Origin of the sequence: Pseudomonas sp. YuFO20 (genome assembly GCF_035064975.1) — a bacterium.
Lineage (GTDB): Bacteria > Pseudomonadota > Gammaproteobacteria > Pseudomonadales > Pseudomonadaceae > Aquipseudomonas > Aquipseudomonas putida_AE.
Map to the genome: position 1 here is coordinate 1 of NZ_JAXDEO010000036.1, position 56,812 is coordinate 56,812.

53 protein-coding genes (1 of these 53 cut by a window edge) are annotated in these 56,812 nt (G+C 60.3%); 18 read left to right on the forward strand and 35 right to left on the reverse strand.

Annotated elements, in window-relative coordinates; translation table 11 throughout:
• The first annotated feature begins 281 nt into the window (after positions 1 to 281).
• From SOP85_RS19970 to SOP85_RS20010, 9 genes are all read left to right on the forward strand, one after another.
• Complete coding sequence (locus SOP85_RS19970) at positions 282 to 1,376, forward strand: ABC transporter ATP-binding protein (RefSeq protein WP_046817153.1); 1,095 nt, start codon at positions 282 to 284, stop codon at positions 1,374 to 1,376.
• Complete coding sequence (locus SOP85_RS19975; RefSeq protein WP_323628008.1) at positions 1,376 to 2,491, forward strand: ABC transporter ATP-binding protein; 1,116 nt, start codon at positions 1,376 to 1,378, stop codon at positions 2,489 to 2,491. The genes SOP85_RS19970 and SOP85_RS19975 overlap by 1 nt, the downstream gene beginning before the upstream one ends.
• On the forward strand, positions 2,488 to 3,354 hold the full coding sequence (locus SOP85_RS19980) for a carbohydrate ABC transporter permease (protein ID WP_020801179.1): 867 nt from the start codon (positions 2,488 to 2,490) through the stop codon (positions 3,352 to 3,354). Before SOP85_RS19975 ends, SOP85_RS19980 begins: the two co-directional genes overlap by 4 nt.
• A gap of 7 nt (positions 3,355 to 3,361) precedes the next feature.
• Positions 3,362 to 4,162 carry a carbohydrate ABC transporter permease gene (locus SOP85_RS19985; RefSeq protein WP_274074748.1) on the forward strand — a complete coding sequence of 267 codons (801 nt, stop codon included), beginning with the start codon at positions 3,362 to 3,364 and terminating at the stop codon, positions 4,160 to 4,162.
• Between the two features lie 10 nt (positions 4,163 to 4,172).
• The gene (locus SOP85_RS19990) at positions 4,173 to 4,445 is read left to right on the forward strand and encodes a DUF2160 domain-containing protein (RefSeq protein ID WP_274074749.1); all 273 of its coding nucleotides are present in this window, start codon (positions 4,173 to 4,175) and stop codon (positions 4,443 to 4,445) included.
• A 47-nt stretch (positions 4,446 to 4,492) separates the two neighbouring features.
• The gene (locus SOP85_RS19995; RefSeq protein ID WP_274074750.1) at positions 4,493 to 6,235 is read left to right on the forward strand and encodes an ABC transporter substrate-binding protein; all 1,743 of its coding nucleotides are present in this window, start codon (positions 4,493 to 4,495) and stop codon (positions 6,233 to 6,235) included.
• A 1,016-nt stretch (positions 6,236 to 7,251) separates the two neighbouring features.
• Positions 7,252 to 7,749 carry a hypothetical protein gene (locus tag SOP85_RS20000; RefSeq protein WP_323628009.1) on the forward strand — a complete coding sequence of 166 codons (498 nt, stop codon included), beginning with the start codon at positions 7,252 to 7,254 and terminating at the stop codon, positions 7,747 to 7,749.
• Positions 7,746 to 9,158 carry a PAAR domain-containing protein gene (locus tag SOP85_RS20005; RefSeq protein ID WP_323628010.1) on the forward strand — a complete coding sequence of 471 codons (1,413 nt, stop codon included), beginning with the start codon at positions 7,746 to 7,748 and terminating at the stop codon, positions 9,156 to 9,158. The genes SOP85_RS20000 and SOP85_RS20005 overlap by 4 nt, the downstream gene beginning before the upstream one ends.
• Positions 9,155 to 9,544, forward strand: coding sequence for a hypothetical protein (locus SOP85_RS20010; RefSeq protein WP_323628011.1), 390 nt, complete (start codon positions 9,155 to 9,157; stop codon positions 9,542 to 9,544). Before SOP85_RS20005 ends, SOP85_RS20010 begins: the two co-directional genes overlap by 4 nt.
• A gap of 298 nt (positions 9,545 to 9,842) precedes the next feature.
• Here the strand turns inward: SOP85_RS20010 and nuoN are convergent, their stop codons facing one another.
• The 22 genes from nuoN to SOP85_RS20120 form a co-directional block, all read right to left on the reverse strand.
• Positions 9,843 to 11,306 carry an NADH-quinone oxidoreductase subunit NuoN gene (gene nuoN / locus SOP85_RS20015; protein ID WP_274074751.1) on the reverse strand — a complete coding sequence of 488 codons (1,464 nt, stop codon included), beginning with the start codon at positions 11,304 to 11,306 and terminating at the stop codon, positions 9,843 to 9,845.
• Between the two features lie 7 nt (positions 11,307 to 11,313).
• On the reverse strand, positions 11,314 to 12,846 hold the full coding sequence (gene nuoM / locus SOP85_RS20020; protein ID WP_274074752.1) for an NADH-quinone oxidoreductase subunit M: 1,533 nt from the start codon (positions 12,844 to 12,846) through the stop codon (positions 11,314 to 11,316).
• Positions 12,847 to 12,885: 39 nt separating this feature from the next.
• Entirely contained in the window at positions 12,886 to 14,739 is a 1,854-nt protein-coding gene (gene nuoL / locus SOP85_RS20025; protein WP_274074753.1) for an NADH-quinone oxidoreductase subunit L, read from the reverse strand.
• Positions 14,736 to 15,044 (reverse strand): NADH-quinone oxidoreductase subunit NuoK, encoded by a 309-nt coding sequence (gene nuoK / locus SOP85_RS20030; protein ID WP_007946416.1) that lies wholly within the window; start codon positions 15,042 to 15,044, stop codon positions 14,736 to 14,738. The genes nuoL and nuoK overlap by 4 nt, the downstream gene beginning before the upstream one ends.
• A gap of 2 nt (positions 15,045 to 15,046) precedes the next feature.
• Positions 15,047 to 15,550: an NADH-quinone oxidoreductase subunit J gene (gene nuoJ / locus SOP85_RS20035; protein ID WP_274074754.1), complete on the reverse strand. Its 504-nt coding sequence runs from the start codon at positions 15,548 to 15,550 to the stop codon at positions 15,047 to 15,049.
• A gap of 9 nt (positions 15,551 to 15,559) precedes the next feature.
• Complete coding sequence (gene nuoI / locus SOP85_RS20040) at positions 15,560 to 16,105, reverse strand: NADH-quinone oxidoreductase subunit NuoI (protein WP_007970449.1); 546 nt, start codon at positions 16,103 to 16,105, stop codon at positions 15,560 to 15,562.
• A 12-nt stretch (positions 16,106 to 16,117) separates the two neighbouring features.
• Positions 16,118 to 17,125, reverse strand: a complete 1,008-nt coding sequence (nuoH, locus tag SOP85_RS20045) for an NADH-quinone oxidoreductase subunit NuoH (RefSeq protein WP_323628012.1) — start codon at positions 17,123 to 17,125, stop codon at positions 16,118 to 16,120.
• Positions 17,122 to 19,836, reverse strand: a complete 2,715-nt coding sequence (gene nuoG, locus SOP85_RS20050; RefSeq protein ID WP_323628013.1) for an NADH-quinone oxidoreductase subunit NuoG — start codon at positions 19,834 to 19,836, stop codon at positions 17,122 to 17,124. Before nuoG ends, nuoH begins: the two co-directional genes overlap by 4 nt.
• Before the next feature lie 137 nt (positions 19,837 to 19,973).
• Positions 19,974 to 21,329, reverse strand: a complete 1,356-nt coding sequence (gene nuoF / locus SOP85_RS20055; protein ID WP_034146908.1) for an NADH-quinone oxidoreductase subunit NuoF — start codon at positions 21,327 to 21,329, stop codon at positions 19,974 to 19,976.
• The gene (gene nuoE / locus SOP85_RS20060; RefSeq protein WP_008053447.1) at positions 21,326 to 21,823 is read right to left on the reverse strand and encodes an NADH-quinone oxidoreductase subunit NuoE; all 498 of its coding nucleotides are present in this window, start codon (positions 21,821 to 21,823) and stop codon (positions 21,326 to 21,328) included. Before nuoE ends, nuoF begins: the two co-directional genes overlap by 4 nt.
• A 2-nt stretch (positions 21,824 to 21,825) precedes the next feature.
• Positions 21,826 to 23,610, reverse strand: coding sequence for an NADH-quinone oxidoreductase subunit C/D (gene nuoC, locus SOP85_RS20065; RefSeq protein ID WP_274074757.1), 1,785 nt, complete (start codon positions 23,608 to 23,610; stop codon positions 21,826 to 21,828).
• Between the two features lie 73 nt (positions 23,611 to 23,683).
• A complete protein-coding gene (locus SOP85_RS20070; RefSeq protein WP_046037844.1) occupies positions 23,684 to 24,358 on the reverse strand; it encodes a NuoB/complex I 20 kDa subunit family protein in 675 nt (224 codons plus the stop codon).
• A gap of 10 nt (positions 24,359 to 24,368) precedes the next feature.
• Complete coding sequence (locus SOP85_RS20075) at positions 24,369 to 24,782, reverse strand: NADH-quinone oxidoreductase subunit A (RefSeq protein ID WP_007905050.1); 414 nt, start codon at positions 24,780 to 24,782, stop codon at positions 24,369 to 24,371.
• Positions 24,783 to 25,244: 462 nt separating this feature from the next.
• Positions 25,245 to 26,570 carry an isocitrate lyase gene (gene aceA, locus SOP85_RS20080; RefSeq protein WP_007970439.1) on the reverse strand — a complete coding sequence of 442 codons (1,326 nt, stop codon included), beginning with the start codon at positions 26,568 to 26,570 and terminating at the stop codon, positions 25,245 to 25,247.
• 476 nt (positions 26,571 to 27,046) lie between these two features.
• Positions 27,047 to 27,808 (reverse strand): secretin N-terminal domain-containing protein, encoded by a 762-nt coding sequence (locus tag SOP85_RS20085; protein WP_274074758.1) that lies wholly within the window; start codon positions 27,806 to 27,808, stop codon positions 27,047 to 27,049.
• A 353-nt stretch (positions 27,809 to 28,161) separates the two neighbouring features.
• A complete protein-coding gene (locus SOP85_RS20090) occupies positions 28,162 to 28,587 on the reverse strand; it encodes a GNAT family N-acetyltransferase (RefSeq protein ID WP_032831798.1) in 426 nt (141 codons plus the stop codon).
• Entirely contained in the window at positions 28,580 to 29,749 is a 1,170-nt protein-coding gene (locus SOP85_RS20095; protein WP_274074759.1) for a ribosomal protein uL16 3-hydroxylase, read from the reverse strand. Before SOP85_RS20095 ends, SOP85_RS20090 begins: the two co-directional genes overlap by 8 nt.
• 86 nt (positions 29,750 to 29,835) lie before the next feature.
• The gene (gene purB / locus SOP85_RS20100; protein WP_007940861.1) at positions 29,836 to 31,206 is read right to left on the reverse strand and encodes an adenylosuccinate lyase; all 1,371 of its coding nucleotides are present in this window, start codon (positions 31,204 to 31,206) and stop codon (positions 29,836 to 29,838) included.
• A gap of 124 nt (positions 31,207 to 31,330) precedes the next feature.
• Positions 31,331 to 31,954: a high frequency lysogenization protein HflD gene (hflD, locus tag SOP85_RS20105; RefSeq protein WP_046817168.1), complete on the reverse strand. Its 624-nt coding sequence runs from the start codon at positions 31,952 to 31,954 to the stop codon at positions 31,331 to 31,333.
• Entirely contained in the window at positions 31,951 to 33,084 is a 1,134-nt protein-coding gene (gene mnmA, locus SOP85_RS20110; protein WP_274074760.1) for a tRNA 2-thiouridine(34) synthase MnmA, read from the reverse strand. The genes hflD and mnmA overlap by 4 nt, the downstream gene beginning before the upstream one ends.
• A 59-nt stretch (positions 33,085 to 33,143) precedes the next feature.
• On the reverse strand, positions 33,144 to 33,590 hold the full coding sequence (locus SOP85_RS20115) for an NUDIX hydrolase (protein ID WP_274074761.1): 447 nt from the start codon (positions 33,588 to 33,590) through the stop codon (positions 33,144 to 33,146).
• Between the two features lie 190 nt (positions 33,591 to 33,780).
• Positions 33,781 to 36,006: an NADP-dependent isocitrate dehydrogenase gene (locus tag SOP85_RS20120; protein WP_274074762.1), complete on the reverse strand. Its 2,226-nt coding sequence runs from the start codon at positions 36,004 to 36,006 to the stop codon at positions 33,781 to 33,783.
• Between the two features lie 495 nt (positions 36,007 to 36,501).
• Here SOP85_RS20120 and icd point away from each other — a divergent pair, with 495 nt between their 5' ends.
• On the forward strand, positions 36,502 to 37,758 hold the full coding sequence (gene icd, locus SOP85_RS20125; RefSeq protein WP_057399856.1) for an NADP-dependent isocitrate dehydrogenase: 1,257 nt from the start codon (positions 36,502 to 36,504) through the stop codon (positions 37,756 to 37,758).
• 80 nt (positions 37,759 to 37,838) lie between these two features.
• Here icd and cspD read toward each other — a convergent pair whose 3' ends face one another.
• The gene (gene cspD, locus SOP85_RS20130; protein WP_274074763.1) at positions 37,839 to 38,105 is read right to left on the reverse strand and encodes a cold shock domain-containing protein CspD; all 267 of its coding nucleotides are present in this window, start codon (positions 38,103 to 38,105) and stop codon (positions 37,839 to 37,841) included.
• Between the two features lie 224 nt (positions 38,106 to 38,329).
• Here cspD and clpS point away from each other — a divergent pair, with 224 nt between their 5' ends.
• Together clpS and clpA are read left to right on the forward strand one after the other, a co-directional pair.
• Entirely contained in the window at positions 38,330 to 38,713 is a 384-nt protein-coding gene (clpS, locus tag SOP85_RS20135) for an ATP-dependent Clp protease adapter ClpS (RefSeq protein ID WP_020799529.1), read from the forward strand.
• A gap of 30 nt (positions 38,714 to 38,743) precedes the next feature.
• Entirely contained in the window at positions 38,744 to 41,014 is a 2,271-nt protein-coding gene (gene clpA / locus SOP85_RS20140) for an ATP-dependent Clp protease ATP-binding subunit ClpA (RefSeq protein WP_046817173.1), read from the forward strand.
• Between the two features lie 237 nt (positions 41,015 to 41,251).
• Here the strand turns inward: clpA and infA are convergent, their stop codons facing one another.
• From infA to trxB, 4 genes are all read right to left on the reverse strand, one after another.
• Positions 41,252 to 41,470: a translation initiation factor IF-1 gene (infA, locus tag SOP85_RS20145; RefSeq protein ID WP_002553999.1), complete on the reverse strand. Its 219-nt coding sequence runs from the start codon at positions 41,468 to 41,470 to the stop codon at positions 41,252 to 41,254.
• A 111-nt stretch (positions 41,471 to 41,581) separates the two neighbouring features.
• Positions 41,582 to 42,289, reverse strand: a complete 708-nt coding sequence (locus SOP85_RS20150) for an arginyltransferase (RefSeq protein WP_274074764.1) — start codon at positions 42,287 to 42,289, stop codon at positions 41,582 to 41,584.
• Between the two features lie 56 nt (positions 42,290 to 42,345).
• Complete coding sequence (gene aat / locus SOP85_RS20155) at positions 42,346 to 43,026, reverse strand: leucyl/phenylalanyl-tRNA--protein transferase (protein ID WP_274074765.1); 681 nt, start codon at positions 43,024 to 43,026, stop codon at positions 42,346 to 42,348.
• A gap of 62 nt (positions 43,027 to 43,088) precedes the next feature.
• Positions 43,089 to 44,048 (reverse strand): thioredoxin-disulfide reductase, encoded by a 960-nt coding sequence (gene trxB, locus SOP85_RS20160; protein ID WP_323628015.1) that lies wholly within the window; start codon positions 44,046 to 44,048, stop codon positions 43,089 to 43,091.
• A 274-nt stretch (positions 44,049 to 44,322) separates the two neighbouring features.
• Between trxB and SOP85_RS20165 the strand changes: the two genes are divergently transcribed.
• The 6 genes from SOP85_RS20165 to cysG all read left to right on the forward strand — a co-directional run bounded on the left by SOP85_RS20165 (position 44,323) and on the right by cysG (position 51,999).
• Positions 44,323 to 46,764, forward strand: a complete 2,442-nt coding sequence (locus SOP85_RS20165; RefSeq protein ID WP_408597457.1) for a DNA translocase FtsK — start codon at positions 44,323 to 44,325, stop codon at positions 46,762 to 46,764.
• Positions 46,765 to 46,832: 68 nt separating this feature from the next.
• Complete coding sequence (gene lolA, locus SOP85_RS20170; protein ID WP_274074768.1) at positions 46,833 to 47,456, forward strand: outer membrane lipoprotein chaperone LolA; 624 nt, start codon at positions 46,833 to 46,835, stop codon at positions 47,454 to 47,456.
• 155 nt (positions 47,457 to 47,611) lie between these two features.
• On the forward strand, positions 47,612 to 48,934 hold the full coding sequence (locus SOP85_RS20175) for a replication-associated recombination protein A (protein ID WP_323628017.1): 1,323 nt from the start codon (positions 47,612 to 47,614) through the stop codon (positions 48,932 to 48,934).
• Entirely contained in the window at positions 48,934 to 49,308 is a 375-nt protein-coding gene (gene crcB, locus SOP85_RS20180) for a fluoride efflux transporter CrcB (protein ID WP_274074770.1), read from the forward strand. The genes SOP85_RS20175 and crcB overlap by 1 nt, the downstream gene beginning before the upstream one ends.
• Before the next feature lie 15 nt (positions 49,309 to 49,323).
• Positions 49,324 to 50,604 carry a serine--tRNA ligase gene (serS, locus tag SOP85_RS20185; RefSeq protein WP_274074771.1) on the forward strand — a complete coding sequence of 427 codons (1,281 nt, stop codon included), beginning with the start codon at positions 49,324 to 49,326 and terminating at the stop codon, positions 50,602 to 50,604.
• On the forward strand, positions 50,605 to 51,999 hold the full coding sequence (cysG, locus tag SOP85_RS20190; RefSeq protein WP_323628018.1) for a siroheme synthase CysG: 1,395 nt from the start codon (positions 50,605 to 50,607) through the stop codon (positions 51,997 to 51,999).
• 123 nt (positions 52,000 to 52,122) lie between these two features.
• Here cysG and SOP85_RS20195 read toward each other — a convergent pair whose 3' ends face one another.
• The 8 genes from SOP85_RS20195 to SOP85_RS20230 form a co-directional block, all read right to left on the reverse strand.
• Entirely contained in the window at positions 52,123 to 53,124 is a 1,002-nt protein-coding gene (locus tag SOP85_RS20195) for a glutathione S-transferase family protein (RefSeq protein WP_323628019.1), read from the reverse strand.
• 90 nt (positions 53,125 to 53,214) lie between these two features.
• The gene (locus tag SOP85_RS20200; RefSeq protein WP_323628020.1) at positions 53,215 to 54,216 is read right to left on the reverse strand and encodes a glycosyl transferase family protein; all 1,002 of its coding nucleotides are present in this window, start codon (positions 54,214 to 54,216) and stop codon (positions 53,215 to 53,217) included.
• The gene (locus SOP85_RS20205; protein ID WP_323628022.1) at positions 54,213 to 54,548 is read right to left on the reverse strand and encodes a TusE/DsrC/DsvC family sulfur relay protein; all 336 of its coding nucleotides are present in this window, start codon (positions 54,546 to 54,548) and stop codon (positions 54,213 to 54,215) included. Before SOP85_RS20205 ends, SOP85_RS20200 begins: the two co-directional genes overlap by 4 nt.
• Positions 54,545 to 54,838: a sulfurtransferase complex subunit TusB gene (gene tusB / locus SOP85_RS20210; protein ID WP_323628023.1), complete on the reverse strand. Its 294-nt coding sequence runs from the start codon at positions 54,836 to 54,838 to the stop codon at positions 54,545 to 54,547. Before tusB ends, SOP85_RS20205 begins: the two co-directional genes overlap by 4 nt.
• Positions 54,838 to 55,200 (reverse strand): sulfurtransferase complex subunit TusC, encoded by a 363-nt coding sequence (gene tusC, locus SOP85_RS20215; protein WP_274074777.1) that lies wholly within the window; start codon positions 55,198 to 55,200, stop codon positions 54,838 to 54,840. Before tusC ends, tusB begins: the two co-directional genes overlap by 1 nt.
• Position 55,201: 1 nt before the next feature.
• Positions 55,202 to 55,594, reverse strand: a complete 393-nt coding sequence (gene tusD, locus SOP85_RS20220; RefSeq protein ID WP_274074802.1) for a sulfurtransferase complex subunit TusD — start codon at positions 55,592 to 55,594, stop codon at positions 55,202 to 55,204.
• Positions 55,595 to 55,790: 196 nt separating this feature from the next.
• Complete coding sequence (locus tag SOP85_RS20225; protein ID WP_274074778.1) at positions 55,791 to 56,495, reverse strand: YoaK family protein; 705 nt, start codon at positions 56,493 to 56,495, stop codon at positions 55,791 to 55,793.
• 25 nt (positions 56,496 to 56,520) lie between these two features.
• Positions 56,521 to 56,812, reverse strand: the 3' portion of a protein-coding gene (locus SOP85_RS20230; protein WP_323628024.1) for a DUF6388 family protein. It continues 38 nt past the right edge of the window; the window shows 292 of its 330 coding nt (coding positions 39-330); its start codon lies beyond the right edge, outside the window; it ends in the stop codon at positions 56,521 to 56,523.

Below are 56,812 nucleotides of genomic sequence, written 5' to 3' on the forward strand. Positions count from 1 at the left end.
TGCGATCTTTTGATCTTGAAAAACAAAATCAAAAGATCGCAGCCTGCGGCAGCTCCTACAGGGGTCGTGAACAGTCCATAGAGTGTTGTTCACTATTGTTCATTGTCAATCGGTGAGCTGTTCAATTGTTCACTTCAGGTTGTTCATTTCTGTTCAGCTACGAACGCCGGTTCTTCGCGGTTTTATAAAAACTCCAATCCGCTCAATGGCTTGAAATTTCTGGCACGAAAGTCGCTCTGTCACCCAGGTCGCTTGACTCCAAAAATAAAAAAGGCCGAGCCATGTCGTTAACCCTGGAGCATGTCAGCCGCACCGTCGAGGGCCAGACCTGGATCGACGATGCGTGCCTGCGTTTCGAACCCGGATCCTTCAACGTTCTGCTCGGGCGCACGCTGTCCGGCAAGACCAGTCTCATGCGCCTGATGGCCGGGCTGGACAAGCCCGACACCGGGCGCATCCTGATGAATGGCGTCGATGTCACCCAGCGCCCGGTGCGCCTTCGCAACGTGTCGATGGTGTATCAGCAGTTCATCAATTACCCGACCATGACCGTCTTCGAGAACATCGCCTCGCCGTTGCGCCAGGCCGGTGTCTCCAATGAGCAGATCCAGAGCAAGGTGCTGGAAACCGCGAAGATGCTGCGCATCGAGAAATTCCTGCAGCGTTATCCCCTGGAACTGTCCGGTGGCCAGCAGCAACGCACGGCCATGGCCCGGGCGCTGGTCAAGGATGCCGAACTGATCCTGTTCGATGAGCCGCTGGTCAACCTCGACTACAAATTGCGCGAAGAGCTGCGCCAGGAAATGCGCGAGCTGTTCAAGGCGCGCCACACCATCGCCATCTATGCCACCACCGAGCCCAACGAAGCCCTGGCCCTGGGCGGCACCACCACCATCCTGCATGAAGGTCGGGTGATCCAGAGTGGCCAGTCCTCCGAGGTCTACCACCAGCCGCAGACCGTGCTGGCGGCGGAGTTGTTCTCCGAGCCGCCGATCAACCTGATGCCGGGTCGCATTGCCGGCAACGAAGTGAGCTTCGCCAATTTCGTGCACTTCCCGCTCAACGTCGATTTGCGCCCGGTGGGCGAGGGCGAGTTCCGTTTTGGCGTGCGCCCCAGCCATATCTCGCTGGTACCGAGCAACGACGACGACCTGGAACTGGCGGTGACCGTCGAAGTCGCGGAAATCAGTGGCTCGGAAACCTTCCTGCACGTGCGCAACGAGCATTTCCTGCTGGTGCTGCACTTGCCCGGCGTTCACGAATACGACGTCGATGCGCCGATCCGCATCTACATCCCGACCCATAAACTGTTCGTGTTCGATGCGCAGGGGCGGCTGGTCCAGGCGCCCGGCCGGCGCGTCGCGAGGGTTGCCTGATGGCTGAAATCCGTTTGCAGAACCTCGCCCACAGTTACACCAGCACGCCAAGCGGTCCCGAGGACTACGCGATCCGCCAGATGGATCACATCTGGGAGCAGGGCGGCGCCTACGCATTGCTCGGCCCGTCTGGCTGCGGCAAGTCGACCCTGCTCAACATCATTTCCGGCCTGCTCAGCCCGTCCCAGGGTCATGTACTGTTCGATGGCAAGGCGGTCAACAACCTGACCCCGGAAAAACGCAACATCGCCCAGGTTTTCCAGTTTCCGGTGGTCTACGACACCATGACGGTGTTCGACAACCTGGCCTTTCCGTTGCGAAACCAGGGCATGGCCGAGGCGAAGATAAACACCAAGGTGCAGGAAATTGCCGAAGTCCTCGACCTGCAGAACCTGCTGAGCAAAAAAGCCAGCAACCTCACCGCCGACGAAAAACAGAAAGTCTCCATGGGCCGTGGACTGGTGCGCGATGACGTCTCGGCGATCCTCTTCGACGAGCCGCTGACGGTGATCGACCCGCACCTGAAGTGGAAGCTGCGGCGCAAGCTCAAGCAGATCCACGAGCAGTTCAACATCACCATGGTCTACGTCACCCACGATCAGCTGGAGGCCTCGACCTTCGCCGACAAGATCGCGGTGATGTACGGCGGGCAGATCGTGCAGTTCGGCACGCCGCGGGAACTGTTCGAACGGCCGAGCCACACCTTTGTCGGTTATTTCATCGGCAGTCCGGGAATGAACCTGATCGAAGTCCGGCCGCAACCGGGTGGCGTCGGTTTTGCTTCGACCCATCTGCCCTTGTCCGAGGCCATGCAGAAACGCATCGCCGAATCCACGTGGAAAACCCTGAAAGTCGGCATTCGCCCGGAGTTCATCCATGTATGGGACGAGCCTTTTGATGACGCGCTGAGGGCACAAGTCGTACACGTCGAAGACCTCGGCACCTACAAGATCATGACTCTCAACCTCGACGGCGCGCCGCTGAAAGTGCGCCTGGCCGAAGACAAACCGGTGCCCGAAGGCACGGCGTACATCAGTTTTCCGGCGCAGTGGCTGATGGTCTATGCCGATGATTTCCTGCTCGAAGCCAATGCCAGCCAAGAGGTGCAGCCATGAACAAGGTGCAGAACAACAAGGCCTGGTGGCTGGTGCTGCCGGTGTTCCTGCTGGTGGCGTTCAGTGCGGTGATCCCGATGATGACCGTGGTCAACTACTCGGTGCAGGACATTTTCGACCAGTCCAGCCGCTACTTCGTCGGTGCCGACTGGTACAAACAAGTGCTGCTCGATCCACGCCTGCACGATTCACTGCTGCGCCAGTTCATCTACTCGGCGTGCGTGCTGCTGATCGAAATCCCCCTGGGCATCGCGATTGCCCTGACCATGCCGACCAAGGGGCGCTGGTCGTCGGTGGTGCTGATCATCCTGGCGATCCCCTTGCTGATCCCGTGGAACGTGGTCGGCACCATCTGGCAGATCTTCGGCCGGGCCGACATCGGCCTGCTGGGGGCGAGCCTCAAGGCCATGGGCATCAACTACAACTATGCGGCGAACACCATGGACGCCTGGGTCACCGTGCTGGTGATGGACGTCTGGCATTGGACCTCGCTGGTGGCGCTGTTGTGTTTTTCCGGCTTGCGGGCGATTCCGGATGTTTATTACCAGGCGGCGCGGATCGACCGGGCGTCCGCCTGGGCGGTGTTCCGCCATATCCAGCTGCCCAAGCTCAAGAGCGTGCTGTTGATCGCCGTGATGCTGCGCTTCATGGACAGTTTCATGATCTACACCGAGCCGTTCGTACTGACCGGGGGCGGGCCGGGCAATGCCACCACTTTCCTCAGCCAGACCCTGACGCAGATGGCGATCGGGCAGTTCGACCTGGGGCCGGCCGCCGCGTTCTCGTTGGTGTACTTCCTGATCATCCTGTTGGTGTCCTGGCTGTTCTATACCGCCATGACTCACTCTGACGCCAACCGCTGAGGCCATCATGAGCATGAGAAAGCTTGTTCCACTGCTGATCTACATCCTGTTCCTGCTGGTGCCGATTTACTGGCTGCTGAACATGTCCTTCAAGAGCAACAGCGAAATCCTCGGCGGCCTGACGCTTTTCCCACAGGATTTCACCCTGGCCAACTACAAGGTGATCTTCACCGATCCGAGCTGGTACACCGGTTACATCAACTCGGCGTACTACGTGAGCCTGAACACCATCATCTCCCTGAGCGTGGCGTTGCCGGCAGCCTATGCGTTCTCGCGCTACCGCTTCCTCGGCGACAAGCACCTGTTCTTCTGGCTGCTGACCAACCGCATGGCGCCGCCGGCGGTGTTCCTGTTGCCGTTCTTCCAGCTGTATTCATCGATCGGTCTGTTCGACACCCACATCGCGGTGGCCCTGGCGCACTGCCTGTTCAACGTGCCACTGGCGGTGTGGATTCTCGAAGGCTTCATGTCGGGCGTGCCCAAGGAAATCGACGAAACCGCCTACATCGACGGCTACAGTTTCCCCAAGTTCTTCGTGAAGATTTTCATCCCGCTGATCGGCTCCGGCATCGGCGTCACGGCGTTTTTCTGCTTCATGTTTTCCTGGGTCGAGCTGCTGCTGGCGCGAACTCTGACCTCGGTGAACGCCAAGCCCATCGCGGCGGTGATGACCCGCACGGTCTCGGCGTCCGGCATCGACTGGGGTGTGCTGGCGGCGGCGGGGGTGTTGACCATCCTGCCGGGCATGCTGGTGATCTGGTTTGTGCGCAACCACGTGGCCAAGGGCTTTGCCCTGGGCCGGGTATGAGGAGCTGATGATGGAATGGATGAGTTGGACCGTCCCGACGGCGGCGTTCTTCACTGTCATTGCCTTGATCCTGGTGGGCATGACCACCTGGGAGTTGCGTTCGCCGAGCATCCTTCGGCGAGGCTTTTTGCCGATTGCCACCACCCGTGGCGATCGGTTGTTCATCGGTCTTCTCGGCAGCGCCTACCTGCATCTGCTGGTAATCGGCGTGACCGACTGGAGCATCTGGGTCGCCTTCGCGATGTCCCTGGTGTGGCTGTTGGCTGTGATGCGGTGGGGCTAGTCGAATCGCTCGGCAATGTTGCTCCGAAACTTAAACAGGAGGTCTCTATGTTCGACAAAAACAATAAGCTGCGACATAGCATTTCATTGGCAGCCATGCTGGCACTCAGCGGTTTGAGCGCGTCTGCCTGGGCCGATGCCTATGAAGACGCCGCGAAGAAATGGATCGGCAGTGAATTCAAGCCGTCCACCCTGACGGCCGATCAGCAACTCGAAGAGCTGAAGTGGTTCATCAAGGCGGCGGAGCCGTTTCGCGGGATGAACATCAAGGTGGTATCGGAAACCATCGCTACCCATGAGTACGAGTCCAAGGTGCTGGCCAAGGCCTTCACTGAAATCACCGGGATCAAGCTGACCCACGACCTGCTGCAGGAAGGCGACGTGGTGGAAAAGCTGCAGACCCAGATGCAATCGGACAAGAACATCTATGACGGCTGGGTCAACGACTCGGACCTTATCGGTACGCACTTCCGCTACGGCAAGACCGAATCGATCACCGACCTGATGGCCAACGAGGGCAAGAACTTCACCTCGCCGACCCTCGATATCAAGGACTTCATCGGCATCTCCTTCACCACCGCACCGGATGGCAAGATCTATCAATTGCCTGACCAGCAGTTCGCCAACCTGTACTGGTTCCGCGCCGACTGGTTCGAGCGCGCGGACCTCAAGGCCAAGTTCAAGGAAAAGTACGGCTACGAGCTAGGCGTTCCGGTGAACTGGTCGGCCTATGAAGACATCGCCAAGTTCTTCAGCGAAGACGTCAAGGAAATCGATGGCAAGCGTGTCTACGGGCACATGGACTACGGCAAGAAAGATCCGTCCCTGGGCTGGCGCTTCACCGATGCCTGGTTCTCCATGGCCGGTGGCGGTGACAAGGGCATCCCCAACGGCTTGCCGGTGGACGAGTGGGGCATCCGCGTCGAGGATTGCCACCCGGTCGGCTCCAGCGTGACCCGCGGCGGTGACACCAACGGCCCGGCGGCGGTGTTCGCCACCACCAAATACGTCGACTGGCTGAAGAAGTACGCACCACCGGAAGCGGCGGGCATGACCTTCTCCGAATCAGGCCCCGTGCCGTCCCAAGGCAACATCGCCCAGCAGATCTTCTGGTACACCGCCTTCACCGCCGACATGACCAAGCCGGGCCTGGCGGTGATGAACGCCGACGGCACGCCGAAATGGCGCATGGCACCATCGCCGCGCGGGCCGTATTGGGAAGAGGGTATGAAGCTGGGCTATCAGGACGTGGGTTCCTGGACGTTCATGAAGTCCACGCCTGAGAAACAGAAACTCGCGGCCTGGCTGTACGCGCAGTTCGTGACCTCGAAAACCGTTTCGCTGAAGAAAACCATCGTCGGCCTGACCCCGATCCGCGAGTCGGACATCAACTCACAAGCCATGACCGACCTGGCACCGAAGCTCGGCGGCCTGGTGGAGTTCTACCGCAGCCCGGCCCGCGTGCAATGGACCCCGACCGGCACCAACGTGCCGGACTATCCGCGTCTCGCGCAGCTGTGGTGGAGCCACATCGCCGAAGCGGCGAGCGGCGAGAAAACCCCGCAAGAAGCCCTGGACGGCCTGGCCAAGGATCAGGACGCGATCATGTCCCGTCTGGAACGCTCGAAGGCCCAAGCCACCTGCGCGCCGAAAATGAACCCGGAGCGCGATGCGCAATACTGGTTCGATCAGCCGGGTGCACCGAAACCGAAACTGGCGAACGAGAAGCCTCAGGGTGAGACCGTGAGTTATGCCGAGCTGCTGAAATCGTGGGAGGCGGCGCGTAAGTAATATCTGAGCTGTGAAACGTTAACGGCACCGTAAGGTGCCGTTTGCGTTTGTGCCTGTTCCGACGCCATCGCGAGCAAGCTTGCTCCTACAATTGATCGGCGGTGTTCGCGATTAGTGTGTCCACAGAAGATCCCCTGTGGGAGCGAGCTTGCTCGCGATGAGGCCATCCCAGTCACCAAACTTCATCAGCCGAACAAACATTTGACAGCAGGACGGAAGTCTCAGATTTGAGTACCTTCGAAGTCATCAAGCATGTCATCAGCTCCTAAACGTCGGTTACCGGGTTTTCTTTCTGGATAGCTGGTCTTCAAATTTAACGGCAAATGCCTCCTGTTGAATGTCAGCTACTGCGTACCGCCCTGCAGGTAACTTCCTGAAAAAAAGAGAGGGCATTAAAGATCAAAAGATCGCAGCCTGTGGCAGCTCCTACCTTGAAATGCGATCCACCTGTAGGAGCTGCCGCAGGCTGCGATCTTTTGATCTTGATACGCCAAACGCAAAAACGGCACCCGAAGGTGCCGTGCGTGTTTTCTACCGAATGTCGCTAAGCGATCAACCAGCCAGTCCCGATTGCTGGACCAGGGACAGTTAGCCTCGATCACATGGGCCAAGCACTGAGTGAAGGCAAGCCTCTGCCGGATATGGCTATGGGTCTACCAAACCCAGTCTCTGTTTTGTCATCGATCGGCAAACGATAGAACAAGCCGGCGGATTCTGTCTTGCCTCTAAATAATACTGCAAGATGTTATAGCTTTCAGGAAGTGACACTTCGAAGCGATTAAACAGGGGCGTATAAATTTCTTTAGCGAAAAATTAATTTTTGTAACTGTCTCTGTAGGAAATTGGTTGTTGATAATAGCGAAAATTCCTAATCGTTTATTTGTTTGTGCTGTTGGATTGCTTTCACTCCGCGTTCCACAGTCTTATTTGTCTTCGCCCATATTCTCTCTGCTCAGTGCTTCTGCCGAGATGAGAAGGGAAGGCAATTCAAATCGATGACGATAAGGAAGTTGCAAATGAATGCACCTCTGCACACTTTGTATACCAACGAAGTTTCTCCTGAATTTCTCCGCAGCCTTGACGCTCCCCACTTGAGTGAACAACGACTTGCGCAATATTGCGATGAAGCTCTGGCAGTTGTTCGCCAGGGCCAGGCATACATGGAAGCTCATCCCGCACACGCCATTTACCGAATCGCAACCGAGGGCAGTCAAACCCGCGATGGCGGGGTGATCAAGCAGGGAGCTGCTCCCTTGGAGTTCACGTTAGAGAGCGGCCAGAAGGTACGTGCGGCACGGAAAGGCGACTACGTCGTGTACGCCGATGGGAGTACCGCACAGATCGTGACGGGCGCGGGACAAGAACATAGCGATATGGCGCTGGTCGGTAGCCATCTTTGCAATGGTGACGAGATCATCAACACCTTACAAAGCGGTTTTTTGTTAGTGGGGCGGGAAGGTGTAGCGATGGCCGATGATTTTCTGCCCTCCATCCAAGAGGTAGAGCATCAATGAACGAAGGACATTTCATTGGCCTGAATGACAAGACCACCTGTGGCGGCAAAGTCCTGGATGGTCATACCGGCGTCATGATGTACGGAATCGCCCATGCCCGCGAAGGTGATCGGGTTACCTGTGGCGAGGACGGCAAGACTTACAAGATCGTCGGTGGGATTTCCTACATGATCAGTCATGGCAAAGCCGTGGCAGGCACGCTGGACAGCTATAGCGATTGTCCCTGCAAAGCCCGACTGATCCCCTCCGTGGTCACAGCCACCTATCAAAGCGCTAACTCCGCACCGCGAGCGGGCAAGAGCGTTGTGCAGCCGGCTTCCAGTGCTGCAACCAGCCAACCGGCAGCGCCACGTCAGTCTGGTTTCGCCCCTTCGAACCCTCCAGCGCCTGCGATACTCAATCGCGCGGTACCTCAAGAACCGGGATTCAATGTGGTGCCCAAAAGCATGACCCGCGAAGCGTTGGAGGCGACACTTTTCCCTACGCCCGACCCGGGTGTGATGAGCAAGTTTCAGGCACTGAACCCTGGGTATGGCGACTTGAAAGCCGGCTCGCTGATTGTGCTGAGCGATCCGAATAACACCTCCTGCACCTATCAGGAAGCCCAGTTGATGCAGGCCGCGCAACAGGTCGAGGCGGCGCTCGACCCTCTTACACCAGAGGAAGCGGAGTTCATGTTCCGCCACGCGGCGGAAATCGCCAGTTTCTCCGGCCATACCTCAACCTGGCTTGGCGTCAGCGCGGCGGTCATGGAAAAACATCTGACCCAAATGCGCGACACCCTACAAGCCATTGAGCGTCTGCATCAGGACAGCTATCGCCAGCACGGGCACCTCAAATCGCCGCAGTTCTTCGCCGAACGCACACGTCTGCTCGCCCAACTGGATGCGCATCTGCTGAACTCTACTCGACTGCGTGGCCAGACGAGCCTGGGCGATCATCCCAAGCTGAAGACAGCGCTCGGTATTTCCAGTCGCAGTCTGGTGCACCACTGGGACAAGGCTGGTGCGCCAGGGCAGATACCGGGTTACGCGACCCATGTGAATGCGATTAGTCGGGCGGCGAAGTACATGGGCGCCGGGGGGTACATCGGCATTGGGATTGGTGGAGTTTCATCGTTGCTGGCCATTCAGGAAGTTTGTCTTGGTGACTCTGAAGCGGCTTGTGAGAAGGTGAAATTTACTGAAGGAGGAAAATTTATCGGATCCACAGCTGGTGGGATAGCGGGCGGGATGGGCGTGCCCTGGGCTGGTCGTCCTGTTTGCCTGGCACTGGGGAGGCGGCATGTAGTGGGGGGCATTGTTTGCTTTGCCGCGTTGGTAGGGGTTGGTGCATGGGTGGGGACAGAAGGTGGCGGCACGGTGGGCGAATACGTAGGTGAGAAAATATTTGAAGTAAAACAGGAGTGACCAGCATCGACAATTGGTCTCCGTGGATTGCATTAACTGTCACCGGCGGCCCTATTCTATTGGGCATAGCGAATATTGCTTACGGCTTGTATCTGAGCCACCGTCATCTGGATGCCATGATGGAATCCTTGAAAAACAGTCGCTTCATTTACATTTGGGGGCCAGGATGGAGGAGACAGGGTTGGTTTGGCGGCTTTGTGCTGCTCTCTGCAATTGCCGGCATGGTGGTGTGGCCGAAAGATTACATCCGCTATGGCAAAGTGGCCTCTGAGGATATCGAGAACTTTCCGCCTCACCTGAAACGTCTTTTGGTCATATTTGTAGTGGGTGTGATCGTCACTCTAATCGGGATGGCGATTGCATACGTGCTACTGGAACTCAGATAACTCGATAGCCCAAGTTGTCATTGAAGCACCAAACGCAACAACGGCACCCAAAGGTGCCGTTGTTGTTTGTGCGTGCCCCTACGCCTACGCGAGCATGCTCGCTAAGAGTTCGTCCTAGACAACCAACGTCTATGGTGATTGAGATCAAAAGATCGCAGCCTGCGGCAGCTCCTACCTTGAAATGCGATCCACCTGTAGGAGCTGCCGAAGGCTGCGATCTTTTGATCTTGAAACTCCAAACGCAAAAACGGCACCCGAAGGTGCCGTTTCTGTTTTCTACCGCATAAAGCTTAAGCCATCAACCCGCCAGCCCCGATTGCTGTACCAGGCTCAACAACGGCTGTGGATACAGGCCGAGGAAGAACGCCAGTACCGCGATGGCCAGCAGCATCACGCCGCCTGCGCGTTGTTCCCAGTGCAGCTGGGCATCGTGGCGACGCAGGTTCGGTTCGATCAGGTACAGGGTGACCATGACGCGCAGGTAGTAGAACACGCCGATGGCGCTGCCCAGTACCAGGGAGCCGACCAGCCACCATTGTTGCGACTGCACACCGGTGGCGATGATGTAGAACTTGCCGATGAAGCCCGCGGTCAGCGGGATACCGGCCAGGGACAGCATCATCACGGTCAGTACGGCGGTCAGGTACGGACGGCGCCAGAACAGGCCGCGGTACTCGTACAGGGCATCGGCGTCGCGGCCGTTGTACGGCGAGGACATCAGGGTGATCACGCCGAACGCGCCGAGGCTGGTGATCACGTAGGTGACCAGGTACACGCCGATGGCTTCCACGGCCAGGCCTTTGCTCGCCACCAGGGCGATCAGCAGGTAGCCGAAGTGGGCGATGGACGAGTAACCCAGCAGACGCTTGAGGTTGCTCTGGGTCAGTGCCAGCAAGTTACCGAACAGGATCGACGCGATGGCGATGATGGTCAGTACGTCGCTCAGCACACCGCTGCTCGCTGCTGGCGAGATCTGGAACAGACGCACCATCACCGCGAACACAGCGACTTTCGACGCGGTGGCCAGGAACGCTGCCACCGGTGCCGGAGCACCTTCGTAAACGTCCGGGGTCCAGAGGTGGAACGGTACCAGCGACAACTTGAACGCCAGGCCGATCAGCATCATGCCCAGGCCCAGTTGCGCCAGGGAGCTTGGCAGACCAGTGGCCGCCAGGGCCTGGCCGATGCCGTTGAAGCTCAGGCTGCCAGCGTCGGCGTAGAGCAGGGCCATGCCGAACAACAGGAACGCGGAACCGGCAGCCGACAGCACCATGTACTTGATGCCGGCTTCCAGCGAGCGCTTGTTGAAGAAGGCATAGGCCACCAGGCCGTAGACCGGTACCGAGAGCAGTTCCAGGCCGACGAACAAGCCGGCCAGGTGCTGCGCGCTGACCAGTACCAGGCCACCGGCGGCGGCCATCAGGATCAGCAGGTACAGTTCTTCACGGTTGCCCGGGTAACCCGAACCGCCATCGCCGAGGTAGGCGTGGGCGAGGGTGACACAGGCGAGGGTGGCGACCAGGATCAGCGCCATGTACAGGCAGGCGAAGGTGTCGATCTGCAGCAGTGGAGTCACCGCCAGAGGCGCGACTTTCAGGGCTGGCAGGATCGACAGCAGAGCCAGGTTCAGACCTGCCACCGACAGCAGGAAGGTCTGGGAGTGGTTGCGGCGCCAGGCAATCGCCAGCATCACCACGATGATCGTGGCGCTGGTGATCAACAACGGCGCTAGCGCGATAAAGTGTTGAGTCGTGAATTCCATAGCGCTCTTACCGGGCCGAAGCGAGTTGAGTGAAGGCGGTGCCGAGCCACTGCTGCACGCCATGCATCGTCGCGGCAGAGGTATCGAGGAACGGTTGCGGGTACACGCCGATGTAGATCAGCAGTGCTGCCAGGCCGACCACCATGATCATTTCGCGACCGTCCATGCCATGCAGTACCGCGTCCGATTTGGCCGGGCCGAAGTAGGCACGGTGGATCATGATCAGCGAGTAGACCGAACCGAACACCAGGCCGGTGGTGGCGATGATGGTCACCCATGGAGCGATCGGGAAAGTACCGATCAGGATCAGGAACTCACCGACGAAGTTACCGGTACCCGGCAGGCCCAGGGACGCCGCTGCAAAGAACAGGCTGAGGGCCGGCAGGTAGGCGATCTTCGACCACAGGCCACCCATTTCACGCATGTCGCGGGTGTGGGTGCGCTCGTACAGCTGGCCGCTGAGGATAAAGAGTGCCGCCGCCGACAGGCCGTGCGCCAGCATCTGCATCACCGCGCCCTGCAGCGCCAGTTGGCTGCCGGAGTAGATGCCGATCAGTACGAAGCCCATGTGGGAAACGGACGAGAAGGCGATCAGACGCTTGATGTCGGTTTGCGCGAACGCCAGGAACGCACCGTAGAAGATCCCGATCAGGCCCAGGGCCATTGCAAACGGCGCGAACTCGGCCGAGGCATTCGGGAACAGCGGCAGGGCGAAACGCAGCAGACCGTAGGCCGCGGTTTTCAGCAAGATACCGGCGAGGTCGACGGAACCTGCGGTCGGCGCCTGGGCGTGAGCGTCAGGCAACCAGGAGTGGAACGGCACGACTGGCAGCTTGACCGCGAAGGCGATGAAGAAGCCGAGCATCAGGATGTACTCGGTGGTCATCGACATCTTGGTCTTCAACAGGTCGGCGTAGTTGAAGGTAATCACGCCGGTGTCGTTGAAGTTGACCAGTACCAGACCGAGGATCGCCACCAGCATGATCAGGCCGGAAGCCTGGGTGAAGATGAAGAACTTGGTCGCCGCGTAGATCCGGGTTTTCTTGCCATCCGAAGAACTGTGACCCCAGAGCGCGATGAGGAAGTACATCGGCACCAGCATCATTTCCCAGAAGAAGAAGAACATGAACAGGTCGAGGGCGAGGAACACGCCGACGACACCGCCCAGGATCCACATCAGGTTCAGGTGGAAGAAGCCCACGTGACGCTGGATCTCTTTCCACGAGCAGAGTACCGAGAGCACACCCAGCAGACCGGTCAGCATGATCATCAACAGCGACAGGCCGTCGAGGGCCAGGTGCACGTTGATGCCGAAGCGTTCGATCCAGACGTGCTTGAACTCAAGCGCCCAGGTCGGGTCGGCGCCAGGCGCCGGGGCAAATGAATAATCACCGTTGGCCCACAGCCAGAGGCCGAGAGCGAGCAACAGGGACATGGTGATCAGCGCAATCCAGCGGGGGAGGGTGGCGCCGAAGCGCTCACCCATCCAGCACAGCAGGCCGCCGATGAAGGGGATCAGGATTAGCCAAGGCAGAATCATGACGGGTTCGTTTCCTTTCGCAAATTCGCAAGGTTCATATCAGACCGCTACCAGCACGACGGCGCCGATGACCAGCACGGCACCAGCAGCCATCGAGGCGGCGTACCAACGCAGTTGACCGGTCTCGGTACGGCTCAGGGCGGTGTGACCGCCTTTGGCCATGCGCGGGATCAGACCGATGGTCTGGTCGAGCGGGTCTTTGCGCAGGATGTGGCTGATCGCCAGGTATGGCTTGACGAACAGTTTGTCGTAGATCCAGTCGAAGCCCCAGGCAGCGAACCACCAGGCCGAGAGGAAACGGCCGATGCCGCTGTTGGCGATGGCGGTGACGAAGCGACGCTTGCCGAGGAACAGCAAGGCTGCCAGCAGGATACCGGCCAGGGCGATGGCGCCCGAAGCGATTTCCAGGCTGTGCTTGGCTTCGCCGCCGGCATGGCCGACGCTTTGCGGCAGCACGCCGTGCAGTGGCGGAACGATCATCGCGCCGATGGCGGTGGACAATACGATCAGCACCGACAGTGGCAGCCAGTGGGCAATGCCGTGACCGGCGTGGGCTTCGGTCTTCGCTTCACCGTGGAACGCGATGAAGATCAGGCGGAAGGTGTACAGCGAGGTCATGAACGCACCGACCAGACCGGCATACAGCAGGCCTTCGTTGCCGCTGGCAAACGCTTCCCAGAGGATTTCGTCCTTGGAGTAGAAGCCTGCGGTCACCAGTGGCAGGGCCGCCAGGGCCGCGCCGCCGACGATGAAGCTGGCGTAGGCCAGAGGCAGTTTCTTCCACAGGCCGCCCATCTTGAAGATGTTCTGCTCGTGGTGGCAGGCAACGATCACCGCACCGGAGGCAAGGAACAGCAGGGCCTTGAAGAAGGCGTGGGTCATCAGGTGGAAGATTGCGCCATCCCAGGCACCCACGCCCAGGGCCAGGAACATGTAGCCGATCTGGCTCATGGTCGAGTAGGCGAGGATACGCTTGATGTCGGTCTGGACCAGAGCGGCGAAACCTGCAAGCACCAGGGTCACACCACCAACGATACCTACAAGATGCAGGATTTCCGGCGCCAGGGTGAACAGGCCGTGGGTACGGGCGATCAGGTAGACACCGGCGGTCACCATGGTTGCGGCGTGGATCAGTGCCGAAACCGGGGTAGGACCGGCCATCGCGTCTGCCAGCCAGGTTTGCAGCGGCAGTTGCGCGGATTTACCGACAGCGCCGCCCAGCAGCATCAGGGTGGCCATGACCATCCAGAAGTCGCCGGCCTGGAATTTCTGCGGTGCCAGCACCAGCAGTTCCTGGACATTCAGCGTGCCCAGTTGGGCAAACAGGATGAACAGGCCGATGGCCATGAACACGTCGCCGATACGGGTGACGATGAACGCCTTGAGTGCCGCGTTACCGTTGTTGCGGTTGCTGTAGTAGAAACCGATCAACAGGTACGAGCACAGGCCCACGCCTTCCCAGCCGAAGTACAGGAACAACAGGTTATCGCCCAGCACCAGGAACAGCATGCTGGCGATGAACAGGTTGGTGTAGGCGAAGAAGCGCGAGTAACCGGCTTCACCGCGCATGTACCAGGATGCGAACAGGTGGATCAGGAAGCCGACGCCGACAACCACGCCGAGCATGGTTACGGACAGGCCGTCCAGGTACAGCGCGAAGTTCGGCGTGAAACCTTCCACCGCCATCCACTGCCACAACACCTGGGTGTAGTGGCCGCCTTGTGGCGGGGCGACGTTGAATTGCCAGATCACGTAGGCGGTGACGATCGCCGACAGACCGATGGAGCCGACGCCGATCAGCGCGGCGAGGTTTTCCGAGATGCGTCCACGGGAGAACGACAGCAGCAGGAAACCTATGAGAGGGAATACGAAAGTCAGATAGAGAAGATTCATCCGCGCATCTCACTGGCAGCGTCGATATCGAGCGTGTGGAAGCGGCGATACAGTTGCAGCAGGATCGCCAGGCCGATACTGGCCTCGGCGGCTGCCAGGCTGATCACCAGGATGAACATGATCTGTCCATCCGGCTGCGCCCAGCGGCTTCCGGCAACGATGAACGCCAGGGCGGAGGCATTCATCATGACCTCCAGGCTCATCAGCACGAAGAGAATGTTGCGGCGGACCATCAGGCCGACCAGACCGAGGCAGAACAGGATGCCGGCGACCGCCAGACCATGCTCCATGGGGATAGCAGGCATCGTCATTGCTCCTTGGCTTCGTTACGGCCCAAATGGAACGCCGTCACGGCTGCGGCAAGCAGCAGCATCGAGGCGAGTTCGACCACCAGCAGGTAAGGACCGAACAGGCTGATGCCCACGGCCTTGGCGTCTACGGTGGTGTGGCCGACGGCCTGGCCGCTCTGGTGGGCGAACAGCACGTACAGCAGTTCCACCAGCAGCAGGGCGCCGAGTACGACCGGGCCGAGCCAGATGCCGGGCTTGAGCCAGACGCGCTCCTGCTGAACCGAGGCGGGGCCCAGGTTCAGCATCATCACCACGAACACGAACAGCACCATGATGGCGCCAGCGTAGGCGATCACTTCCAGGACACCGGCAAACGGTGCGCCGAGGGCGAAGAACGTCATGGCCACGGCGATCAGCGAAATGATCAGGTAGAGCAGGGCGTGCACAGGGTTGGTGTTGGTGATCACGCGGAGCGTGGACACCACAGCGATACCCGATGCGAAATAGAAAGCGAATTCCATCTTTCTTCCTTAAGGCAGCAAGCTCTTCACGTTGATCGGTTCGGCTTCATTCTGCGCGGAGCCTTTTGGCTTACCGGCAATCGCCATACCTGCAACACGATAGAAGTTGTAATCAGGGTTTTTGCCGGGGCCGGAGATCAGCAGATCTTCTTTCTCGTAAACCAGGTCCTGACGTTTGAACTCGGCCATTTCGAAATCCGGCGTGAGCTGGATCGCGGTGGTCGGGCAGGCTTCCTCGCAGAGGCCACAGAAAATGCAGCGCGAGAAGTTGATGCGGAAGAAGTCCGGGTACCAGCGACCGTCTTCGGTTTCAGCTTTCTGCAGCGAGATGCAACCGACCGGGCACGCCACGGCGCACAGGTTGCAGGCTACACAACGCTCTTCGCCGTCGGGGTCGCGGGTCAGGACGATACGTCCACGGTAGCGCGGCGGCAGGTAGACCGGTTCTTCCGGGTACTGCAGCGTGTCGCGCTTGCGGAAGGCGTGGCCGAAGATCATCACCAGGCTGCGAAGCTGGGTGTAGAAGCCATGCACGATGTCAAATATGTACTTCATGATTCTCTATCCTCACTGAGCCGCGACGGCGCGCGTGTTGAGCAACACGATCGCAGCGGTCACCAGCATGTTGACGAGGGTCAGCGGCAAGCAGAACTTCCAGCTGAAATCCATCACTTGGTCATACCGTGGGCGCGGAATCGAAGCGCGCAGCAGGATGAAGATCATGATGAAGAACGCGGTTTTCAGTGCGAACCAGATGAACGGGATCTGCGGCAGGATGCCGAACGGACCGTGCCAGCCACCGAAGAACAAGGTCACCAGCAGCGCCGAAATCAACACGATGCCGATGTACTCGCCGACGAAGAACATGCCCCATTTCATGCCGGCGTATTCAATGTGGTAACCGTCGGCCAGTTCCTGTTCCGCTTCCGGCTGGTCGAACGGATGACGGTGAGTCACGGCCACGCCAGCGATGAAGAAGGTCAGGAAACCGAAGATCTGCGGAATGATGAACCACAGGTTCTGCGCCTGGTAGTCGACGATGTCGCGCATGTTGAACGAGCCGACCTGGATCACGATGCCCATCAGCGACAGGCCCATGAACACTTCGTACGACACGGTCTGCGCCGAGGCACGCAAGCTGCCCAGCAGGGCGAACTTGTTGTTGCTCGACCAACCGGCGAACAACACCGCGTAGACCGACAAACCGGCCATGGCGAAGAAGAACAGGATGCCGATGTTCAGGTCCGCCACGCCCCAGGTCGGGGTGATCGGGATGATCGCGAAGGCAATCAGCAGGGCGCTCATGGCGACTACCGGTGCCAGGGTGAAGATCATCTTGTCGGCGAACGGAGGCGTCCAGTCTTCCTTGAAGAACATCTTGATCATGTCGGCGGCGATCTGGAACGCGCCGAACGGACCCACACGGTTCGGACCGTAACGGTCCTGCCAGAGGGCGAGCAGACGACGCTCGACCCAGCTGAGCAGGGCGCCGCAGACCACCACGGCGAGCAGGATCACCACGGCCTTGAGGACCGCGAGGATGATGTCGATCACCTCAGGAGTGAACCAGGTCATTGAGCTGCCTCCTGCAGACCGTCAACGGATTTGCCAAAGATGGCTGGCGGAATGCCGGCGATGCCCGCAGGCAATGCCACCAGACCGGCGCCCAGTTCTTCGTTGATGCGCAGCGGCAGACGCAGGGTCTGGCCAGCCACGTTCAAGCTCAGCAGGGCACCGTCGTTGACACCGAGGCGATCGGCTTCGGACTTGGCCAGGGCAACATAGGCCGCCGGGATGCGTTCCTGGACCGGCGCGGCTTTCGAAGAGTTCTCTTCGCTGCCGAACAGGTGGAAGAACGGCACGACCTGCCAGGTACCCGGTGCCGGGTTGAACGCGCGCGGAACACTGGCGAACCAGTTCAACGAGTCGCCGGTGCTTTCGATCAGGCGGGTGCCTGGGTCGCCAGCACGGATGTGACCACCGACTTCGTCCTGGAACTTGTTCCAGGCCTGCGGCGAGTTCCAGCCCGGAGACCAGGCGAAGGGCACTTGCTGACGCGGTTCGGCGGAACCCGAGTAACCTTCCATGGAGAAGGCGAACGCGGTGTCCTTGTCCTGCGGGGTACGCGGTTCGTGCACGCTGATGTCGGCGCGCATGGCGGTACGACCGGAGTAGCGCAGCGGTTCACGGGCCAGTTTCATGCCCTTGATGCGGAACGCGGCGGACGGTGCGGCATCGACGATGCGGTTCAGGATCGAGGTGCTGGAAGCGACGGCAGCGGTGACGTGGTCCAGTTGGGTCCAGTCGATCGGCTGGTTCAGCAGGGTCGCGCGCAGGGCATGCAGCCAGCGCCAGCCTTCGTGGACCAGGATGCTCGCATCCATGTACTTCGGATCGAAAACCTGGAAGAAACGCTGGGCGCGGCCTTCCTGGCTGACCAGGGTACCGTCGCCTTCAGCGAAGCTGGCGGCTGGCAGGACCAGTTGCGCGCGATCGCTGGTGGCGGTCTTCTGGTGGTCGGCGACGATCAGCACCTTGGTGGCGTTAAGGGCAGCATCGACCTTGGCCTTGTCGGTACGGGTGTACAGATCGTTTTCCAGCACGACGATGGCGTCGGCTTTACCGTCGATCACGGCTTGCAGCGCAGCGTCGACCGATTCGCCTCCGAGCATGGCCAGGCCGAGGCTGTTGGCTTCTGGCACGATCAGGCTGATGGAACCGTTCTTCTCGCGCAGCTTCAGGGCTTTGGCGATGTTCGCGGCGGCTTCGATCAGGGCTTTGGAGCCCAGGGAAGTACCGGCGATGATCAGTGGGCGCTTGGCGGCGAGCAGGGCGTCGGCAATGCGCTTGGCCAGTTCGAGGGCTTCAGCGTCCAGGCCTTCAACGGCAGGCGCGCTGGCATCGAGGGCGTGAGCCACGGCGAAACCGATGCGGGCCAGGTCGTCTGGAGCGGCGTGTACGCACTCTTCAGCGATGTCGTCGAGCTTGGTCTCAGCCAGGCTGGCGATGAACAGCGGGTTCAGCGCGTGCTGGCCGATGTTCTTCACCGCGGCGTCGAGCCAAGGCTGGACGCGCATGGCGTCGGCCATGTCTTCGGCCTTGCCCTTGACCGATTGACGCAGGGACAGGGCCATGCGCGCAGCAGTCTGGGTCAGGTCTTCGCCGAGGACGAAGATGGCGTCGTGGTCTTCGATGTCGCGCATGTTCGGTACTGGCAACGGGCTGTCTTTGAGCACTTGCAGGACCAGACGGATGCGTTCCAGCTCGGCAGCTTCGATACCCGAGTAGAAGTGCTCGGCACCGACCAGTTCGCGCAACGCGTAGTTGCTTTCGAGGCTGGCGCGTGGCGAACCGATACCGACGATGTTGCGACCGCGCAGCAGGTCGGCGGCTTTATCCAGTGCTTCGTCCAGGCTCAGCTTGGCACCATTGGCCAGCAGCGGCTGACGCGGGCGGTCTTCGCGGTTGACGTAGCCATAGCCGAAACGGCCACGGTCGCACAGGAAGTACTGGTTTACCGAACCGTTGAAACGGTTTTCGATACGACGCAGTTCGCCGTAACGCTCGCCCGGGGAGATGTTGCAACCGCTGGAGCAGCCATGGCAGATGCTCGGCGAGAACTGCATGTCCCACTTACGGTTGTAGCGCTCGGAGTGAGTCTTGTCGGTGAACACACCGGTCGGGCAGACCTCGGTGAGGTTGCCGGAGAACTCGCTTTCGAGGGTGCCGTCTTCAACGCGACCGAAGTACACGTTGTCGTGGGCGCCGAATACGCCGAGGTCGGTGCCGCCGGCGTAGTCCTTATAGAAGCGCACGCAGCGGTAGCAGGCGATGCAGCGGTTCATCTCGTGGGAAATGAACGGGCCCAGTTGCTGGTTCTGGTGGGTACGCTTGGTGAAGCGGTAACGGCGCTCGTTGTGGCCGGTCATTACCGTCATGTCTTGCAGGTGGCAGTGACCGCCTTCTTCACAGACCGGGCAGTCGTGAGGGTGGTTGGTCATCAGCCATTCGACAACACTGGCGCGGAAGGCCTTGGATTCTTCATCTTCGATGGAGATCCAGGTGTTGTCGGTGGCAGGGGTCATGCAGGACATGACGATACGACCACGGGTGTCGTTCTCGTCGGTGTACTGCTTGACCGCGCACTGGCGGCAAGCGCCAACGCTGCCAAGGGCAGGGTGCCAGCAGAAATACGGAATATCGAGGCCCAGAGACAGACATGCCTGTAACAGGTTGTCTGCCCCATCGACTTCGAGCGCTTTGCCGTCTACGTGGATAGTGGCCATGGTTCAAAGTTCTTCGTTGGCCCGGTGTCAGCGGGCGTGGCTAATGGAATCTTGTTATCCGCGCGAATCAACACAGCCGGTAAAGGCGTCATCGCACGAAAAGCGAAGGGCACGGACCCTTCGCCTTTTTTAAGCGTTTACGCGCCGACTACGATCGGCCTTGCCAGAGGCGGGACGGCGGCGCTGACAGGCGCGATACCGGCTTCGAACTCATGGCGGAAGTATTTGATTGCGCTGCCCAACGGTTCCACGGCGCCCGGTGCGTGAGCACAGAAGGTCTTGCCTGGGCCGAGGAAGCCGACCAGACCCAGCAGGGTCTCGATGTCGCCTGGCTGGCCTTCACCGTTCTCGATGGCCATCAGGAGCTTGACGCTCCATGGCAGGCCATCGCGGCACGGGGTGCAGAAACCACAGGATTCGCGGGCGAAGAACTGCTCCATGTTGCGCAGCAGGGACACCATGTTGACGCTGTCGTCCACCGCCATGGCCAGGCCGGTACCCATACGGGTGCCCACCTTGGCGATGCCGCCGGCGTACATTTGTGCGTCCAGGTGTTCCGGCAACAGGAAGCCGGTACCGGCGCCGCCTGGCTGCCAGGCCTTGAGCTTGAAGCCATCGCGCATGCCGCCGGCGTAGTCTTCGAACAACTCGCGACCGGTGACGCCGAATGGCAGTTCCCACAGGCCCGGGTTCTTGACCTTGCCGGAGAAGCCCATGAGCTTGGTGCCCATGTCTTCGCTGCCTTCGCGGGCCAGGGATTTGTACCAGTCCACGCCGTCGGCAATGATCGCCGGCACGTTGCACAGGGTCTCGACGTTGTTCACGCAGGTCGGCTTGCCCCACACGCCAACGGCGGCAGGGAAGGGCGGCTTGGAGCGCGGGTTGGCGCGACGGCCTTCGAGGGAGTTGATCAGTGCGGTTTCTTCACCGCAGATGTAACGCCCGGCACCGGTGTGGACGAACAGCTCGAAATCAAAACCCGAACCCAGGATGTTCTTGCCCAACAGGCCTGCAGCCTTGGCTTCTTCCACGGCACGGTTGAGGTGCTTGGCGGCGGTGGTGTACTCGCCACGCAGGAAGATGTAGCCACGGTAGGTTTTCAGCGCGCGGGCACTGATCAGCATGCCTTCGATCAGCAGATGGGGCAGCTGCTCCATCAGCATGCGGTCTTTCCAGGTGTTCGGCTCCATTTCATCCGCGTTGCACAGCAGGTAGCGGATGTTGATGGATTCGTCCTTTGGCATCAGGCCCCACTTCACGCCCGTGGGGAAGCCTGCACCGCCGCGGCCCTTGAGGCCTGCGTCTTTCACGGTCTGGACGATGTCGTCCTGGGCCATGTCGGCGAAGGCCTTGCGCGCAGCGGCGTAACCGTTCTTGGCCTGGTACTCGTCGAGCCAGACGGCTTCGCCGTCGTCACGCAGGCGCCAGGTGAGCGGGTGAGTCTCGGCCGAACGCTTGATGCGGTTGGCTGGACCGAAGGAAGTCAGGGTCATACGTAGCCCTCGAGCAATTTGGCAACGCCTGCTGGCTGCACATCCCCGAAAGTGTCGTCGTCGATCATCAACGCCGGCGCCTTGTCGCAGTTGCCGAGGCAGCAAACCGGCAGAAGGGTGAAACGACCATCGGTGGTGGTCTGACCCAGGCCGATGCCGAGTTTGCTCTGGATTTCGCTGACCACCGACTCGTGGCCGCCGATGTAGCAGACCATGCTGTCGCAGACGCGAATGATGTGGCGGCCAACCGGCTGGCGGAAGATCTGGCTATAGAACGTCGCCACGCCTTCTACGTCGCTGGCCGGGATGCCGAGGATCTCGCCGATGGCGTAGAGGGCGCCGTCCGGCACCCAGCCACGTTCCTTCTGGACGATCTTCAGGGCTTCGATCGACGCCGCGCGCGGGTCTTCGTAGTGATGCAACTCGTGCTCGATGGCCGAGCGCTCGGTTTCACTCAAGGTGAAACGGTCTGTCTGGATAAGCGTGCTGTTCATGCTTAGCGGTCCACGTCGGCCATAACGAAATCGATACTACCCAGGTACGCGATCAAGTCCGCGACCATGCTGCCTTTGATCACCGAAGGGATCTGCTGCAGGTGCGGGAAGCTTGGGGTACGAATCCGGGTGCGGTAGCTCATGGTGCCGCCATCGCTCGTCAGGTAATAACTGTTGATGCCCTTGGTCGCTTCGATCATCTGGAAGGATTCGTTGGCCGGCATGACCGGGCCCCACGAAACCTGCAGGAAGTGCGTGATCAAGGTTTCGATGTGCTGCAGCGTGCGCTCTTTCGGTGGCGGCGTGGTCAGCGGGTGATCCGCCTTGTACGGGCCTTCCGGCATGTTGCGCATGCACTGGTCGATGATCCGGATGCTCTGGCGCATCTCTTCGACGCGCACGATGCAACGGTCGTAGGCATCGCCATTGGCGGCCAGCGGCACTTCGAACTCGAAGTTCTCGTAGCCCGAGTACGGACGCGCCTTACGCAGGTCGAAGTCGCAACCGGTGGCACGCAGGCCGGCACCGGTGACGCCCCATTCCAGGGCTTGCTTGGTGTTGTAGTCGGCGACGCCGATGGTCCGGCCGCGCAGGATGCTGTTGTCCAGTGCGGCTTTCTGGTATTCGTCCAGGCGCTTGGGCATCCACTCGACGAAATCCTTGACCAGTTTTTCCCAGCCGCGCGGCAGGTCGTGGGCGACGCCACCGATGCGGTACCAGGCCGGGTGCAGGCGGAAACCGGTGATGGCTTCGATCACCGTGTACGCTTTCTGGCGGTCGGTGAAGGTGAAGAACACCGGGGTCATGGCGCCGACGTCCTGGATGTAGGTACCCAGGAACAGCAGGTGGCTGGTGATCCGGAAGAACTCGGCCATCATGATGCGGATGACGTCGACTTTCTCGGGCACCTTGATGCCGGCCAGCTTCTCGACCGAGAGCACGTACGGCAGGTTGTTCATCACGCCGCCGAGGTAGTCGATACGGTCGGTGTACGGGATGAAGCTGTGCCAGGACTGACGCTCGGCCATCTTCTCGGCACCACGGTGGTGGTAACCGATGTCCGGAACGCAGTCGACGATCTCTTCACCGTCCAGCTGCAGGATGATGCGGAATGCACCGTGCGCCGAAGGGTGGTTCGGGCCGAGGTTGAGGAACATGTAGTCCTCGTTCGGGCCGGAACGTTTCATGCCCCAGTCTTCCGGCTTGAAGCGCGCGGACTCTTCCTCGAGCTGCTGCTTGGCCAGGTTCAGGGTGAACGGGTCGAACTCGGTGGCACGGGCCGGGAAGTCCTTGCGCAGCGGGTGACCTTCCCAGGTCGGCGGCATCATGATGCGCGACAGGTGCGGGTGACCTTTGAAGTCGATGCCGTACATGTCCCAGACTTCGCGCTCGTACCAGTTGGCGTTCGGCCAGATGCTGGTGACGGTCGGCAGGCTGAGGTCGCTCTCGGACAAGGCGACCTTGATCATTACGTCACTATTACGCTCGATCGACATCAAGTGGTAGAACACGGAGAAGTCGACGCCGTTCGGCAGCCCTTGACGCTTGGTACGCAGACGCTCGTCCACGCCGTGCAGGTCATAGAGCATGACGTACGGCTTGGGCAGGTTGCGCAGGAAGGTCAGGACTTCGACGAGTTTGGCACGGGCAACCCAAAGCACCGGCATGCCGGTGCGGGTAGGCTGGGCGGTGAACGCCTCCGGGCCAAAACGGTTGTTCAGTTCGACGACCACATCCTGGTCGTCTGCCTTGTAAGGCGGGATGTACAGAGCACTGCCTGTAGTCATGGTTATTTTATCGCTTTCGGTCAACGTAAAGAATGAAGCCAGTGTCTCGTTCTATTAAAGAAGCAGATCTGGATCAGACTTCGTCGGGGCTGCGCAGGTTGGTGACTGCGATTCGCTGTTCGCGGCGCTTTTCCTTCTCCGAAGGCATCTCGGCGCGGTAGACGCCTTGATCACCAACGACCCAGGAAAGCGGACGACGCTCCTGTCCAATCGACTCCTGCAGCAGCATCAAACCTTGCAGGAAAGCTTCAGGACGGGGCGGGCAGCCAGGCACGTAGACGTCCACGGGCAGGAACTTGTCCACCCCTTGAACGACGGAGTAGATGTCGTACATGCCACCGGAGTTGGCGCACGAACCCATGGAGATGACCCATTTAGGTTCGAGCATTTGCTCGTAGAGACGCTGGATGATCGGCGCCATCTTGATGAAGCAGGTACCGGCGATAACCATGAAATCCGCCTGGCGCGGCGATGCCCGGATAACCTCGGCGCCAAAGCGCGCGATGTCGTGGGGCGCCGTGAAGGCGGTGGTCATTTCCACGTAGCAGCACGAAAGGCCGAAGTTGTACGGCCACAGGGAGTTCTTGCGCCCCCAGTTGATCGTGCCGTTAAGCACGTCTTCGAGCTTGCCCATGAAGATGTTTTTGTGGACTTGATCTTCTAACGGATCGGAAACGGTTTCCCGCTGGCCAATCGGATACTGCTCGTTAGGAGCATCGGGGTCGATCCTGGTGAGATTGTATTGCATTGCCAAAGCCTCATTGTTTCAGCTTCGCTTGCCGCTTGCGCCGAGCTTCCGGAGCCCAGTCAAGGGCACCCACTCGGAATAGGTAGACAAGACCTGCCAACAGAATTGCTATGAAAACGAGAGCTTCGACGAATCCGGTCCAGCCGCTTTCGCGGACGGACACAGACCATGCAAAGAGAAAGAGGGCTTCGATATCGAAGATCACGAACAGCATCGCGACCAGATAGAATTTGGCTGAGAGCCGCAAGCGGGCGCCACCTGTAGGTAGCATGCCGGACTCGAACGGTTCGTTTTTGCTGCGGCCCCAGGCTTTTGACCCGAGTAGGCTGGAGACACCGAGCATGAAGGCGCAGAGGCCGCCGACGCCTAGAAGGAAAATGGCAAAGCCCCAGTTGTGGGCCATGAGTCCTGTCGCTTCGGGCATGCTGGTAATCCTTAACAGAGAGCAAAGGTCTCTGAGCTTGAAAAAGTAACAAAGCAGTGACGATATGTCGCAGCAATCAATCCCGCTGATTTTATGGCTAAACACCCAGCAAGTAAAATTCCTATAGCGAAATTATTTATAGGAATAAGGACATAGCGCGCGGCAAAAGCGCCGTAGCCCTTGCGTTGCGGGCATTAGCCGGCATTTCGGGAATTATGTTTTGTAAGGAATGTAACGAACATAGTTTTCGCTAAATGATAATCAATATTGTTTGTGCCGGTTTTTAAACTGTTTAGTGGGTTTAGGGTGGGGAAGTTGTCTTATTTGCGCATTACAGGGTTTTGTGGTGGTTGGGGAATTGCGGGCAAAAAAACGCCCCGAACCAGTCGGGGCGTCAGGTGTGCAGCGCTGCGGTTAGCTTTCTAAAAGGCCCGCGGCGGCTGATGTCTCAAGCGAAGCAGATCAGTGGAACTGTTCTTCTTCGGTCGAACCGGTCAGCGCGGTTACCGAAGACGAGCCACCCTGGATCACGGTGGTCATGTCGTCGAAGTAGCCGGTGCCCACTTCCTGCTGGTGAGCCACGAAGGTGTAACCCTTGGCAGCATCAGCGAACTCTTGCTCTTGCAGCTTCACGTAGGCAGTCATGTCGTTGCGGGCGTAGTCGTGCGCCAGGTTGAACATGCTGTGCCACATGTTGTGAATGCCGGCCAGGGTGATGAACTGGTGCTTGTAGCCCATGGCGGACAGTTCGCGCTGGAACTTGGCGATGGTCGCGTCGTCCAGGTTTTTCTTCCAGTTGAAGGAAGGCGAGCAGTTGTACGACAGCAGTTGGTCCGGGTATTCCTTCTTGATCGCTTCAGCGAAGCGACGAGCCTCGTCCAGGTCCGGCTTGGCAGTTTCGCACCAGATCAGGTCGGCGTACGGAGCGTAGGCCAGGCCGCGGGCGATGGCTTGATCCAGGCCGGCGCGCACCTTGTAGAAACCTTCCTGGGTACGTTCGCCAGTCACGAATGGCTGGTCGTACGGGTCGCAGTCGGAGGTCAGCAGGTCAGCGGCGTTGGCGTCGGTACGGGCCAGGATGATGGTCGGGGTACCGGCAACGTCGGCTGCCAGACGGGCAGCGGTCAGCTTCTGTACGGCTTCCTGGGTAGGAACCAGTACCTTGCCGCCCATGTGGCCGCATTTCTTCACGGAAGCCAGTTGGTCTTCGAAGTGAACGCCGGCGGCGCCTGCCTCGATCATGCTCTTCATCAGCTCGTAGGCGTTCAGTACGCCGCCGAAACCGGCTTCGGCGTCAGCCACGATTGGCGCGAAGTAGTCGATGTAGCCAGCGTCGCCCGGGTTCTTGCCGGCTTTCCACTGGATCTGGTCGGCGCGACGGAACGAGTTGTTGATGCGCTTGACCACGGTCGGTACCGAGTCAACCGGGTACAGCGACTGGTCCGGGTACATCGATTCGGCGGAGTTGTTGTCCGCAGCCACTTGCCAGCCCGACAGGTAGATTGCCTGGATACCGGCTTTGACTTGTTGTACAGCCTGGCCGCCGGTCAGGGCGCCCATGCAGTTGACGAAATCTTTCTCAGGACGGAAGGCTGGCTTGGCACCCTGGGTAACCAGGTTCCACAGCTTCTCGGCGCCCATTTTTGCAAAGGTGTGCTCAGGTTGAACCGAGCCACGCAGGCGGACGACGTCAGCAGCGGAGTAAGTGCGTGTCACGCCTTTCCAGCGCGGGTTCTCAGCCCAGTCTTTTTCGAGGGCTGCAATTTGCTGTTCGCGTGTCAGTGCCATGGGAGATAAACCTCGTCGCGTCTTTATGAAAAGTTGTTCTGCGGTGGAAAATTCCTGCGCTCGCTGACCAGAAGCTTAGGTGGTCAAGTCGGGTTCGGCGGGGATGGCGACGGGATGAACGATGGGCTCGAGGGGAAGTGAGCAGGTAAGGGCGAACTGGCGGGCGCATTCGGGCGTCGTGGGCCTTGGTGCGAACTTCAGTGTGATGCCGGGTTTACCTAAATACGCTTCCGTCCCTCGGGACAACTTCGTTCCAGTCGGCAACCTCGTCAAACACACCTTGTGGGCGGTACAGACACGAAGCGGTTCGCGGGGTAGATGCGAACATCGCCTCGAAGGCCCTTGCCAGGGCCCCTGATTAGCGGGAGCGAGGCCATCATGCCTTTGCTTTTTTGGCTCGTCAAACGTTTTGTAGTGCTTTTTTTCAAGCACTACATCTTTGGTCTAATACGACTCCTCAGTCAGTTTTCGGGGCTTTAGTCCAAAGTATCGACTTTCACCCGCAAGGTCATGTCGTTGCGGCTCTGGGTCGAGTAGCTGCGGCTCCCGCCCTGTTTGTCGGCCTGGGTCTGACCGTTGACCCCGGCCAGCAGGATCCACTCGCCCAGGCGGCCGGTGACGGTTGTGTCGGTGCTTTGCACGTTCACTACATCGGGACGTTCCTGGCTCATTCGGTCACGGTTTGTGCTGATCGACAGGTGAACGATCTCGCCAGTGACGTTGGCGGTGACGTAGAAGCCCTGGGTGACGTTGCGGTATTCGGTCTGGCTGCGCAGGTCGCCGTAGGAGTCGGTCTGGCTGCTCGTCAGCGGTACGCTTTGGCCTACCTGGATCAAAGCTGGCATGCCGTCGGTGGCCTGGACCTGCTGGATGCCACCGTCCCGGCTGTCGGTGCTGTGGCTGATGATGCGGGTCTGGCCCGGTTTGGCGCCGTTGACCGAATAACCCTGATTGCCTTGGGAGTTGTTTTCGTTGGTGTCGACGGTGATCAACAGGCGTTTGGGCGCGGTGTCGAGTTGACCGATCAAGGCCTTAAGTTCGTCGATCTTGCGCTGATCGGCATTGACGATCAGCTGATTGCCGTAGGCGCTGACCTGGCCGTCCTTGCCGATGAAATCCTGCGCCACCGGCAACATGTCGGCGCTGGTGTGGTAGTTCAGCGGCACGATTTCGGTGGCGGCCATGAGCGGTAAACTGCAGGTCACCAGCAGTGTGGTGAGCAGGGTGCGTAGGGACATATCCGTTATCTCCGCCAGCTTCAAAATGTTGATATTGCCAGTTTGTCGGCCTGGGATGTCTGTAGGAGCGAGCTTGCTCGCGAAAAACTTGATCGCGACACGTTGCTTCAGGCAGCACGCGTCATCGTTCACCTACATCGCGAGCAAGCTCGCTCCTACAGGTTTGGGTGATAGCAGTGTGTCGGCCTGGGAGGGGGCAAGTTTAATGCTAGACAGCAAAACGCCCCGGCATCCGAAAATGGCGGGGCGTTTTGTGGTGTGCCTACTGGCCTCTTCGCGAGCAAGCCCGCTCCCACAGGGGAATGCATTCCAATTGTGGCAGCGGGCTTGCTCGCGAAGGCCGCGACTCGGTATCAGGCCGAATGGCGAACCATGTCCACATGCGGAATCCCGGCTTCCAGGAACTCCTCGCTGACCATGTGAAAGCCCAGGCGCTCATAGAACGCCGTGGCTTGCACCTGGGCGCTGAGCATCTGCTGCTTCAGCCCGCGCTCTTCGGCTTCGCCGATCACCGCGTGCATCAGTGCATCGCCGACTTTCAGACCGCGCCAGTCCTTGAGGACCGACACCCGGCCGACGTGACCGTCGGGCAGCAGGCGGGCGGTGCCCACGGGAAAGTCGCCTTCGAGGGCGAGGAAATGCACGGCCGTCACATCATCGGCATCCCATTCCAGCTCGGGCGGAACGGATTGCTCGGCGACGAACACCGCTTCACGAATGCGCCGGATCTCGGCGTTGTCTTTCTGCCAGTCTGCGACACGTACGTGAATCTTATTCATCGGCAAACCCCAGGCTTCCTTGCTTGACCAGTTCGCACAGCAGGCCGCGGCCGTCTTCGTCGGCCAGCCAGTCACCCAGGTTGTCGACGTGCAAGGCGTCGGCCGCGCAGATCATCTTCAACAACTCGCGCAGTTTGCCCGGCAGGTAACGGCTCTGGCCGCTGGCGAACAGCAGCAGGTCGTCATCGACTTCCGACCAGGCCAGGCGTGCACTTGGATTGCGGATCAGCACCGCGCCTTGTTCCAGCGCGCCGAGGACGTCGTCTTCTTCGAGATCTTCCGGGCCGACCACCAGTTCCGGGTAACGCGGCTCGGTCATGAACTGGCCGAACCAGGTCAGCAGCAGGCGCTCGTCGCTCATGTGCTCGGCCAGCAGGCCTTTGAGGCGATCGAGGGCGTCGTGCTGGATCTGGTGCGGATCCGCCACCGGCTGGGCGTCGGCGTCGGTGTAGCGCTCTTCGTCCGGCAGGAACTGGCTGAGGAAGTCGGTGAAGTGGGTCAGCACTTCAGCGGCGCTCGGTGCACGGAAACCGACCGAGTAGGTCAGGCAGTCATCGACGGCCACGCCGCAATGGGCCAGGCGCGGCGGCAGGTAGAGCATGTCGCCCGGTTCCAGGACCCACTCATCGGTGGCTTCGAATTCGGCGAGGATGCGCAGGTCCGCGTGTTGCAGCAGCGGGCTTTCGGAGTCGCACATCTGGCCAATTTTCCAGTTGCGCTTGCCGTGGCCTTGCAGCAGGAACACGTCGTAGTTGTCGAAGTGCGGACCGACGCTGCCACCGGGGGCGGCGAAGCTGATCATCACGTCGTCGATGCGCCAGCTCGGCAGGAAGCGGAAGTTTTCCAGCAGTTCACTGACTTCCGGCACGAACTGGTCGACGGCCTGCACCAGCAGGGTCCACTCGCGTTCCGGCAGTTTGCTGAATTCGTCTTCGGCGAACGGACCGCGACGCAATTCCCAAGGGCGCTCGCCGTTCTCGATCACCAGACGCGATTCGACTTCTTCTTCCAGCGCCAGGCCGGCCAGTTCGTCGGCATCGATCGGGCTTTCGAAATCGGGAATCGCCTGACGGATCAGCAACGGTTTTTTCTGCCAGTAGTCGCGCAGGAATTCGCGTGCCGTGATGCCGCCCAGAAGTTGAAGAGGAATGTCAGGATTCATGTGTAACCTATTGAAAAAAAGCACTTTTCATACGGGAATAAAAACGCCCGGCGCGGCCGGGCGTCTTAAACGGTTCTAGCGGTCGATCAGATGCGCTTGGCTTGCGCTACAGCGTTGCCAATGTAGTTGGCCGGGGTGAGCAGTTTCAGCTCGGCCTTGGCAGCGGCTGGCATGTCCAGGCCGTCGATGAAAGTCTGCAGCGCTTCAGGGCTGATGCCCTTGCCACGGGTCAATTCTTTCAGCTTTTCGTACGGGTTTTCGATGTTGTAGCGACGCATCACGGTCTGGATCGGCTCGGCCAGCACTTCCCAGCAAGCGTCCAGGTCAGCGGCAATCTTCTGCTCGTTGAGCTCCAGCTTGCTGATGCCTTTGAGGCTGGCTTCGTACGCGATCACGCTGTGGGCGAAGCCGACACCGAGGTTGCGCAGTACGGTGGAGTCGGTCAGGTCGCGCTGCCAGCGGGAGATCGGCAGTTTGCTCGCCAGGTGCTGGAACAGTGCGTTGGCAATACCCAGGTTGCCTTCGGAGTTTTCGAAGTCGATCGGGTTGACCTTGTGCGGCATGGTCGACGAGCCGATTTCGCCAGCGATGGTGCGCTGCTTGAAGTAACCCAGGGAGATGTAGCCCCAGATGTCGCGGTCGAAGTCGATCAGGATGGTGTTGAAGCGCGCGATGGCGTCGAACAGCTCGGCGATGTAGTCGTGCGGTTCGATCTGCGTGGTGTATGGGTTGAAGCCCAGGCCCAGCTCGTCTTCGATGAAAGCGCGAGCGTTGGCTTCCCAGTCAATCTCAGGGTAGGCCGACAGGTGCGCGTTGTAGTTGCCCACAGCGCCGTTGATCTTGCCCAGCAGCGGTACGGCAGCGACTTGAGCGATCTGGCGCTCCAGACGGTAAACCACGTTCGCCAGCTCTTTACCCAGGGTGGTCGGCGAAGCCGGTTGACCGTGGGTGCGCGACAGCATCGGCACGTCGGCGAAACGGATGGCCAGTTCGCGGATGGCGTTGGCGGTCTGGCGCATCAGCGGCAGCATCACATCATCACGGCCTTCGCGCAGCATCAGGGCGTGGGACAGGTTGTTGATGTCCTCGCTGGTGCAGGCAAAGTGGATGAATTCGCTGACCTTGGCCAGTTCCGGCAGCTTGGCCGCCTGCTCCTTGAGCAGGTATTCGATGGCTTTTACGTCGTGGTTGGTGGTGCGCTCGATCTCTTTGACACGCTCGGCGTGCTCCAGGGAGAAGTTTTCCGCCAGGGTGTTCAGCACAGCGTTGGCTTCGGCGGAGAACGCCGGCACTTCGCTGATGGCAGGGTGAGCGGCCAGGCGCTGGAGCCAGCGCACTTCAACCAGGACGCGGGCACGGATCAGGCCGTACTCGCTGAAAATTGGGCGCAGGGCCTGGGTTTTGCCGGCGTAGCGGCCGTCAACAGGGGAAACCGCAGTGAGCGAAGAAAGCTGCATGGGGTGTTCTCGGACAGTCGGGCAACGAAATGGGGCGCGTATCATACATGAAAAAATCCGCCGGTCCGTCGCCAACTGACCGGCGTATTACGCGTATTGCTGAGTTCAGTGCTGTCGATGCGGGTTATTCGTTACGCATCAATGGGTAAAGCTCTTTGAGCAATTTGCGGCGGCTGATCACCAGTTGCCAGCGATGACCGCCCAATTGCCGCCACAGCCGTGCCGAACGGATGCCGGCCAGCAGCAGGGCACGAATTTTCGAGGCGTTGCTCGGTTGCTGCAGGTTGCGCATGTCGCCGTGCACCTGGATGCGTTGGCGCAGGGTGCTCAGGGTGTCCTGATACAGCGCGCCGCAGGCGGCGATCACGTTTTCGTGGGCCGGGCCGAAGTGCTCGACCTGGGACTGGATCTGCGGCAGGCGTTTGCCGATCACGTCCAGCATGTCGCTGCGCTTGGCCAATTGACGTTCCAGGCCAAGCATCGCCAGGGCATAACGCAGCGGCTCACGCTGCAGGGCGCTCGGATCGCGTTCGAGGGCGCCGATCAATGCGCGATAGCCTTCGCGCAGGTTGATGTCGTCGCCGCCGTAGACTTCCAGGGTGTCCTTGGGGTCGCGGATCAGCAGGCTGCCGAGCATGCAGGTCAGGCCGGCCTCGTTGGTCTGGCCGGTCTTGGCGATCTTGTCGACCAGCACGGCAGCCAGGAATACACCGCCGAGGGCCGTCAGTTGCTCCTGAGTGGGGGTCATTGAGCCTGGCCTTTGCTGGTCCAGGGTTCAGCCACTTCAATGACGCCGCCGCCGAGGCAGATTTCGCCGTCGTAGAACACCACGGACTGGCCCGGGGTGACCGCGCGTTGCGGGTCGTCGAAGGTCGCGCGGTAACCGGTGGCGGTCTTCTCCAGTGTGCAGGGCTGGTCGCTCTGGCGATAACGAACCTTGGCGGTCAGCTGGCGCGGCTGGCTCAGGTCGATCGGGTTGACCCAATAGATGTCCGAGGCGAGCAGGGCGCGGGAGAACAGCCAAGGGTGATCGTTACCCTGGCCGACGATCAGCTCGTTGTGCGCAAGATCCTTGATCAGCACGTACCACGGCTCGTCACTGGCGTCTTTCAGGCCGCCGATGCCCAGGCCCTGGCGTTGGCCGATGGTGTGGTACATCAGGCCATGGTGGCGGCCGATGATTTCGCCTTCGGTGGTCTTGATCTCGCCCGGTTGCGCCGGCAGGTATTGCTTGAGGAAGTCGCTGAAGCGGCGTTCACCGATAAAGCAGATGCCGGTGGAATCCTTTTTCTTCGCGGTCGCCAACTCGTATTTCTCGGCAATCGCCCGCACCTGCGGTTTTTCCAGCTCGCCGACCGGGAACAGGGTCTTGGCGATCTGCTCACCACCCACGGCGTGCAGGAAGTAGCTCTGGTCCTTGTTCGGGTCCAGGCCCTTGAGCAGCTCGGTGCGGCCGTCGATGTCGCGGCGACGCACGTAGTGGCCAGTGGCGATCAGGTCGGCGCCGAGCATCATGGCGTAGTCGAGGAACGCCTTGAACTTGATCTCCCGGTTGCACAGGATGTCCGGGTTCGGCGTGCGGCCGGCCTTGTATTCGGCCAGGAAGTGCTCGAACACGTTGTCCCAGTACTCGGCGGCGAAATTGGCGGTGTGCAGCTTGATGCCAATCTTGTCGCATACGGCCTGGGCGTCCGCCAGGTCATCCATGGCGGTGCAGTATTCGGTTCCGTCGTCTTCTTCCCAGTTCTTCATGAACAGGCCTTCCACCTCATAGCCCTGCTCGATCAGCAGGAGGGCGGATACGGAAGAGTCCACGCCGCCGGACATGCCGACAATGACGCGCTTCTTTTGTGTGTCAGAAGGGGCTGGATCACGCATAGGGATTCAATGAGTGTCTTGAAAAAGGACGCGATTCTAACAGGCCGAAGCCCGCAAGGCTAAAGAGAAGGACGGATCAATTCGAGACCGAAGCGAATACCGGCCCGATAGTCGTCGATGCAGCGCATGATCAGCTCGCTGCGCCAGTTGTCGCGCTGCTCGATTAATTCCTCGCGGGTCAACCACTTGGCGCCGACGATGCCGTCGTCCAGTTGATACTCGGGGTGATGTTTCAGCGCTTTGGCGATGAAGCAGACCCGTTGGTAGGTGACGCCGTTGCTTGGGGCGGTATAGAGATAAATGCCCAGTACGCCGGTGGGTTCGACGTCCCAGCCGGTTTCCTCGAGGGTTTCGCGCACGGCGGCTTCGGTCAGGGTTTCGTCCGGGTCCAGGTGGCCGGCGGGCTGGTTGAGCACCACGCGTCCGTGCTTGAGCTCCTCGACCATCAGGAAGCGGCCGTTGTCTTCGACGATGGTGGCGACGGTGATGTGGGGTTTCCACTCCATAAAATGCCCTCAATGTTGAAATGCTGCCCCTGTAGGAGCTGGCTTGCCAGCGAATGCGGTGGATCAGCCGCCCTCAATGTTGAATGGTAGGCCGCCATCGCTGGCAAGCCAGCTCCTACAGGGGATTGTGTGAATTCTGAAAACACAAACCCCGGCACATGGCCGGGGTTTGTGGTGCTTCCTTACAACCTTAAACCAACGCTGCAACCGCTGCGTTGAAAGTTGCGCTAGGACGCATGGCCTTGCTGATCAGCTCGGCGTCGGCGTGGTAGTAACCGCCGATGTCCACTGGCTTGCCCTGGACGGCGTTGAGCTCGGCAACGATGGTCGCCTCGTTCTCGGTCAGGGTCTTGGCCAGGGTCGCGAACTGCGCTTGCAGTGCAGTGTCTTCGGTCTGGGCAGCCAGGGCCTGGGCCCAGTACAGCGCCAGGTAGAAGTGGCTGCCGCGGTTGTCGATGTTGCCGACTTTACGCGATGGCGACTTGTTGTTGTCCAGGAACTGGCCGGTGGCCTGGTCCAGGGTCTTGGCCAGAACCAGCGCCTTGGGGTTGTTGTAGGTCACGCCCAGGTGTTCCAGGGACGCGGCCAGGGCCAGGAATTCACCCAGCGAATCCCAGCGCAGGAAGTTCTCTTCCAGCAGTTGCTGCACGTGCTTCGGAGCCGAACCGCCGGCGCCGGTTTCGAACAGGCCACCGCCGTTCATCAGCGGCACGATCGACAGCATCTTGGCGCTGGTGCCCAGTTCCATGATCGGGAACAGGTCGGTCAGGTAGTCGCGCAGGACGTTGCCGGTCACCGAGATGGTGTCCTTGCCTTCGCGGGTGCGCTGCAGGGTGAACTTCATCGCGTCGACTGGCGCCATGATCTGGATGTCCAGGCCGGCCGTGTCGTGATCCTTCAGGTAAGCCTGGACTTTCTCGATCACCACGCCGTCGTGGGCGCGCATCGGGTCCAGCCAGAAGATCGCTGGCGTGCTGCTGGCGCGAGCACGGTTGACGGCGAGTTTGACCCAGTCCTGGATCGGCGCGTCTTTGGTCTGGCACATGCGGAAGATGTCGCCGGCTTCAACCGACTGTTCCAGCAGCAGGGTGCCGTTGGTGTCGGTCACGCGGACTACACCGTTGGTCTTGATCTGGAAAGTCTTGTCGTGGGAGCCGTACTCTTCGGCTTTTTTCGCCATCAGGCCAACGTTCGGCACGCTGCCCATGGTGGTTGGATCGAACGCGCCATTGGCCTTGCAGTCTTCGATGACCGCCTGGTAGATGGTGGCGTAGCAGCGATCCGGGATCACGGCCTTGGTGTCGTGCAGCTGGCCGTCGGTGCCCCACATCTTGCCGGAGTCACGGATCATCGCCGGCATCGAGGCGTCGACGATGACGTCGCTCGGCACGTGCAGGTTGGTGATGCCCTTGTCGGAGTTGACCATCGCCAGGGATGGACGAACGGCGTAGACCGCCTGGATGTCGGCTTCGATCTGCGCTTGTTGCTCGGCCGGCAGGGCCTTGATGCGAGCGTACAGGTCGCCGATGCCGTTGTTCAGGTTGAAGCCGATCTGCGCCAGCACGTCAGCGTGCTTGGCCAGTGCGTCCTTGTAGAACTCGGCAACGATCTGGCCGAACATGATCGGGTCGGAGACCTTCATCATGGTCGCTTTCAGGTGAACCGACAGCAGCACGCCCTGGGCCTTGGCGCTTTCGATTTCAGCGGCGATGAAAGCACGCAGAGCGTTTTTGCTCATGACGGCGCAGTCGAGGATCTCGCCAACCTGGACGGTGGTCTTTTCCTTCAGGACGGTGGTGGTGCCGTCTTGAGCGATCAGTTCGATCTTCACGGCGCCAGCAGCGTCGATCAGGGCGGCTTTTTCGCTGCCGTAGAAGTCACCGCTGCTCATGTGTGCAACGTGGGATTTGGAGTCAGCAGCCCAGGCGCCCATTTTGTGCGGGTGCTTGCGCGCGTAGTTCTTCACCGACAGCGGCGCGCGACGGTCGGAGTTGCCTTCGCGCAGTACCGGGTTCACGGCGCTGCCCTTGACCTTGTCGTAACGGGCCTTGGCTTCTTTGTCGGCGTCGCTGCTCACGGTTTCCGGATAGTCCGGCAGGGCGTAGCCCTGGGCCTGCAGTTCCTTGATCGCGGCTTGCAGCTGCGGAACCGAGGCGCTGATGTTCGGCAGCTTGATGATGTTGGCTTCAGGCGTAACGGCCAGGGCGCCCAGTTCGGCGAGGTGGTCGGCTACGGCTTTGTCACCCAATTGCTCGGGGAAGCTGGCCAGGATACGCCCTGCAAGAGAGATATCGCGGGTTTCAACGGCGATATCAGCCGAGGCGGTGAACGCCTCTACGATAGGCAACAGTGAATAGGTGGCGAGGGCGGGAGCTTCGTCGGTGAAGGTATAGATGATCTTCGAGCGGGTGGGCATATTCGGATTAACTCTCTCTTCTTTGCTAAAGCGTGCGCAGAAACTCGAGGGGCGCCGGGTAAGCGCGTTCGTTCAAAGTCATCCATGAGCCGAATATCGAGATTTCGTTGCTGTGATGTTGGGTGCATCAAGTAGGGCGTCAAGTAGGCGGGCTGCGGTAGCAGACCGTCTCATCGGGTGGAAACACTCGTCGTAGAGCTGTTCAACCTGACGTGACCCTTTAGTCAGCGGCGGCATTATACATAGGTAGCTGGCAATCTGCCGATGGTTCATACACAACGTTTGTCGTCCATTGGTCTAAAGGTCGCAGGGGCGAGCAAGGCGTAAGGTCGTTCGTCGTGCTTGAGTTTGGCGCTTTTCCCTTTGATTTCAGGCTTGTAGGGCGCAGGTTGTATGGCTTTGCGGCATATCGATAGAACATAGGGTTTGCGCGCCGATTTAACTGGGTTACGCTCGAACCAAGCCAGATGTTCAATCCAATCAATGGAGTTCAGCATGGGTTACAAGAAGATTCAGGTTCCAGCCGTCGGCGACAAAATCACCGTCAATGCAGACCATTCTCTCAATGTTCCTAATAACCCGATCATTCCTTTCATCGAAGGCGACGGCATTGGTGTCGACATCAGCCCGGTCATGATCAAGGTTGTCGATGCTGCTGTGAAAAAGGCTTACGGCGGCGAGCGCAAGATTTCCTGGATGGAAGTGTACGCCGGGGAAAAAGCGACCCAGGTCTACGATCAGGACACCTGGCTGCCTCAGGAAACCCTGGACGCGGTCAAGGATTACGTGGTTTCCATCAAGGGCCCCCTGACCACGCCGGTCGGTGGCGGTATCCGTTCCCTCAACGTGGCCCTGCGCCAGCAACTCGACCTGTACGTCTGCCTGCGCCCGGTGCGCTGGTTCGAAGGCGTGCCAAGCCCGGTCAAGAAGCCAGGCGACGTCGACATGACGATCTTTCGCGAGAACTCCGAAGACATCTATGCCGGCATCGAGTGGAAGGCCGGTACCCCGGAAGCCACCAAGGTCATCAAGTTCCTTAAAGAAGAAATGGGCGTCACCAAGATCCGTTTCGACGAAAACTGCGGTATCGGCGTCAAGCCGGTGTCCCTGCAAGGCACCAAGCGCCTGGCGCGCAAGGCCCTGCAATATGTGGTCGACAACGATCGCGATTCGCTGACCATCGTGCACAAAGGCAACATCATGAAGTTCACCGAAGGTGCCTTCAAGGAATGGGCCTATGAAGTGGCGGCCGAAGAGTTCGGCGCGACCCTGCTCGACGGCGGACCGTGGATGCAGTTCAAGAACCCGAAAACCGGCAAGAACGTTGTCGTCAAGGATGCCATCGCCGACGCCATGCTCCAGCAGATCCTGCTGCGCCCGGCGGAATACGACGTGATCGCGACCCTGAACCTCAACGGTGACTACCTCTCCGATGCCCTGGCGGCGGAAGTGGGCGGTATCGGTATCGCACCGGGCGCCAACCTGTCCGACACCGTGGCCATGTTCGAAGCCACCCACGGTACCGCGCCGAAATACGCCGGCAAGGACCAGGTCAACCCGGGGTCGTTGATCCTGTCGGCTGAAATGATGTTGCGCCACATGGGTTGGACCGAAGCGGCCGACCTGATCATCAAGGGCACCAACGGCGCGATTTCCGCCAAGACCGTGACCTATGACTTTGAACGCCTGATGGAAGGTGCCAAGCTGGTTTCCTCGTCCGGCTTCGGTGATGCGCTGATCTCGCACATGTAAGAAAATCCGGGAATGCGAAAACCGCCCGGCTCAAGCGATTGAGTCGGGCGGTTTTTTTATGACTGGATGACGCTGCTGCGTTAAACGGTAACGGTTTGTTGCGTAGCAGGGGTCACGGCATTTGTGCTATCGACAGGGTTGCCAATGTTGACGGCGTGCAGCCCCTTGGGCCCCTGGATGATCTCGAAGACGACGGCTTGACCGGCCTTCAGGGTTTTATAACCGTCCATTTGAATGGCCGAGTAGTGGGCAAACAGGTCTTCTGTCTTGCCATCCTCGTTGATGAAACCGTAACCCTTGGCGTTGTTGAACCATTTCACCTTGCCACTGACCTTGACACCTGACATACCAACTCCCTCTGCAACAGACTCCATCACTGGAGTATCATCCAGTACATCCGCAGTCACTTCTTAGAAAAAAAGTTGACTCCGCGGACCTTTTTTACCCACTGTGGGCTCTATTGGTTGTAACACCGTTTTGCCGATAGTCAAGGTGACCAGGCAGTCGGAGTTGAAATCACCCAAGACCGCCCCCACCACTGTATTTGCACAACTGACGAACCTTTCTTTCCATGCATGCAATCAGCCAGATTCGACTAACATTCAATCAGGATCGCCCGACTCTCCAGAAAGATCGCCCGGAGGAACACGACGACGATTCCGCAGGCATTGCTGTTCAGGAGGCCAAGCCTGCTTTACAGGCGCCGCCGATGTACAAGGTGGTTTTGTTCAATGATGACTACACACCGATGGATTTCGTCGTCGAAGTGCTCGAGGTGTTTTTTAACCTGAATCGCGAGCTGGCGACCAAGGTCATGCTGGCCGTCCATACAGAAGGGCGGGCAGTATGTGGAGTGTTTACCCGCGACATCGCCGAGACAAAGGCCATGCAGGTCAACCAGTACGCCAGGGAAAGCCAGCATCCGCTACTCTGTGAAATCGAGAAGGACGGTTAATCGCCGACCACTTGGGTATGAGGTGAAGCTATGTTAAACCGCGAGCTCGAAGTCACCCTCAATCTTGCCTTCAAGGAGGCTCGTTCGAAGCGTCATGAATTCATGACCGTCGAACACCTGCTGCTGGCCCTATTGGACAATGAGGCTGCCGCCACCGTTTTGCGTGCGTGCGGCGCGAACCTCGACAAACTCAAGCATGACCTGCAGGAGTTCATCGACTCCACCACGCCACTGATCCCCGTGCATGACGAGGATCGTGAGACCCAGCCAACCCTGGGCTTCCAGCGTGTCCTGCAACGTGCTGTGTTTCACGTACAGAGCTCGGGCAAACGCGAAGTGACTGGCGCCAACGTGCTGGTCGCGATCTTCAGTGAGCAAGAGAGTCAGGCAGTGTTCCTGCTGAAACAGCAGAGCGTTGCCCGTATCGATGTCGTCAACTACATCGCCCACGGCATTTCCAAGGTGCCAGGGCACGGCGATCACTCCGAGGGCGAGCAAGATATGCAGGACGACGAGGGCGGGGAGTCTTCATCTTCAGGCAATCCACTGGATGCTTATGCCAGTAACCTCAATGAACTCGCGCGCCAGGGTCGAATCGATCCATTGGTAGGCCGTGAGCTGGAAGTCGAGCGCGTCGCCCAGATCCTGGCCCGTCGCCGCAAGAACAATCCGCTGCTGGTGGGTGAGGCGGGCGTGGGTAAAACCGCGATTGCCGAAGGCCTGGCCAAGCGCATTGTCGACAACCAGGTGCCGGACCTGCTGGCCAACAGCGTGGTGTACTCCCTCGACCTGGGTGCCCTGCTGGCCGGGACCAAATACCGCGGCGATTTCGAGAAGCGCTTCAAGGCGCTGCTCAATGAGCTGAAAAAACGTCCGCAGGCGATCCTGTTCATCGACGAGATCCACACCATCATCGGTGCGGGTGCCGCGTCCGGTGGCGTCATGGACGCCTCGAACCTGCTCAAGCCGCTGCTGTCGTCCGGTGATATCCGTTGCATCGGCTCGACCACCTTCCAGGAATTCCGCGGGATCTTCGAGAAGGACCGTGCCTTGGCACGTCGCTTCCAGAAGGTCGATGTATCGGAGCCTTCGGTGGAAGACACCATCGGTATCCTGCGCGGCCTGAAAGGGCGTTTCGAGTCCCATCACAATATCGAATACAGTGATGAGGCCCTGCGCGCCGCTGCCGAACTGGCCTCGCGCTACATCAATGACCGGCACATGCCGGACAAGGCGATCGATGTGATCGACGAGGCGGGTGCCTACCAACGCCTGCAACCGATCGAAATGCGCGTCAAACGCATCGAAGTGCCTCAAGTCGAGGACATCGTCGCGAAAATCGCGCGTATTCCGCCAAAACACGTCACCAGCTCCGATAAAGAGCTGCTGCGTAACCTTGAGCGTGACCTGAAGCTGACGGTATTTGGCCAGGATGCCGCGATCGACTCGCTGGCGACCGCGATCAAGCTGTCCCGCGCCGGCCTCAAGTCGCCTGACAAGCCAGTCGGTTCGTTCCTGTTCGCCGGTCCCACCGGTGTCGGTAAAACCGAAGCGGCGCGTCAGCTGGCCAAGGCGCTGGGGGTCGAGCTGATTCGCTTTGACATGTCCGAGTACATGGAGCGCCACACCGTATCGCGTCTGATCGGTGCACCTCCAGGTTATGTCGGGTTCGATCAGGGCGGTCTGCTGACCGAAGCCATCACCAAGCAGCCACACTGCGTGCTGTTGCTCGATGAAATCGAGAAGGCGCACCCGGAAGTCTTCAACCTGCTGCTGCAGGTGATGGACCACGGGACGCTGACCGATAATAACGGGCGCAAGGCCGACTTCCGAAACGTGATCGTCATCATGACGACCAACGCCGGTGCCGAAACCGCAGCCCGTGCTTCGATCGGTTTCACCCATCAGGACCACTCGTCCGATGCGATGGAAGTGATCAAGAAGAGCTTCACGCCGGAGTTCCGCAACCGTCTGGACACCATCATCCAGTTTGGTCGCCTCAGCCATGAGGTCATCAAGAGCGTGGTGGACAAGTTCCTTACCGAACTTCAGGCGCAGCTGGAAGACAAGCGTGTATTGCTGGAAGTCACCGATGCAGCCCGCAGCTGGTTGGCGGCTGGCGGTTACGACTCGGCAATGGGCGCTCGCCCGATGGCGCGCCTGATCCAGGACAAGATCAAGCGTCCACTGGCGGAGGAGATCCTCTTTGGCGAACTGGCCGAACATGGCGGTGTGGTCCACATCGACATCAAGGACGGCGAGCTGACCTTCGAGTTCGAAACCACGGCTGAAATGGCCTGACGGCAAACCGCAACAAAGCAGAAAGGCGCCGATTGGCGCCTTTTTGCTGTCTGTCAGGTGTACACCGATCCCCTGTGGGAGCGGGCTTGCTCGCGAAGGCGGCTTAACATTCACCATCGATGTTGACTGATGCGCCGCTTTCGCGAGCAAGCCCGCTCCCACATTGGTTTTGCGTGCTGCATCAAATCGCAGGCACAAAAACGCCCGGCATAAGCCGGGCGTCTTGTATTGACCTGATTAGCGAGCGCGGTAAGTGATGCGCCCTTTGCTCAAGTCATAGGGCGTCAGCTCGACGCGCACCTTGTCACCGGTAAGAATACGAATGTAGTTCTTGCGCATCTTGCCGGAAATATGCGCGGTTACGACGTGCCCATTTTCCAACTCCACACGAAACATGGTGTTGGGCAGGGTGTCGACGACAGTGCCTTCCATTTCGAAGCTGTCTTCTTTCGACATGCAGTAAAGCCCTCGGTGTCCAATGAATGGCCCGGTGCAACTGCGCCAGGCAAAAGCGGCGTGCATTGTGCCCGAAAAAGGGTGTTCAAGCCAAGGGGTTTAGGGCCTGCTCTAGTTCAGGACGACCCAGCGCTGGTTTATCAGCAGTTCGATGGGGCGATACTGGGTCTTGTAGCTCATTTTTTTGCAGTTCTTGATCCAGTAGCCCAGGTAAACCGCATCCAGCCCCAGTCGCCGGGCTTCGGCGATTTGCCAGAGTATGGCGTAGCGCCCCAGGCTGCGGCGCTCTTCGGCGGGTTCATAGAAGGTGTAGACCGCCGACAGACCGTTCGGCAGAAGGTCGGTGACGGCAATGGCCAGCAATCGACCCTGGAGGCGGAATTCGTAGAATCGGGAAAATGGCAGGTCGCGGACCAGGAAGGTGGAAAACTGATCGCGACTGGGTGGGTACATGTCGCCATCGGCATGGCGTTCTTCGATGTAGCGCTGGTAAAGATCGAAATACTCTTCGCTGAAACCCGGCTTTGCGGGGCGCACCTGCAAGTCGGCGTTGCGTTTGAAAATGCGTTTTTGCTGACGATTGGGGGTGAATTGCCCGACTGGAATGCGCGCCGGTACGCACGCATTGCAATTCTGGCAATGGGGGCGATACAGATGGTCGCCACTGCGCCGAAAACCCATTTCAGACAGGTCTGCATAGACGTGCACATCCATGGGCTGGCTAGGGTCGAGGAACAGGGTCGTCGCCTGCTCCTCGGGCAGATAACTGCAGGAGTGGGGTTGAGTGGCATAAAACTTCAAACGCGCCAACTCGGTCATGATCAACCCTCGGGATAAGCTTTTGAATAAGTGTAAGCCACGCGGACAAAAGTCGCTCAGCAAACCCAGGTTGCATGATTGGGTTGATCCAGATGCCGCGCCAGGTAGTCGGCAAACTCGCGGCGTGGAATCGCCCGGGCACCCAGGCTGTGCAAATGGTCGGTGGGCATCTGGCAGTCAATGAGCACAAAACCCGAGTCTTTCAGATGTTGCACCAGTGTGGCAAAGCCAAATTTGGAGGCGTTGTCGGCCAGGCTGAACATGGATTCGCCGAAAAACAGCTGGCCCATCGCCAGGCCGTACAGCCCGCCCACCAGTTCGTCCTGGTCCCAGACTTCCACTGAGTGCGCATGGCCGCGCCTGTGCAGCTCGATGTAGGCGTCCTGCATGGCATCGGTGATCCAGGTGCCGTCCGCATACTCCCGGGGTGCGGCGCAGGCACGGATGACCGCGGCGAAATCCTGATCGAAGGTCACCTGGTAGCGTTGTTGGCGCAGAAGTTTCTTCAGGCTGCGGGACACATGCAGTTCATCGGGAAACAGCACGGTGCGAGGGTCCGGCGACCACCAGAGAATCGGCTGGCCTTCGGAAAACCAGGGGAAGCAGCCATGGCGGTAAGCCTGGATCAACCGGTCGGCGGACAGGTCGCCACCGGCCGCCAGCAATCCATTGGGATCACGCATGGCCTTTTCCAGCGCCGGGAACGTCAGGGTGTTGCGTTGTAACCAAGTCAGCATGGCATCAGGGCTTGCAGAAGGGGAGGGCGGGGCGGGCGTTGGGCCCGCCGTGAAGTGTGCGGTCAAACAACGGGAATGTCGTCGAGGTATTTTTCCGCGTCCAGGGCGGCCATGCAGCCGGCGCCGGCGGAGGTGACGGCCTGGCGATAGACGTGATCAGCGACGTCGCCCGCGGCAAACACGCCTTCGATGGCGGTGGCTGTCGCGTTGCCTTCGCTGCCACCCTTGACCAGCAGATAGCCATCACGCATTTCCAATTGACCGGCGAACAGGTCGGTATTGGGCTTGTGGCCGATGGCGATGAACACGCCGGTCAGCGGCAGCTCGGTGATGGCACCGGTATGACTGTCGCGCAGGCGGGCGCCGGTCACGCCGCTGGAATCGCCCAGCACCTCGTCCAGGTTCTGGTTCCAGTGCAGGCGGATATTGCCCTTGGCGGCTTTTTCGAAGAGTTTGTCCTGAAGAATCTTTTCCGAACGCAACTTGTCGCGACGGTGAATCAGATGGACTTCACTGGCAATGTTCGACAGATACAGCGCTTCTTCGACGGCGGTATTGCCACCGCCCACCACCGCGACCACCTGTTTGCGATAGAAGAAGCCGTCGCAGGTCGCGCAGGCAGAAACCCCTTTGCCCGCGAAAGTCTCTTCCGAGGGCAACCCCAGATATTGTGCCGAGGCACCCGTGGCAATAATCAGGGCGTCGCAGGTATAAGTGCCGCTGTCGCCGATGAGTTCAAAGGGGCGCTGTTGCAACTTGGCGGTATGGATGTGGTCGTAAACGATCTCGGTGGCAAAGCGCTCGGCGTGTTTTTGCATGCGCTCCATCAGGACCGGGCCGGTCAGGCCTTCGACATCGCCTGGCCAGTTATCGACTTCCACGGTGGTGGTGAGCTGGCCACCTGCCTGTATGCCGGTAATGACAACGGGCTTGAGGTTGGCGCGAGCGGCATACACGGCTGCGCTGTAGCCCGCGGGACCGGAACCCAGGATGATCAGGCGGGAATGCTTCGCTTCGCTCATAAAAACACCTCATAAGCCTTTGTCACGAAAGAGAATGCGTGCTCAAATTGAGTCGCACGTCATGTGCTGTTGACTATGCTACACCCAAGGGTTGCCAGCATGGCATCGCCCGTACAAACCCGTACAATGCCTCGCTGTAACAGTGTTTGTAACAAAATAGGCAGCGCATTTGCTGTTTATGAAAACCGATGCGCAGTGTTAAAAGTAGTCCCGGTTACGCCTGTTAACTTTTTTACCTGCCTGGATTGGGCAGTTTTTTCATAGTCACTAACAGATGGACGCGCCGTTGGCGCAGGAAAAGCAGGTTTTGAAGAAATCCACCGCAGCACCCAAAACAGTTGTTCCACTCTGGCGCCAGCACTTGCACTACCGCCTCAAGGAAGGTGCATTGATCGCCATCGGAGCGTTGTGCCTGTTCCTGATGATGGCCTTGCTGACCTATGGCAAGGACGATCCGGGCTGGAGCCACAACAGCAAGATCGATGACGTGCAGAACTTCGGCGGCCCGGCGGGCTCCTACAGCGCCGATATCCTGTTCATGGTGCTGGGTTACTTTGCCTATATCTTCCCGCTGTTGCTGGCGATCAAGGCCTACCAGATCTTCCGTCAACGCCACGAGCCGTGGGAGTGGAGCGGCTGGCTGTTCTCCTGGCGCCTGATCGGCCTGGTGTTCCTGGTGCTGTCCGGTGCCGCGCTGGCGCACATCCATTTCCATGCTGCCACCGGTCTGCCGGCCGGCGCTGGCGGGGCGCTGGGCGAGAGCCTTGGCGACCTGGCGAAGAACGCGCTGAACATCCAGGGCAGCACGCTGCTGTTCATCGCCCTGTTCCTGTTCGGCCTCACGGTGTTCACCGACCTGTCATGGTTCAAGGTGATGGACGTCACCGGCAAGATCACCCTCGACCTGTTCGAACTGTTCCAGGGCGCCGCCAATCGCTGGTGGGCGGCCCGTGTCGAGCGCAAGCAACTGGTTGCGCAACTGCGTGAAGTCGATGACCGCGTGCACGATGTGGTCGCGCCGACCGTCACCGACAAGCGTGAGCAGGCCAAGGTCAAGGAACGCCTGATCGAACGCGAGCAGGCCCTGAGCAAGCACATGTCCGAGCGTGAGAAGCAGGTGCCGCCGGTGATCGCCCCGGCGCCACCGAAGCCGCCAGCGCCGAGCAAGCGCGTGGAAAAAGAGAAGCAGGCGCCGTTGTTCGTCGACAGCGCCGTTGAAGGCACCTTGCCGCCGATCTCGATTCTCGACCCGGCGGAAAAGAAACAGCTCAATTACTCGCCCGAATCCCTGGCGGCCGTCGGCCACCTGTTGGAAATCAAGCTCAAGGAATTCGGCGTCGAAGTCACCGTGGACTCGATTCATCCGGGTCCGGTGATTACCCGTTACGAGATCCAGCCGGCGGCAGGGGTCAAGGTCAGCCGTATCGCCAACCTCGCCAAGGACCTGGCGCGGTCCCTGGCCGTGACCAGTGTGCGTGTGGTGGAAGTGATTCCGGGCAAGACCACGGTCGGTATCGAGATTCCCAACGAAGACCGGCAGATCGTGCGCTTCTCCGAAGTGCTGTCGACCCCCGAGTACGACAACTTCAAGTCCCCGGTCACCCTGGCCCTGGGCCATGACATCGGCGGCAAGCCGGTGATCACTGACCTTGCGAAGATGCCGCACCTGCTGGTGGCCGGTACCACCGGTTCCGGTAAGTCGGTGGGTGTGAACGCGATGATCCTGTCGATCCTGTTCAAGTCCGGCCCGGAAGATGCCAAGCTGATCATGATCGACCCGAAAATGCTCGAGCTGTCGATCTACGAAGGCATTCCGCACCTGCTGTGCCCGGTGGTGACCGACATGAAGGACGCCGCCAATGCCTTGCGCTGGAGCGTTGCCGAGATGGAGCGACGCTACAAGCTGATGGCGAAGATGGGCGTGCGTAACCTGTCCGGCTTCAACGCCAAGGTCAAGGAAGCGCAGGACGCCGGCGAGCCATTGAGCGACCCGTTGTACAAGCGCGAAAGCATCCACGACGAAGCGCCGTTGCTGCAGAAGCTGCCGACCATCGTGGTGGTGGTCGACGAATTCGCCGACATGATGATGATCGTCGGCAAGAAGGTCGAAGAGCTGATCGCCCGTATCGCCCAGAAGGCGCGGGCGGCGGGTATCCACCTGATCCTCGCGACCCAGCGTCCGTCGGTGGACGTGATCACCGGCCTGATCAAGGCCAACATCCCGACCCGCATGGCGTTCCAGGTGTCGAGCAAGATCGACTCGCGGACCATCATCGACCAGGGCGGCGCTGAACAACTGCTCGGCCACGGTGACATGCTCTACATGCCGCCGGGTACCAGCCTGCCGATCCGGGTTCACGGCGCGTTCGTGTCCGACGACGAGGTTCATCGCGTGGTCGAGGCCTGGAAACTGCGTGGCGCGCCGGAATACAACGACGACATCCTCAACGGTGTCGAAGAGGCGGGCAGCGGCTTTGAAGGCAGCAGCGGTGGCGGCGACGGCGATGATCCCGAAGCTGACGCGCTGTATGACGAAGCGGTGCAGTTCGTCCTGGAAAGCCGTCGTGCGTCCATTTCAGCGGTGCAGCGCAAGCTGAAGATCGGCTACAACCGCGCCGCGCGCATGATCGAAGCCATGGAAATGGCCGGGGTCGTGACGTCCATGAACACCAACGGTTCGCGTGAAGTCCTGGCCCCCGGCCCGGTACGCGACTGACCCGACACTGACAAGGGGCGGCGTCCTGAGGCGCCGCCCGCACTCCCACGAATGTTATGAGGACTCCCATGCGTCTGATCCGCATGCTGTTGCTGCCGGTACTGGCTTTGAGCACGCTCTCGGCCCACGCCGATGACAAGGACGTGGCACGCCTGACCCAATTGCTGGAAAAATCCCAGACCCTGACCGCGCGTTTCTCCCAGCTGACCCTGGATGGCTCGGGTACCCAGTTGCAGGAAACCGCCGGCGAAATGTCGCTGCAGCGCCCGGGCCTGTTCTATTGGCACACCAATGCGCCCGCCGAGCAGACCATGGTCTCCGACGGCAAGAAGGTCACCCTGTGGGACCCGGACCTGGAACAGGCCACCATCAAGAACCTCGACCAGCGCCTGACCCAGACCCCAGCGTTGCTGCTGTCCGGTGACGTGTCGAAGATCAGCCAGAGCTTCGATATCAGCGCCAAGGAAGCCGGCGGCGTGATCGACTTCACCTTGAAGCCGAAAACCAAGGACACTCTGTTCGACAGCCTGCGCCTGTCGTTCCGCAATGGCCTGGTCAACGATATGCAGCTGATCGACAGCGTCGGCCAGCGCACCAATATCCTGTTCACCGGGGTGAAGGCCAACGAGCCGATCCCGGCTTCCAAGTTCAAGTTCGACATCCCCAAGGGTGCGGACGTGATCCAGGAATAAAACGCAAAAAATCCCTTGTGGGAGCGGGCTTGCTCGCGAAGGCGGTGTGTCATTCAGCATTGAAGGTGACTGATACACCGCCTTCGCGAGCAAGCCCGCTCCCACAGGGGTTAATCATCGATCTCAGGATTAACTAGAGGTTTTAAACGTACGCCATGGACCTGTTTCGCAGCGCCCCCATCGCCCAGCCCCTGGCCGCCCGCCTGCGCGCGACCAACCTGGACGAGTACGTCGGTCAGGAACACGTGCTCGCTCGCGGCAAGCCCTTGCGCGAAGCCCTGGAGCAGGGTGCCCTGCATTCGATGATTTTCTGGGGACCGCCGGGAGTGGGCAAGACCACCCTGGCGCGGTTGCTCGCGGAAGTCTCCGAGGCGCATTTCGAAACGGTGTCGGCGGTGCTGGCCGGGGTGAAGGAAATCCGCCAGGCGGTGGAAATCGCCAAGCAGCAGGCCGCGCAGTACGGCCGGCGGACGATCCTGTTCGTCGACGAAGTGCACCGCTTCAACAAGTCCCAGCAGGATGCGTTCCTGCCCTATGTCGAAGACGGCACGCTGATCTTCATCGGCGCGACCACGGAAAACCCCTCGTTCGAACTCAACAACGCCTTGCTGTCGCGCGCGCGGGTCTATGTGCTCAAGAGCCTCGACGAAGCCGCACTGCGCAAACTGGTGCACCGCGCGTTGACCGAAGAGCGCGGCCTGGGCAAGCGCAACCTGACCCTCAGCGATGAAGGCTTCCAGATGCTGCTGTCGGCTGCTGATGGCGATGGCCGGCGCTTGCTCAACCTGCTGGAAAACGCCTCGGACCTGGCCGAAGACAACAGCGAGATCGGCACCGACCTGCTGCAAAGCCTGCTCGGCGATACCCGTCGGCGCTTCGACAAGGGTGGCGAAGCCTTCTACGACCAGATCTCCGCGCTGCATAAATCCGTGCGCGGTTCCAACCCCGACGGTGCGTTGTACTGGTTCGCGCGCATGATCGATGGTGGCTGCGATCCGCTGTACCTGGCCCGGCGCGTGGTGCGCATGGCCAGCGAAGACATCGGCAATGCCGACCCGCGTGCGCTGAGCCTGTGCCTGGCGGCGTGGGAAGTGCAGGAGCGCCTCGGCAGCCCCGAGGGCGAATTGGCGGTGGCCCAGGCCATCACCTATCTGGCCTGCGCGCCGAAGAGCAACGCGGTGTACATGGGTTTCAAGACCGCACTGCGTGCCGCCGCCGAACACGGTTCGCTGGAAGTGCCGCTGCACCTGCGCAACGCACCGACCAAGCTGATGAAGCAGCTCGGTTATGGCGACGAATACCGTTATGCCCACGACGAACCGGATGCCTACGCCGCCGGGGAAGATTACTTTCCGGAAGAACTTGAGCCGATCCCGTTCTATCAGCCGGTGCCCCGTGGCCTGGAATTGAAGATCGGCGAGAAGCTCAATCACCTGGCCAAGCTCGATCGACTGAGCCCCCGGCAGCGGAGAAAATAGTGCTCCCCCTGATCATTGCAGTGTCCATCGGCGGAACCGCCGGCACCTTGCTACGCTTTGCCACGGGTAACTGGATCAACGCTAATTGGCCGCGGCACTTCTATACCGCGACGCTGGCCGTTAATATCGTCGGCTGTTTGCTGATCGGCGTTTTATACGGTCTGTTTTTGCTACGCCCGGAGGTGCCGATCGAGGTGCGCGCCGGGTTGATCGTCGGCTTCCTCGGAGGGCTGACGACTTTTTCATCCTTTTCACTGGATACGGTGCGCCTGCTGGAAAGCGGGCAAGTGCTTCTGGCCCTGGGCTATGCTGCCATCAGCGTATTCGGCGGGCTGCTCGCCACCTGGGCTGGCCTGTCCTTGACCAAACTTTGATAACGAGAGACCGACATGCTCGATTCCAAACTGTTACGTAGCAACCTTCAGGACGTAGCGGACCGCCTGGCATCCCGTGGCTTTGCCCTGGATGTCGCGCGCATCGAAGCGCTGGAAGAACAGCGCAAGACCGTCCAGACCCGCACCGAAGCACTGCAGGCTGAACGTAACGCGCGCTCCAAATCCATCGGTCAGGCCAAGCAACGCGGCGAAGACATCGCGCCGTTGATGGCGGACGTCGAGCGCATGGCGGGCGAGTTGAGTGCCGGTAAAACCGAGCTGGACGCGATCCAGACCGAACTGGACGCCATCGTGCTCGGCATTCCCAACCTGCCGCATGAGTCGGTGCCGATCGGCGAAGACGAAGACGGCAACGTCGAAGTCCGCCGCTGGGGCACGCCGACCGCGTTCGACTTCCCGGTGCAGGACCACGTCGCCCTGGGCGAAAAATTCGGCTGGCTGGACTTCGAGACCGCCGCCAAGCTGTCCGGCGCGCGCTTTGCGTTGCTGCGCGGCCCGATCGCCCGCCTGCACCGCGCCCTGGCGCAGTTCATGATCAACCTGCACGTCACCGAGCACGGCTACGAAGAGGCCTATACGCCTTATCTGGTCCAGGCTCCGGCACTGCAAGGTACCGGTCAACTGCCGAAATTCGAAGAAGACCTGTTCAAGATCGCCCGCGAAGGCGAAGCCGACCTGTACCTGATCCCGACCGCCGAAGTGTCGCTGACCAACATCGTCGCCGGCGAAATCGTCGATTCGAAACTGCTGCCGATCAAGTTCGTCGCGCACACGCCGTGCTTCCGCAGTGAAGCCGGTGCATCGGGTCGCGATACCCGCGGCATGATCCGCCAGCATCAGTTCGACAAGGTCGAGATGGTACAGATCGTCGAGCCGTCGACCTCCATGGAAGCGCTGGAAGGCCTGACCGCCAACGCCGAGAAAGTCCTGCAGCTGCTGGAATTGCCTTATCGCACCATTGCCCTGTGCACTGGCGACATGGGCTTCAGCGCGGTCAAGACCTACGACCTGGAAGTGTGGATTCCAAGCCAGGACAAATACCGCGAAATCTCGTCGTGCTCCAACTGCGGCGACTTCCAGGCCCGTCGTATGCAAGCGCGTTTCCGCAACCCGGAAACCGGCAAGCCGGAACTGGTACACACCCTGAACGGTTCCGGCCTGGCGGTCGGTCGTACCCTGGTGGCGGTGCTGGAGAACTACCAGCAGGCCGACGGTTCGATCCGTATTCCTGAGGTACTCAAGCCGTACATGGGTGGCCTCGAGGTCATCGGCTAAATGAACTATCTGCCGCTGTTCCATAACCTTCGCGGCAGTCGTGTGTTGGTCGTCGGTGGGGGGGAAATTGCCTTGCGCAAATCCCGCCTGCTGGCCGATGCCGGTGCGCTGCTGCGGGTGGTCGCACCTGAGATCGAAACGCAGCTGCGCGAGCTGGTCAGCGCCCACGGTGGCGAGTGCCTCACGCGCGGTTACGTCGAGGCGGACCTGGACGGTTGCGTGCTGATCATTGCCGCCACCGACGACGAAGCGCTGAACGCGCAAGTCTCAAAGGATGCCCATCGGCGTTGCGTGCCGGTCAACGTGGTGGATGCGCCGGCCTTGTGCAGCGTGATCTTCCCGGCGATCGTCGACCGTTCGCCGTTGATCATTGCCGTGTCCAGTGGTGGCGATGCGCCGGTACTGGCGCGATTGATCCGCGCCAAGATCGAAACCTGGATTCCTTCCACCTACGGTCAGCTGGCTGGCCTGGCGGCGCGGTTCCGTCATCAGGTGAAAAAGCTGTTCCCGGATGTGCAGCAGCGTCGCGCGTTCTGGGAAGACGTCTTCCAGGGCCCGATTGCCGACCGGCAACTGGCCGGGCAGGGCGGTGAAGCCGAGCGTTTGCTGCAGGCGAAAATCGAAGGTGAAGCGCCAGTGGCGACCGGTGAGGTCTATCTGGTGGGCGCAGGGCCAGGTGATCCCGACCTGCTGACGTTCAAGGCCTTGCGCCTGATGCAGCAAGCCGATGTGGTGCTCTACGACCGCCTGGTGGCGCCGACGATTCTCGAGCTGTGCCGTCGCGATGCCGAGCGCGTCTACGTCGGCAAGCGCCGCGCCGATCACGCCGTGCCCCAGGACCAGATCAACCAGCAATTGGTCGACCTGGCGAAACAGGGCAAGCGCGTGGTGCGGTTGAAGGGTGGCGATCCGTTCATCTTCGGCCGTGGTGGCGAGGAGATCGAGGAACTGGCGGCTCATGGCATCCCGTTCCAGGTGGTACCAGGCATCACGGCGGCCAGCGGTTGCGCGGCCTATGCCGGGATACCGCTGACCCATCGCGATTACGCGCAGTCGGTGCGGTTCATCACTGGTCACCTGAAGGACGGTTCCAGCGATCTGCCTTGGGCCGACCTGGTCGCGCCGGCGCAAACCCTGGTGTTCTACATGGGGTTGGTGGGCTTGCCGAGCATCTGCGAGCAGTTGATCAAGCATGGTCGCGGGGCGGATACCCCGGCGGCGTTGATCCAGCAGGGCACCACGGTCAATCAGCGGGTGTTTACCGGCACGTTGGCGGACCTGCCACGGCTGGTGGCGGAACATGAAGTGCACGCGCCGACATTGGTGATCGTGGGGGAAGTGGTGCAACTGCGCGAGAAACTGGCTTGGTTTGAAGGGGCTCAGTCACAAGTCTGAGCACCGAGTCGCCTCCATTCGCGAGCAAGCCCGCTCCCACATTCAATCGCATTCTTCAGTTAGAACTCGGTTAAATGTGGGAGCGGGCTTGCTCGCGAAGAGGCCCTCAAACCTTTATCAATCTCAGGCCTTGCGCCAAACTCCTTTCCCGCTCAACCGCTCCCGGTCATGTCCCGCGGTGAAATCCTGCTGCGGCCCCTTCGGCACGATCCCCGTCGGATTGATGGTCTTGTGGCTGCCATAGTAGTGATTCTTGATGTGTTCAAAACTCACCGTCTCGGCAATCCCCGGCCACTGGTAAAACTCCCTTAGCCAGTTCGACAGGTTCGGATAATCCGCGATCCGCCGCAGGTTGCACTTGAAGTGCCCGTAATACACCGCATCGAAACGAATCAGCGTGGTGAACAGACGGATGTCCGCTTCGGTCAGGTACTCACCGGCCAGGTAACGGTTGGCGCCCAGCAACTGCTCCAGTCGATCCAGCTCGGCAAACAATTCATCGAAGGCCTCTTCATAAGCGCTCTGCGACGTGGCAAACCCGGCGCGGTACACGCCGTTGTTCACAGCCGAATAGATCCGCTCGTTCAGCGCATCGATTTCACCGCGCAGCGCAGCCGGATAGAAATCCAGGTCATTGCCGGTCAATTCATCGAAGGCGCCGTTGAACATGCGGATGATTTCCGCCGATTCATTGTTGACGATGCGCTTCTGCTGGTTGTCCCACAGCACAGGCACGGTGACGCGGCCGGTGTAGTCGGCGGTGTCGGCGGTGTAGCGCTGGTGCATGAAGTCGAAGTGATCGAGCTTGTCGCCGGTGGAGCCGTGGGACTTGTCGAAGGTCCAGCCGTTTTCCAGCATCAAGAAGCTGACCACTGATACATCGATCAGGCTTTCGAGGCCCTTGAGTTTGCGCAGGATCAGCGTGCGATGCGCCCACGGACAAGCGAGGGATACGTAGAGGTGATAGCGGCCAGCCTCGGCAGCAAAGCCACCGACACCACTTGGGCCGGGTTGGCCGTCAGCCGTGACCCAGTTGCGACGCTGCGCCTGTTCACGCTGGAACGCGCCGTCCTTGCTGCTTTCGTACCATTTGTCCTGCCAGCGACCTTCAACTAACAAACCCATGTCCGAGACTCCTCAACCGATAAGCGTTGGAGAAGAGTCTAGGCTGTTAGGTTCGATAAAAAAGCGCAAAGCTTGAAGGGTTATGATCGATTAAATCGATTTGTCCCGCGCATCCCAGTATTGCTGTGCGGTCTCGAACGCTTGCTCGCGGCTCTGGCCCAGGCCGCGCAACGCCAGGGCCATGGTCGAGATCAGGGCCATTTGCGGGTAACTGTCGACGACATCGCCGCGCCATACCGCCTTCAAATGCGCAGGTTCCAGGCTGGCGGGTTTGACGTGGCGCTGACTCGACAGTTGCGGCCATTCCTCATCCCAGCTCTCGCCACCGCGGGTGCCGTACAGGTGGCTGTCAGCGTCGGGGTTGATCTCGATCTCGCCGCCATCGCCCTTGACCACGATCGCCGTGTCGCCGAGCAGGCCGCTGGCATCGCGGTGCACCGCCTGGTAGCCGGGGTGGAAGATGCTTTGCAGGCCGCAACGGGCGCCTAGCGGGTTGAGGATTCGCGCCAGCGAGTGGATTGGCGAGCGCAGGCCGAGGGTGTTGCGCAGGTCGATCATGCGTTGCAGCTGCGGTGCCCAGTCCACCAACGGCATGAAGGCCAGGCCGCCGTTGTCCAGCGCCGTGCCGACCTGCTGCCAGTCGCGGCACAACGGGATGTTCAGCTCATCCAGCAATTGTTCGCTGTAGAGCCGACCCGCAGTGTGCGCGCCGCCGCCATGCATGAAGATGCGCACACCGTTCTGTGCCAGGCACTTGGCCGTCAGCAGATACCACGGCAGATGACGTTTCTTGCCGGCATAGGTCGGCCAATCCAGATCCACCGCCAGGGCCGGCGCCTGCAAGCGTTCACGCAGGGCTTCGGTGAAGCCGGCCATTTCCTGCGCGCTTTCTTCCTTGTGGCGCAACAGCATCAGGAACGCGCCGAGCTGGGTGTCCTCGACCTTGTCGTCAAGCACCATGCCCATGGCGGCGCGGGCTTCTTCACGCGTCAGGTCGCGGGCGCCACGCTTGCCTTTGCCGAGGATCCGCACGAATTGGGCGAACGGGTGCTCGGCGGGCGTTTCGAGGGTCAGCGCTGGGTAGTCGGTCATAGGCAATTCGTCGGTTTGGGCAGGCCCGCCAGTTTTGCGGCGAGTTTGGCAGGGGTGCCTTTGAACAGTCGGTTCAGGTGCAGGCTGTTGCCTTTGTCCGGGCCGAGTTTCAATGCGGTGTACTTGATCAGCGGCCGGGTGGCTGGCGACAGCTGGAATTCGGCGTAGAAGCTGCGCAGCAGGTCGAGGATCTCCCAGTGCTCGGGGCTCAACTCGATGTCTTCGGCGGCGGCCAGGGCACTGGCGACATCCGCCGACCAGTCGCTGAGATCCACAAGAAAACCGTCCTTGTCCAGCTCGATGGCGCGCGCGCCGACCGTCAATACATTCATAACCAGCTGTTGACCTTGTCATGGTGGATCGACAGTTCGACGAAGGCCGGGTAATCCACAGCCGTTGCCCAATCTGGCACATCGATAGCCCGGGTTTGGGCATCTTCGGTCAACACGTAGAGTGTCAGGCCGCGGGCATTCAGCGCCGTAAAAGGTGCGGTGCCGGGCTGCAGGGCATAGGCCGCGTCGCCGCACAGCAGCAGCGAGTCGTTGCTACCGATCAGGCGCAGGCAACTGTTCAGGCGGTCGTCGCCGAACGGGGAATGAGACAACACATGCAAAGTCGACATCAGAGGGTGATCACCTGGTCGTAACGGTCAATGAGCGCAGTGATTTCGTCGGCGGCCAACACGCGGGCTTCCGCAAGCGACAAGGCGCCAGGGTCCAGGCCGCGTTCGGCAACGCTGTCGGCACAGACAAACAGTTCTTCGACGCCGAACATCGGCAAGGCCTGCAGGTTGGCGCTCAAGTCTTTCTGTTGCAGGGCCCTGGCGTCCTGTTTCGCGGCGAGCTGGAACACGCCGTCGTCGAGAAACAGCAGGCCGATCGGCAAATCGAAGGCACCGCCCGCCAGCACGATGTCCAGCGCTTCCCGCGCGCCCGGACCGGACCAGGGCGATTGGCGGCTGATGATCAGCAAGGATTTGGCCATCTCACGCACCTCCGAAGCAGATCAGGCGGTCGGCGTCCTGCACCGCATCGTGCAACTGGCCGAGCCCGGACAATTCCCACGGCGCGCCGACGGCGACAGCTTCGCGCTGATAGCGTTTGGCTTCTTCTTCGTTCAACACCCCACGGCGCAGGGCGGCGGCGATGCACACCACGCCATCCAATTGGTGTTCGCTGACGAAGGCGCGCCATTGCTTGGGCAAGTCCAGCTCGTCCTGGGGCGTGACCACGCTGGCGGACGCGTTGTAGACGCCATCCTGGTAGAAAAACAGCCGGACAATCTCATGCCCACCGGCCAGCACAGCCTGGGCGAACAGCAAGGCGCGCCGCGAGGAGGGCGCATGGGCGGCGGAAAATACGGCGATGGCGAACTTCATGGCGGACTCGATCAGCGAAACTGCGGCCATGATAAAGCTTTATCGGCGCAGGGGCTAAATCGATGTCGCCTGTGCGGGCCTCATCGCTGGCAAGCCAGCTCCTACAGGAAATGCGTCGGTCACAAAATTGCAGATCGCCACAGATCAACTGTAGGAGCTGGCTTGCCAGCGAAGGGGCCCGCACAGGCAACAACAATCAACGGGGCATATACCCCAACTGCCAACGCCGCGGAATCTTCAACGACAACAGCCCCAGCGCCGCCGCCAGCAAGCCGCTGGCAAACAACGCCTTGAGCCCGAAATGATGTTCCAGCACCGCACCGAGCACCGCACCGGCAAACATGCCGGTCCAGGGGATCAATTGCACCCTCCATCCATTGCGGCGCTCGCCGAGCATCCAGCGCCCCAGCCCACGGCCGAAGCGCGACAGGGCGCCGGTGACATAGGTCAGGCCGACCGGCAGGCCGTTGACCTCCTCCACGGCAGCATTGAGCATGCCCATGGCGATGATCGCCGCCAGCAGGGCGGGCAGTTGATTGTCGTAGGGCCAGGCCGCCGCGGCGCACAGCAGGGCGGCAATGCACAACAGCAAGGGCAGTGACCGGCGCCGGCCCAGGCGGCTGACGATAATGCCCAGCGCATTGCCGACAATGAAGGTGGCGATGAGGATCACCAGGCGCAGGGTCAACCCCAGGTCGCCGGCACTGATGGCCACCGCCATTCGCGTGGTGTTGCCGCTCATGAACGAGACGAAGTCGCCGCTGGCCATGAAACCGATCGCGTCGGTCATGCCGGCCAGCACCGAGAGCATGGCCACCAGGCTCATGCCGATTCGTCCGCGCCATTTCTGCGTGTGCAGGTGTCCGGGGCTGGCGTGGGTCCTGGAGGCGGAAGGCAGCATTGGCGGTGACGTCCTCGAGCGGTGGTCAGGGGGTTATCCCGTACAGGTCGCAATACTCCAGCCAGTCCATGCCGGCCATTTCCGCGACTTCCTTGTGCACTTCCAGGCGTTGGGCCTGGTATTCCTCTGGTGTGGCGGCGGTCAAAAGCAGCGTCAGCTCCCAGGCAAACAAACCCTGTTGTTCGGCTTCGGCCTCAAAGGCCTCATGCAGGCGTTCATCGCGAAACTGCGCGAGGGTTTCGCCCTTGGCCTGGGCCAGCAGCGGGTTGAGGTTGTCGAGCTCGACGCGCAGGTCGGGATGCTCGTCGAGAAACCTG

Coding starts and splice junctions, on each gene's coding strand:
- SOP85_RS19970 (WP_046817153.1), top strand. CDS start 282: ATGTCGTTAACCCTGGAGCATGTCAGCCGCACCGTCGAGGGCCAGACC.
- SOP85_RS19975 (WP_323628008.1), top strand. CDS start 1,376: ATGGCTGAAATCCGTTTGCAGAACCTCGCCCACAGTTACACCAGCACG.
- SOP85_RS19980 (WP_020801179.1), top strand. CDS start 2,488: ATGAACAAGGTGCAGAACAACAAGGCCTGGTGGCTGGTGCTGCCGGTG.
- SOP85_RS19985 (WP_274074748.1), top strand. CDS start 3,362: ATGAGCATGAGAAAGCTTGTTCCACTGCTGATCTACATCCTGTTCCTG.
- SOP85_RS19990 (WP_274074749.1), top strand. CDS start 4,173: ATGGAATGGATGAGTTGGACCGTCCCGACGGCGGCGTTCTTCACTGTC.
- SOP85_RS19995 (WP_274074750.1), top strand. CDS start 4,493: ATGTTCGACAAAAACAATAAGCTGCGACATAGCATTTCATTGGCAGCC.
- SOP85_RS20000 (WP_323628009.1), top strand. CDS start 7,252: ATGAATGCACCTCTGCACACTTTGTATACCAACGAAGTTTCTCCTGAA.
- SOP85_RS20005 (WP_323628010.1), top strand. CDS start 7,746: ATGAACGAAGGACATTTCATTGGCCTGAATGACAAGACCACCTGTGGC.
- nuoN (WP_274074751.1), bottom strand. CDS start 11,306: ATGGAATTCACGACTCAACACTTTATCGCGCTAGCGCCGTTGTTGATC.
- nuoM (WP_274074752.1), bottom strand. CDS start 12,846: ATGATTCTGCCTTGGCTAATCCTGATCCCCTTCATCGGCGGCCTGCTG.
- nuoL (WP_274074753.1), bottom strand. CDS start 14,739: ATGAATCTTCTCTATCTGACTTTCGTATTCCCTCTCATAGGTTTCCTG.
- nuoK (WP_007946416.1), bottom strand. CDS start 15,044: ATGCCTGCTATCCCCATGGAGCATGGTCTGGCGGTCGCCGGCATCCTG.
- nuoJ (WP_274074754.1), bottom strand. CDS start 15,550: ATGGAATTCGCTTTCTATTTCGCATCGGGTATCGCTGTGGTGTCCACG.
- nuoI (WP_007970449.1), bottom strand. CDS start 16,105: ATGAAGTACATATTTGACATCGTGCATGGCTTCTACACCCAGCTTCGC.
- nuoH (WP_323628012.1), bottom strand. CDS start 17,125: ATGACCTGGTTCACTCCTGAGGTGATCGACATCATCCTCGCGGTCCTC.
- nuoG (WP_323628013.1), bottom strand. CDS start 19,836: ATGGCCACTATCCACGTAGACGGCAAAGCGCTCGAAGTCGATGGGGCA.
- nuoF (WP_034146908.1), bottom strand. CDS start 21,329: ATGACCCTGACTTCCTTCGGTCCAGCCAACCGCATCAAGCGTTCGGCC.
- nuoE (WP_008053447.1), bottom strand. CDS start 21,823: ATGAACAGCACGCTTATCCAGACAGACCGTTTCACCTTGAGTGAAACC.
- nuoC (WP_274074757.1), bottom strand. CDS start 23,610: ATGACTACAGGCAGTGCTCTGTACATCCCGCCTTACAAGGCAGACGAC.
- SOP85_RS20070 (WP_046037844.1), bottom strand. CDS start 24,358: ATGCAATACAATCTCACCAGGATCGACCCCGATGCTCCTAACGAGCAG.
- SOP85_RS20075 (WP_007905050.1), bottom strand. CDS start 24,782: ATGCCCGAAGCGACAGGACTCATGGCCCACAACTGGGGCTTTGCCATT.
- aceA (WP_007970439.1), bottom strand. CDS start 26,570: ATGGCACTGACACGCGAACAGCAAATTGCAGCCCTCGAAAAAGACTGG.
- SOP85_RS20085 (WP_274074758.1), bottom strand. CDS start 27,808: ATGTCCCTACGCACCCTGCTCACCACACTGCTGGTGACCTGCAGTTTA.
- SOP85_RS20090 (WP_032831798.1), bottom strand. CDS start 28,587: ATGAATAAGATTCACGTACGTGTCGCAGACTGGCAGAAAGACAACGCC.
- SOP85_RS20095 (WP_274074759.1), bottom strand. CDS start 29,749: ATGAATCCTGACATTCCTCTTCAACTTCTGGGCGGCATCACGGCACGC.
- purB (WP_007940861.1), bottom strand. CDS start 31,206: ATGCAGCTTTCTTCGCTCACTGCGGTTTCCCCTGTTGACGGCCGCTAC.
- hflD (WP_046817168.1), bottom strand. CDS start 31,954: ATGACCCCCACTCAGGAGCAACTGACGGCCCTCGGCGGTGTATTCCTG.
- mnmA (WP_274074760.1), bottom strand. CDS start 33,084: ATGCGTGATCCAGCCCCTTCTGACACACAAAAGAAGCGCGTCATTGTC.
- SOP85_RS20115 (WP_274074761.1), bottom strand. CDS start 33,590: ATGGAGTGGAAACCCCACATCACCGTCGCCACCATCGTCGAAGACAAC.
- SOP85_RS20120 (WP_274074762.1), bottom strand. CDS start 36,006: ATGCCCACCCGCTCGAAGATCATCTATACCTTCACCGACGAAGCTCCC.
- icd (WP_057399856.1), top strand. CDS start 36,502: ATGGGTTACAAGAAGATTCAGGTTCCAGCCGTCGGCGACAAAATCACC.
- cspD (WP_274074763.1), bottom strand. CDS start 38,105: ATGTCAGGTGTCAAGGTCAGTGGCAAGGTGAAATGGTTCAACAACGCC.
- clpS (WP_020799529.1), top strand. CDS start 38,330: ATGCATGCAATCAGCCAGATTCGACTAACATTCAATCAGGATCGCCCG.
- clpA (WP_046817173.1), top strand. CDS start 38,744: ATGTTAAACCGCGAGCTCGAAGTCACCCTCAATCTTGCCTTCAAGGAG.
- infA (WP_002553999.1), bottom strand. CDS start 41,470: ATGTCGAAAGAAGACAGCTTCGAAATGGAAGGCACTGTCGTCGACACC.
- SOP85_RS20150 (WP_274074764.1), bottom strand. CDS start 42,289: ATGACCGAGTTGGCGCGTTTGAAGTTTTATGCCACTCAACCCCACTCC.
- aat (WP_274074765.1), bottom strand. CDS start 43,026: ATGCTGACTTGGTTACAACGCAACACCCTGACGTTCCCGGCGCTGGAA.
- trxB (WP_323628015.1), bottom strand. CDS start 44,048: ATGAGCGAAGCGAAGCATTCCCGCCTGATCATCCTGGGTTCCGGTCCC.
- SOP85_RS20165 (WP_408597457.1), top strand. CDS start 44,323: ATGGACGCGCCGTTGGCGCAGGAAAAGCAGGTTTTGAAGAAATCCACC.
- lolA (WP_274074768.1), top strand. CDS start 46,833: ATGCGTCTGATCCGCATGCTGTTGCTGCCGGTACTGGCTTTGAGCACG.
- SOP85_RS20175 (WP_323628017.1), top strand. CDS start 47,612: ATGGACCTGTTTCGCAGCGCCCCCATCGCCCAGCCCCTGGCCGCCCGC.
- serS (WP_274074771.1), top strand. CDS start 49,324: ATGCTCGATTCCAAACTGTTACGTAGCAACCTTCAGGACGTAGCGGAC.
- cysG (WP_323628018.1), top strand. CDS start 50,605: ATGAACTATCTGCCGCTGTTCCATAACCTTCGCGGCAGTCGTGTGTTG.
- SOP85_RS20195 (WP_323628019.1), bottom strand. CDS start 53,124: ATGGGTTTGTTAGTTGAAGGTCGCTGGCAGGACAAATGGTACGAAAGC.
- SOP85_RS20200 (WP_323628020.1), bottom strand. CDS start 54,216: ATGACCGACTACCCAGCGCTGACCCTCGAAACGCCCGCCGAGCACCCG.
- SOP85_RS20205 (WP_323628022.1), bottom strand. CDS start 54,548: ATGAATGTATTGACGGTCGGCGCGCGCGCCATCGAGCTGGACAAGGAC.
- tusB (WP_323628023.1), bottom strand. CDS start 54,838: ATGTCGACTTTGCATGTGTTGTCTCATTCCCCGTTCGGCGACGACCGC.
- tusC (WP_274074777.1), bottom strand. CDS start 55,200: ATGGCCAAATCCTTGCTGATCATCAGCCGCCAATCGCCCTGGTCCGGT.
- tusD (WP_274074802.1), bottom strand. CDS start 55,594: ATGAAGTTCGCCATCGCCGTATTTTCCGCCGCCCATGCGCCCTCCTCG.
- SOP85_RS20225 (WP_274074778.1), bottom strand. CDS start 56,495: ATGCTGCCTTCCGCCTCCAGGACCCACGCCAGCCCCGGACACCTGCAC.